This window comes from Deltaproteobacteria bacterium, from assembly GCA_016219225.1.
In the GTDB taxonomy this organism is placed as follows: Bacteria; Desulfobacterota; RBG-13-43-22; order RBG-13-43-22; family RBG-13-43-22; genus RBG-13-43-22.
In genome coordinates, this window is record JACRBX010000014.1 from 1 (window position 1) to 57,671 (window position 57,671).

The 57,671-nt window shown below is 51.9% G+C and carries 50 protein-coding genes (1 of these 50 running past the window's edge); 25 read left to right on the forward strand and 25 right to left on the reverse strand.

Annotated elements, in window-relative coordinates; all coding sequences use genetic code 11:
- The 13 genes from HY879_01010 to HY879_01070 all read left to right on the forward strand — a co-directional run.
- On the forward strand, window positions 1-1,291 hold a 1,291-nt coding region (locus HY879_01010), incomplete at its 5' end, for a propionyl-CoA carboxylase (protein ID MBI5601912.1).
- A 100-nt stretch (window positions 1,292-1,391) separates the two neighbouring features.
- Window positions 1,392-2,261, forward strand: a complete 870-nt coding sequence (locus tag HY879_01015) for a 3-keto-5-aminohexanoate cleavage protein (GenBank protein ID MBI5601913.1) — start codon at window positions 1,392-1,394, stop codon at window positions 2,259-2,261.
- Between the two features lie 193 nt (window positions 2,262-2,454).
- A complete protein-coding gene (locus HY879_01020; GenBank protein ID MBI5601914.1) occupies window positions 2,455-2,718 on the forward strand; it encodes an acetyl-CoA carboxylase biotin carboxyl carrier protein subunit in 264 nt (87 codons plus the stop codon).
- A gap of 14 nt (window positions 2,719-2,732) precedes the next feature.
- Entirely contained in the window at window positions 2,733-4,106 is a 1,374-nt protein-coding gene (accC, locus tag HY879_01025) for an acetyl-CoA carboxylase biotin carboxylase subunit (protein MBI5601915.1), read from the forward strand.
- Between the two features lie 2 nt (window positions 4,107-4,108).
- Entirely contained in the window at window positions 4,109-5,266 is a 1,158-nt protein-coding gene (locus tag HY879_01030) for an acyl-CoA dehydrogenase family protein (protein ID MBI5601916.1), read from the forward strand.
- Between the two features lie 92 nt (window positions 5,267-5,358).
- Entirely contained in the window at window positions 5,359-7,053 is a 1,695-nt protein-coding gene (locus HY879_01035) for a long-chain fatty acid--CoA ligase (GenBank protein MBI5601917.1), read from the forward strand.
- 74 nt (window positions 7,054-7,127) lie between these two features.
- Window positions 7,128-9,002, forward strand: a complete 1,875-nt coding sequence (locus tag HY879_01040) for an aldehyde ferredoxin oxidoreductase family protein (protein ID MBI5601918.1) — start codon at window positions 7,128-7,130, stop codon at window positions 9,000-9,002.
- A gap of 4 nt (window positions 9,003-9,006) precedes the next feature.
- On the forward strand, window positions 9,007-9,429 hold the full coding sequence (locus HY879_01045; protein ID MBI5601919.1) for an SCP2 sterol-binding domain-containing protein: 423 nt from the start codon (window positions 9,007-9,009) through the stop codon (window positions 9,427-9,429).
- A gap of 11 nt (window positions 9,430-9,440) precedes the next feature.
- The gene (locus tag HY879_01050) at window positions 9,441-10,601 is read left to right on the forward strand and encodes an iron-containing alcohol dehydrogenase (GenBank protein ID MBI5601920.1); all 1,161 of its coding nucleotides are present in this window, start codon (window positions 9,441-9,443) and stop codon (window positions 10,599-10,601) included.
- A 442-nt stretch (window positions 10,602-11,043) separates the two neighbouring features.
- Window positions 11,044-11,472 carry a hypothetical protein gene (locus HY879_01055; protein ID MBI5601921.1) on the forward strand — a complete coding sequence of 143 codons (429 nt, stop codon included), beginning with the start codon at window positions 11,044-11,046 and terminating at the stop codon, window positions 11,470-11,472.
- Window positions 11,473-11,625: 153 nt separating this feature from the next.
- Window positions 11,626-13,128 (forward strand): NAD(P)/FAD-dependent oxidoreductase, encoded by a 1,503-nt coding sequence (locus HY879_01060; GenBank protein MBI5601922.1) that lies wholly within the window; start codon window positions 11,626-11,628, stop codon window positions 13,126-13,128.
- A gap of 6 nt (window positions 13,129-13,134) precedes the next feature.
- Window positions 13,135-14,295 (forward strand): 2Fe-2S iron-sulfur cluster binding domain-containing protein, encoded by a 1,161-nt coding sequence (locus HY879_01065; protein MBI5601923.1) that lies wholly within the window; start codon window positions 13,135-13,137, stop codon window positions 14,293-14,295.
- Window positions 14,296-14,563: 268 nt separating this feature from the next.
- Entirely contained in the window at window positions 14,564-15,397 is an 834-nt protein-coding gene (locus HY879_01070; protein ID MBI5601924.1) for an enoyl-CoA hydratase/isomerase family protein, read from the forward strand.
- Between the two features lie 136 nt (window positions 15,398-15,533).
- Here HY879_01070 and HY879_01075 read toward each other — a convergent pair whose 3' ends face one another.
- The 4 genes from HY879_01075 to queC all read right to left on the reverse strand — a co-directional run bounded on the left by HY879_01075 (window position 15,534) and on the right by queC (window position 19,381).
- Window positions 15,534-16,301 (reverse strand): PEP-CTERM sorting domain-containing protein, encoded by a 768-nt coding sequence (locus HY879_01075; GenBank protein MBI5601925.1) that lies wholly within the window; start codon window positions 16,299-16,301, stop codon window positions 15,534-15,536.
- Window positions 16,302-16,902: 601 nt separating this feature from the next.
- Window positions 16,903-17,787, reverse strand: a complete 885-nt coding sequence (locus HY879_01080) for an epoxyqueuosine reductase (protein ID MBI5601926.1) — start codon at window positions 17,785-17,787, stop codon at window positions 16,903-16,905.
- Between the two features lie 218 nt (window positions 17,788-18,005).
- On the reverse strand, window positions 18,006-18,647 hold the full coding sequence (gene queE / locus HY879_01085; protein MBI5601927.1) for a 7-carboxy-7-deazaguanine synthase: 642 nt from the start codon (window positions 18,645-18,647) through the stop codon (window positions 18,006-18,008).
- Between the two features lie 35 nt (window positions 18,648-18,682).
- Window positions 18,683-19,381: a 7-cyano-7-deazaguanine synthase QueC gene (queC, locus tag HY879_01090; GenBank protein ID MBI5601928.1), complete on the reverse strand. Its 699-nt coding sequence runs from the start codon at window positions 19,379-19,381 to the stop codon at window positions 18,683-18,685.
- Between the two features lie 312 nt (window positions 19,382-19,693).
- On the opposite strand from queC, the gene aroA reads away from it, so the two are divergent.
- Entirely contained in the window at window positions 19,694-20,983 is a 1,290-nt protein-coding gene (gene aroA, locus HY879_01095; GenBank protein MBI5601929.1) for a 3-phosphoshikimate 1-carboxyvinyltransferase, read from the forward strand.
- A 194-nt stretch (window positions 20,984-21,177) separates the two neighbouring features.
- Here the strand turns inward: aroA and HY879_01100 are convergent, their stop codons facing one another.
- The 3 genes from HY879_01100 to HY879_01110 all read right to left on the reverse strand — a co-directional run bounded on the left by HY879_01100 (window position 21,178) and on the right by HY879_01110 (window position 23,875).
- The gene (locus HY879_01100; GenBank protein MBI5601930.1) at window positions 21,178-21,744 is read right to left on the reverse strand and encodes a hydrolase; all 567 of its coding nucleotides are present in this window, start codon (window positions 21,742-21,744) and stop codon (window positions 21,178-21,180) included.
- Window positions 21,745-21,772: 28 nt separating this feature from the next.
- Complete coding sequence (locus tag HY879_01105) at window positions 21,773-22,954, reverse strand: CoA transferase (protein MBI5601931.1); 1,182 nt, start codon at window positions 22,952-22,954, stop codon at window positions 21,773-21,775.
- Between the two features lie 96 nt (window positions 22,955-23,050).
- Window positions 23,051-23,875, reverse strand: a complete 825-nt coding sequence (locus HY879_01110) for a nitroreductase family protein (GenBank protein ID MBI5601932.1) — start codon at window positions 23,873-23,875, stop codon at window positions 23,051-23,053.
- 182 nt (window positions 23,876-24,057) lie between these two features.
- On the opposite strand from HY879_01110, the gene HY879_01115 reads away from it, so the two are divergent.
- The 3 genes from HY879_01115 to HY879_01125 all read left to right on the forward strand — a co-directional run bounded on the left by HY879_01115 (window position 24,058) and on the right by HY879_01125 (window position 26,340).
- Window positions 24,058-24,330 carry a UxaA family hydrolase gene (locus tag HY879_01115; GenBank protein ID MBI5601933.1) on the forward strand — a complete coding sequence of 91 codons (273 nt, stop codon included), beginning with the start codon at window positions 24,058-24,060 and terminating at the stop codon, window positions 24,328-24,330.
- Window positions 24,327-25,487: a UxaA family hydrolase gene (locus tag HY879_01120; protein MBI5601934.1), complete on the forward strand. Its 1,161-nt coding sequence runs from the start codon at window positions 24,327-24,329 to the stop codon at window positions 25,485-25,487. Before HY879_01115 ends, HY879_01120 begins: the two co-directional genes overlap by 4 nt.
- A 148-nt stretch (window positions 25,488-25,635) precedes the next feature.
- Complete coding sequence (locus tag HY879_01125; GenBank protein ID MBI5601935.1) at window positions 25,636-26,340, forward strand: FadR family transcriptional regulator; 705 nt, start codon at window positions 25,636-25,638, stop codon at window positions 26,338-26,340.
- 186 nt (window positions 26,341-26,526) lie between these two features.
- Here HY879_01125 and HY879_01130 read toward each other — a convergent pair whose 3' ends face one another.
- From HY879_01130 to HY879_01200, 15 genes are all read right to left on the reverse strand, one after another.
- Window positions 26,527-27,489 (reverse strand): NmrA family NAD(P)-binding protein, encoded by a 963-nt coding sequence (locus HY879_01130; protein ID MBI5601936.1) that lies wholly within the window; start codon window positions 27,487-27,489, stop codon window positions 26,527-26,529.
- A gap of 130 nt (window positions 27,490-27,619) precedes the next feature.
- A complete protein-coding gene (locus HY879_01135; protein ID MBI5601937.1) occupies window positions 27,620-28,381 on the reverse strand; it encodes a glucose 1-dehydrogenase in 762 nt (253 codons plus the stop codon).
- An 8-nt stretch (window positions 28,382-28,389) separates the two neighbouring features.
- The gene (locus tag HY879_01140; GenBank protein MBI5601938.1) at window positions 28,390-29,595 is read right to left on the reverse strand and encodes an ABC transporter substrate-binding protein; all 1,206 of its coding nucleotides are present in this window, start codon (window positions 29,593-29,595) and stop codon (window positions 28,390-28,392) included.
- A gap of 220 nt (window positions 29,596-29,815) precedes the next feature.
- Window positions 29,816-30,625, reverse strand: coding sequence for an ABC transporter ATP-binding protein (locus HY879_01145; GenBank protein MBI5601939.1), 810 nt, complete (start codon window positions 30,623-30,625; stop codon window positions 29,816-29,818).
- Window positions 30,510-31,406 (reverse strand): ABC transporter ATP-binding protein, encoded by an 897-nt coding sequence (locus HY879_01150; GenBank protein ID MBI5601940.1) that lies wholly within the window; start codon window positions 31,404-31,406, stop codon window positions 30,510-30,512. The genes HY879_01145 and HY879_01150 overlap by 116 nt, the downstream gene beginning before the upstream one ends.
- 850 nt (window positions 31,407-32,256) lie before the next feature.
- Window positions 32,257-33,132, reverse strand: a complete 876-nt coding sequence (locus tag HY879_01155; protein MBI5601941.1) for a branched-chain amino acid ABC transporter permease — start codon at window positions 33,130-33,132, stop codon at window positions 32,257-32,259.
- Window positions 33,133-33,174: 42 nt separating this feature from the next.
- Entirely contained in the window at window positions 33,175-34,473 is a 1,299-nt protein-coding gene (locus HY879_01160) for a hypothetical protein (protein MBI5601942.1), read from the reverse strand.
- Between the two features lie 53 nt (window positions 34,474-34,526).
- On the reverse strand, window positions 34,527-35,153 hold the full coding sequence (locus tag HY879_01165) for a cobalamin B12-binding domain-containing protein (protein MBI5601943.1): 627 nt from the start codon (window positions 35,151-35,153) through the stop codon (window positions 34,527-34,529).
- Between the two features lie 101 nt (window positions 35,154-35,254).
- On the reverse strand, window positions 35,255-36,487 hold the full coding sequence (locus HY879_01170; GenBank protein MBI5601944.1) for a DUF1329 domain-containing protein: 1,233 nt from the start codon (window positions 36,485-36,487) through the stop codon (window positions 35,255-35,257).
- Window positions 36,488-36,508: 21 nt separating this feature from the next.
- Window positions 36,509-38,125 (reverse strand): hypothetical protein, encoded by a 1,617-nt coding sequence (locus tag HY879_01175; protein ID MBI5601945.1) that lies wholly within the window; start codon window positions 38,123-38,125, stop codon window positions 36,509-36,511.
- 155 nt (window positions 38,126-38,280) lie between these two features.
- Entirely contained in the window at window positions 38,281-40,743 is a 2,463-nt protein-coding gene (locus HY879_01180) for an MMPL family transporter (GenBank protein MBI5601946.1), read from the reverse strand.
- 3 nt (window positions 40,744-40,746) lie between these two features.
- Window positions 40,747-41,796, reverse strand: coding sequence for a hypothetical protein (locus HY879_01185; protein ID MBI5601947.1), 1,050 nt, complete (start codon window positions 41,794-41,796; stop codon window positions 40,747-40,749).
- Between the two features lie 29 nt (window positions 41,797-41,825).
- The gene (locus HY879_01190) at window positions 41,826-43,832 is read right to left on the reverse strand and encodes an FAD-dependent oxidoreductase (protein ID MBI5601948.1); all 2,007 of its coding nucleotides are present in this window, start codon (window positions 43,830-43,832) and stop codon (window positions 41,826-41,828) included.
- A gap of 202 nt (window positions 43,833-44,034) precedes the next feature.
- Window positions 44,035-44,487 carry an OB-fold domain-containing protein gene (locus HY879_01195; GenBank protein MBI5601949.1) on the reverse strand — a complete coding sequence of 151 codons (453 nt, stop codon included), beginning with the start codon at window positions 44,485-44,487 and terminating at the stop codon, window positions 44,035-44,037.
- A gap of 45 nt (window positions 44,488-44,532) precedes the next feature.
- Entirely contained in the window at window positions 44,533-45,741 is a 1,209-nt protein-coding gene (locus tag HY879_01200) for a thiolase family protein (GenBank protein MBI5601950.1), read from the reverse strand.
- Between the two features lie 423 nt (window positions 45,742-46,164).
- Between HY879_01200 and HY879_01205 the strand changes: the two genes are divergently transcribed.
- From HY879_01205 to HY879_01235, 7 genes are all read left to right on the forward strand, one after another.
- Window positions 46,165-47,100: a TetR/AcrR family transcriptional regulator gene (locus HY879_01205; protein MBI5601951.1), complete on the forward strand. Its 936-nt coding sequence runs from the start codon at window positions 46,165-46,167 to the stop codon at window positions 47,098-47,100.
- Window positions 47,101-47,162: 62 nt separating this feature from the next.
- Window positions 47,163-47,963: an enoyl-CoA hydratase/isomerase family protein gene (locus tag HY879_01210; protein MBI5601952.1), complete on the forward strand. Its 801-nt coding sequence runs from the start codon at window positions 47,163-47,165 to the stop codon at window positions 47,961-47,963.
- 54 nt (window positions 47,964-48,017) lie between these two features.
- Window positions 48,018-49,190, forward strand: a complete 1,173-nt coding sequence (locus HY879_01215) for an acyl-CoA/acyl-ACP dehydrogenase (protein MBI5601953.1) — start codon at window positions 48,018-48,020, stop codon at window positions 49,188-49,190.
- Between the two features lie 39 nt (window positions 49,191-49,229).
- Entirely contained in the window at window positions 49,230-50,618 is a 1,389-nt protein-coding gene (locus tag HY879_01220) for an NADH:flavin oxidoreductase (GenBank protein MBI5601954.1), read from the forward strand.
- 142 nt (window positions 50,619-50,760) lie between these two features.
- Window positions 50,761-51,774 (forward strand): amidohydrolase, encoded by a 1,014-nt coding sequence (locus HY879_01225; GenBank protein MBI5601955.1) that lies wholly within the window; start codon window positions 50,761-50,763, stop codon window positions 51,772-51,774.
- Window positions 51,775-51,887: 113 nt separating this feature from the next.
- Window positions 51,888-53,420: a long-chain-fatty-acid--CoA ligase gene (locus HY879_01230; protein MBI5601956.1), complete on the forward strand. Its 1,533-nt coding sequence runs from the start codon at window positions 51,888-51,890 to the stop codon at window positions 53,418-53,420.
- 70 nt (window positions 53,421-53,490) lie between these two features.
- The gene (locus HY879_01235) at window positions 53,491-54,783 is read left to right on the forward strand and encodes an MFS transporter (GenBank protein MBI5601957.1); all 1,293 of its coding nucleotides are present in this window, start codon (window positions 53,491-53,493) and stop codon (window positions 54,781-54,783) included.
- A 109-nt stretch (window positions 54,784-54,892) separates the two neighbouring features.
- Here HY879_01235 and HY879_01240 read toward each other — a convergent pair whose 3' ends face one another.
- The 3 genes from HY879_01240 to HY879_01250 form a co-directional block, all read right to left on the reverse strand.
- Window positions 54,893-55,108: a hypothetical protein gene (locus tag HY879_01240; protein MBI5601958.1), complete on the reverse strand. Its 216-nt coding sequence runs from the start codon at window positions 55,106-55,108 to the stop codon at window positions 54,893-54,895.
- Between the two features lie 148 nt (window positions 55,109-55,256).
- Window positions 55,257-56,099, reverse strand: coding sequence for a TetR family transcriptional regulator (locus tag HY879_01245; protein ID MBI5601959.1), 843 nt, complete (start codon window positions 56,097-56,099; stop codon window positions 55,257-55,259).
- On the reverse strand, window positions 56,096-56,941 hold the full coding sequence (locus HY879_01250) for a MerR family transcriptional regulator (GenBank protein ID MBI5601960.1): 846 nt from the start codon (window positions 56,939-56,941) through the stop codon (window positions 56,096-56,098). The genes HY879_01245 and HY879_01250 overlap by 4 nt, the downstream gene beginning before the upstream one ends.
- Window positions 56,942-57,353: 412 nt before the next feature.
- Between HY879_01250 and HY879_01255 the strand changes: the two genes are divergently transcribed.
- On the forward strand, window positions 57,354-57,671 hold the 5' portion of the coding sequence (locus tag HY879_01255; protein ID MBI5601961.1) for a hypothetical protein. The gene runs 708 nt beyond the window's last position; only the first 318 of its 1,026 coding nucleotides appear in the window; its start codon is at window positions 57,354-57,356; its stop codon lies off the right edge, out of view.

Genomic DNA, 57,671 nt, shown 5'->3' on the forward strand with positions numbered 1-57,671 from the left:
GATAGCCGTCTATGCCAGCGATTTCACCGTCCTGGGGGGGTCCATCGCCACCCAGCACGGACTGAAGTTCGTTAAATTAATGGAGATGGCCGCCCGCTGGAGGATCCCCATGGTCTGGCTTCTGGATTCCTCGGGGGGCCGGTTGGGCTATCAGGATGTCCCTTCGGCCGGCATCGACTGGTGGTTTGCCCTGGAATCCAGGTTTTCGGGAATGATCCCCCAAATCAACGTCCTCATGGGCCCCTGCATCGCCGGACAGGCCTATTGCCCGACCCTGTGCGATTTTCTCCTCATGAGCCGGGGCACGGCCCATCTCTGGCTCGGTGGTCCGCGGATGACCCAGGCCGCCACCTCTGAAAAGATCGGGGATGATGTCGGAGGGGCTGATTATCACATGATGTACAGCGGCACCTGCGATCTGGTGGGCGATAACGATCGCGCAACCCTCCAAAAGACCAGAGAACTCCTGGGTTTTCTTCCGGCCAACTGCTTTGAAAAACCGCCCCGGCGCGAGACTTCCGATCCACAGGACCGGGAAGTGGGAGAACTGATGGCTGTTGTCCCTGATCAATACGAAGAGACTTATGATATGCATAAGGTCATCAAGATCCTGGTAGATGACGGAGAGTACCTGGAGATCAAAAACGAGTATGCCAAAAATCTGATCACCTGTTTCTGCCGTTTCAACGGCCAGGTGGTCGGCCTGGTGGCCAACAATCCCGGTGAAGCGGGAAGCATCCTGGAGATCAATTCCTGTGATAAATACTACCGTTTTCTCCAGGTCCTGGATGCCTATAATATCCCCCTGATCAATCTGGTCGATACCCCGCCGCTGGTGCCCGGAGAAGACCAGGAGGCCCTGGGGCTCTTGAGACATTTTGGGAAAATACTCGATCTTTATGCAACGGCCACCATTCCCAAGATCAGCATCATACTCAGGGAATCCTATGGGGATGGCGGCGGAATACTCCTGGGGAGTGCCAAAGGTCTGGGAGGCGATCTCTGTTATGCCTGGCCTATTGCCCGATTGGCCGTGGAAGCCTCCACCCTGGATTATCGGCAGGTTTACGGCCGGGGGATCGAGGAAGACGCCTATGAAGGGTATCTGAACCGCTCCAGGGAGCGGATCGATATTTTCGAAGCGGCGCGCAGTTGGACGGCCCAGATGGTCGATGAAGTCATCGAACCCAAGGATACCCGAAAACGGATCATCGAGGCCCTGGATCTGATCAGGGACAAACAGGAAACCCTGCCCTGTCGGGCCAGGGGACAGGGAACAGGACCGACGTAAAAATTAACGACGAATGTCGAATATCGAAAAAGGGAATCATGAATTTCGAAGGAAAATACTAAGACCTTTGATATCGGGAATGACGAAAAAGGAGAAATCTATGGAAACCAAAACCATTATCACCTGCGCCCTGACAGGCGTCCTTACTGATCCGGCGGTGCATCACGTCCCGGTCACTCCGGAAGAGATGGCCGACCACACCCAACAGGCCTATGATGCCGGAGCCTCTATAGTCCATGTCCATTTTCGGAACCAGGGTCAGGGTCTGGGCCATTTGCCCACCTGGGATCTCAAAACCGTCGGCGATATCCTGGCGGCGATAAAGGCCCGGGTCCCGCAAATACTTATCTGCATGAGCACCGGGGTAATGGGACCGGATATCAGCGGTCCGGCCGCCTGTTTAGAAAAATTCAAACCGGAAATGGCCGCTTGTAACGCCGGCTCTTTGAATTATCTGAAACTTAAAAACGATGGCTCCTGGGCCTGGCCGCCATCCCTCTTTGATAACCCGGTGGACAAGGTCCAGCGATTCCTCGATGTCATGAAGGCCAATGGCGTCGTCCCCGAGTTTGAGTGCTTTGACAGCGGTATCGTCCGGAGTGTGGGTCTCTTCCAACGGAACAAAATGTTTGAAGGGCCGGCCCATATATCCCTGGTCATGGGTGTCGCCAGCGGCATGCCGGCCAAACCGCAGTGGCTTCCCCTGCTCAAGGAAGAAATGCCCCCGGGCGCCCATTGGCAGGTCATCGCCGTGGGCCGGAAGGAGGTCTGGGACCTCCACCGAAAATGTGTGGAATTAGGCGGAAATGTGCGCTCCGGTCTGGAAGACACCTTTTACCTCCAAAGCGGGGAAAAGGCCGCCAGCAACGGCGTTCTGGTGGAGGCCCTGGCCAGGATCATTCGGGAAGTGGGCAAAGAAATCGCCAATCCGGCCGAGGCCCGGGAGATATTGGGGCTGAGAAGCCAGTAAAATAGGAGGAAAATAGGGGTCAGGGGTCTGGGATCGGATCTGAGTTTAAGAATAAAGTTGCAAGAACAAAAATCTTGATCCTTGTACCTTGCCTATAGCCCATCGCCTCTTGTAGACGTATTTTCATGTTTGTTAGTGCCCTTGCGGGTCATGAGCTCATTCTATTCAGGTGAAATAAAAACAGGAGATTGATATGACAGAAACAGGAAGTTCCCATTTAATCGAAGTCCGGGCCCCCATGTCCGGGGTTTTTTACCGCCGGTCGGCCCCCGATCAACCCCCCTATATCGAAGAAGGAGCTCTGGTCAAGAAAAAACAGATATTGGGGCTATTGGAGACCATGAAGGTCTTTCAGAAGATTAAATCACCTTCGGACGGAAAGGTGGTCCAGATCATTGCAGCCAATGAAACGGCCTTGAAAGACAATGATTTGATATTGATCATCGAGAAGTCCTGAGCATAAGGAAAATCATGTTCTCCAAAATCCTCATCGCCAACCGTGGAGAGATTGCCCTCCGGATCATTCGGACCTGCAAGGAATTAGGGATAAAGACCGTGGCCGTCTATTCCGAGGCTGACAGCCGATCACTGCACCTCGAGCCGGCCGACGAACGGGTCTGTATCGGCCCCCCTCCGAGCGCCAAAAGTTATCTGGACATAAGGGGCCTCATCAAGGCAGCCAAGGAAACCGGGTCCGAGGCCGTACATCCCGGATACGGCTATTTAGCGGAAAGCGAGGCCTTTGCCGAGGCCTGCCAAAAGGAAGGGCTGATTTTTATCGGCCCCACCCCGCAAAATCTCCGGATGGCCGGGGAGAAAATCGCCTCCAAAAGGATCATGAAAGAGGCCGGCATACCGGTTATTCCCGGCAGCGAAAAAGGGGTGGCCACGCTTCAAGAGGCCATAGGCCTTGGGGAAGAAATCGGTTACCCTATAATGATCAAGGCTTCGGGCGGAGGCGGCGGGCGGGGGATCCGGATCTGTCCGGACCGGCAGACCCTTGAGGAAGATTTTTCCATTGCCCAGGCCGAGGCCCGGATGGCCTTCGGCAATGAAGAACTCTATGTCGAAAAATATTTGAGCCAGCCGAGACACGTTGAATTCCAGATCCTGGCCGACGGCAGGGGAAAGGTCATCCATCTGGGGGAACGGGAGTGCACTATTCAAAGGCGGTACCAGAAACTGATCGAGGAATCCCCCTCCCCGGTCCTCACCCCGGAACTGCGGCAGGCCATGGGCCGGATGGCCGTCCGGGCGGCCGAGGCCGTCCATTATGCTAATGCCGGAACCGTGGAATTTCTCCTCGACGAACAGGGCCAATTTTATTTTATGGAGATCAATGCCCGTATCCAGGTGGAACATCCGGTCACGGAATTGACTACCGGTGTTGATTTAATCCGGGAGCAGATCCAGTTGGCCAGTGGTGCCAAATTGTCCTTAAGCCAGGAGACTATTGAGCCCAGGGGATGGGCCATTGAATGCCGCATCAATGCCGAAGATCCGGAAAGGAATTTCCTGCCCTCTCCGGGCGTCATCGAAGTCTACCGTCCACCAGGTGGATTCGGGGTGAGACTGGACACCCATCTTTACCAGGGCTATGAACTGCCCATTTTTTATGATTCCCTGATCGCCAAGCTTATTGCCTACAATCGCACCAGGGAAGGGGCCATCCGTATCATGAAAAGGGCCCTGGAGGAATTCAGGATCGAACCGGTCAAGACGACTATCCCGCTCCACCTCCGGATCATGGATGATCCTCTTTTCAAAGCAGGCCGATTCAATACCCATTTTATTCAACACTTCCTCCCGCCTGATCCGGAGAAAGATGATGAGGAGGAGGATTAGCCATGGATTTCGAGTTTAGCGAAGAACAGAAGATGGTCAAGGAGCAGGTCGGCCGTTTCGTCGATAACCAGGTGATCCCCCTGGCAGCGGTGATCGATGAGGAAGAACGTTTCCCGGAAGAAAATTTCCGCGCCATGGCTGAAATGGGGCTTTTGGGCATGCCCCTGCCGGAGGAATACGGGGGAAGCGGGGCCGATTTTCTCTCCTGTGTTCTGGTTATGGAAGAATTGATGAGAGGGTGCGTCTCCACGGGCAATACTTATGGAGCCCACACGATCCTGTGCACCGAAAGTATTTACCGAAACGGCAATGAAGACCAGCGCCGGCGTTTTCTCCCTGATCTTGTTGCCGGGAAAAAGATCGGGGCCCTGGCCCTGACCGAACCGGGGGCCGGCTCGGACGCCCTGTCTTTACGTTGCCGGGCCGAAAAAAGGGGCGATCGGTATATTCTTAACGGCTCGAAGACCTTTATTACCAACGGACCGGTGGCCGATGTGGTCATCGTCTATGCCAAGACCAATCCGGAAGCCGCTCAGAACGGGATATCCGCTTTTATTGTCGAGCAAGGGTTCCCTGGGTTTTCCAGGGGAAAACCCATGAAGAAGCTGGGGGCCAGAGGTTCCCCCACCGGGGAGTTGTTCTTTGAGGACTGTGAGGTCCCGGTGGAAAATCTCCTGGGTGAGGAGAACAAAGGGATCAGGGTTTTGATGAGTGGTCTGGACCGGGAGAGGATCTTCTGGTCCATTGCCCCCATCGGCGTGGCCCAGGGGGCCTTTGATCTGGCCTTTCATTATGCCCAGGAAAGAATCCAGTTCGGACAGCCCATCATCCAGTTCCAGATGATGCAGGAGATCCTGGCCGACATCCGGACGGAAATCCAGGCCGGGAGGGTCCTTTCCTACTGGGCGGCCACCCTGGCCGATTCGGGGAAACGGGTCAGGCTGGAGGCCTCTTATGCCAAGCTCTTTTGTGCCGAGGCCGGGATCAGGGCCGTCAGCAAGGCCATGCAGGTATTCGGAGGCTACGGTTTTATAAGGGAATATCCTATCGAACGGATGTACCGGGACGTGAAGGGCATCGAGTTCGGAGCCGGGACGAACCAGATTCAGAGACTCATTATTATCGGCGAACTGATGAGAAAAGGAGGTATCAAGACCTAAACGATAAAACAGGAAATTGGGATGTAATCGTTTAAAAGGGAGGAATTAAGCAGCACCTCGCCTCTAATCCTATAACCAAAGGAGGAAGAGAGATGGAAGAAAGGATCTGGCATAAAGCCTATGACCCCCAGGTGCCACCCGGTATTGCTTATGAAAATTTCACCTTGAGCCAGGCTCTGGAGCGGAGCGCCCGAAATTATCCCGATCAGGTTGCCCTGCTGATGATGGGCAGGAAGATTTCTTACCGTGAATTGAACGCCCTGGTCAACCGCTTTGCCGCCGCCTTGCAGGATCTGGGGGTAAAAAAGGGAGACAAGGTAGCCATTCTGCTTCCCAACATTCCCCAGGGGTTCATCGCCTGCTACGCCGTCTTCCGTCTGGGCGCCGTAGTAGTCATGACCAACCCCCTGTACACCGAGCGGGAGTTGGAACACCAGCTCAACGACTCGGATTCCACTATGGCCATTTCCCTGGACCTGTTGGTCCCCAGGATCCTTAAATTGAAGGATAAGACCGGGATCAAAATGGTGATCGCCTGCCACATCCGGGATTATCTTCCTTTTCCAGCCAAACAACTTTTCCCTCTGATTAAAAAAAGTATGCACCGCAAAACCGGTTCCGGGGAAGGGGTCCATGATTTTCTGGATCTGATCCGGAAATACCCTCCTGGTCCCCGGGCAGGAGATGAAGCCCTCAAGGCCGAGGTTTCCTTTAATGACATAGCCGCCCTGCTCTATACTGGAGGGACAACCGGGGTTTCCAAAGGGGTTATGCTCACCCATGGGAACCTGAGTACTAATGTCCAGCAGCTTCGGGCCTGGACCTTTGATGCCAAAGAGGGCCAGGAAAGCCTTATGGGGATCTTCCCCATCTTTCACAGCGCCGGGTTTACGGCGGTCATGAATCATTGTATCTATCGGGGGATGACCATCATTCTGGTCCCCAAGCCCGAGCCTGACGGGGTCCTCAAAATGACCCGAAAGTATCGACCGGACTATTTCCCCTGCGTTCCCACCCTCTATGTGGGGCTCTTGAATCACCCGGAATTTCCCAAAACCGATTTTTCCTTTATCAAGGGTTGTGTCTCCGGTGCGGCCCCTCTGGCCCTGGACACCCTCAAGCAATGGAAAGAAGCCGTAGGGACCCAGATCATGGAGGTTTACGGACTCACTGAGACCTCTCCCCTGTCCCATGCCAATCCCTGGAGGGGAAAGGCCAAGGCCGGCAGTGTGGGGGTGCCTGTTTCGGATACGGACTGCCGGATCGTCGATGTGGTGGATGGTCTGAAAGAGATGAACACAGGTGAAGTGGGGGAAATCCTCCTGAATGGACCCCAACTCACCCAGGGGTATTACAAGAACCCGGAAGAGACAGCCAAGGCCATCCGGGATGGCTGGTTTTATACCGGTGATATCGGCTACATGGACGATGAAGGCTATCTCTTTATCGTCGACCGCAAAAAAGACATGATCATTGCCAGCGGGTTCAACATTTATCCCAGAGACATCGACGAAGTCCTTTTTGAACACCCTAAAATAAAAGAGGCCTGTGCCGTGGGGGTACCCGACCCTTACCGCGGTGAAACGGTTAAGGCCTTTGTGGTCCCCAAGGAAGGAGAAACCCTTACCCCGGAAGAGGTCATAGCCTTTTGCCGGGAAAAACTGGCCGCCTATAAGGTTCCCAAGATGGTGGAATTTATGGATGAACTCCCGAAAAGCACGGTCGGCAAGGTTCTGCGGAGAAAACTCCGGGAGATGGAGATGGAAAAGAATAAGGGGAAAAACTAAGGGGCTTAATTTGAAAATGCGAATATTTTCATCTTTTGTGATCCCATGGAGTATGAGGGTCTAAGAGGATTATCATGTCCGGAAGTTTTAATAAATACCTTGAAGTGGATTTGACCATCGGTGAGACTGCAATCAAAAGCTTCCCTCCTTCCTGGTTAAGATCCTATGTGGGAGGCGGCACCCTGGGTGCCCGTCTTTTTTTCGAAACCGCCGGGTTTGAGGCCGATCCCCTGTCTCCGGAAAATTCACTCCTCATCATGGCCGGCCCTCTGGTGGGAACGACCTTTCCGGGCAGCTCCCGCTTTGTCTTATGCGCCCGGTCGCCATTGACCGGCCTTTGGGGGGAATCCAGTTCCGGCGGGGCCTTCGGGGCGGATCTTAAAAAGGCCGGTCTGGACGGTATCCTGGTCAAAGGCCGGGCTGAAAAGCCGTCCTATATCTTGATCGAAGACGGCCGGGCGGCAATCCGGGAGGCCGGAGACCTCTGGGGGTTGGACACCTATGCCACGGTGGAGACCTTGCGCCGGCAGCACCCGGGGAAACAACCCATCAGGGTCCTGGCCATCGGACCTGCCGGAGAGCATTTAGTCAGGTATGCCTCGGTCTGTAATGACAAGGCCCATTACCTGGGCCGGACCGGCATGGGGGCGGTTATGGGCAGCAAAAGGATCAAGGCCATAGCCGTCAGGGGTACGGGAAAGGTTCCCATAGCCCGGCCAGAGGCTTATCAGGAATCCCGAAAGGCGGCCCTTCAAGCCATCAAAGATTCCATGATGGCCGATTCTTTTCACCAATTGGGCACGGCAGCAGCCATGGATCTGGGAATGATGACAGGAGATGTCCCTATAAAAAACTGGTCTGTCGGAGTCGACTATGAAATGGCCGATGCCCTTGGGGGGCCTGCCTTGGTGGAGAAGCTAATCAAAGGCCGGAAGGCCTGTTATGCCTGCCCCATCGGCTGCAAACCCGTGGTCGAGTTCCTGGATCCTCCCTATCCGGTATCTAAAGGCCCTGGGCCGGAATATGAGACCCTGGCCGCCTTCGGCACCCTGATCATGAACAACAACCTCTTGGCCGTAGTCCGGGCCAATGAATTGTGCAACCGTTTGGGGATCGATACCATCAGTTGCGGAGCTACCATGGCTTTTATCATGGAGGCCTTTGAAAGAGGCCTGCTGGCTGGGACCGATCTGGACGGGTTGGAGATTGCTTGGGGCAATATGGATGCGGTTCTGGATCTGATAGAAAAAATCGCCTTCAGAAAAGGTTTTGGAGACCGGGCCGCTGAGGGGAGCCGGGCCCTGGCCCGTGATTTAGGGCCGGAGACCGAGGATTTTGAGGTGACCATCAAGGGGCTGGAACTCCCCATGCACGACCCCCGGGGGTTTCATGGAATGGCCCTGGCTTATATGACATCTAACAGGGGGGCCTGCCACCTGCAACACTCGGTTCAGGCCGTTGAACAGGGGGTGGTCTCCTGGCCGGAAGCGGGGCTTAAAGAGGACTATACGGCCCAGGAAAGCCAGGGGAAGGCCGAGATGGTTTATTTATCCGAAAACCTGGGACAGATGGCCAACACGGTTTGTGTCTGCCACTTTGTCCACTGGACCATGGGCCTGACCAATCTTTTGAAGGGTTTTAATGCCGTGACCGGTTATGAATTCGATCTGAAGGAATTCATGGAAGTGGGCCAAAGGTCCTGGATTCTGAAACGGGCCTTGAATAACATCATGGGTCTGACCGGCAGGGAAGATCGATTACCTAAAAGGATCTTAAGGCCGTTATCAGAGGGTGGTGCTGAAGGAAGTATTCCCGATGAAAACTTAATGAAAATGGAATATTACCGGATCCGGGGGCTGGATGAGCAAGGATTCCCCCTCCCCCAAACCTTATCCGTCCTCGGGCTTTCCTTTGTAAACAACAACCTTTTTCGAAAAGGAGGGAAATAAGATCATGGCCAAACTGGATGTTTTCACCCAAGACTGGTGCCGGGCCTGGGAAGAGAAGGTCAGGGCCAGCCAGGATTTTGCCGTATTTAACAAGGGTTGGGAAGGGGATATCGGCTGTTTTATCATAAAAGACCCGGCAGCCGGTCTCCCGGAAGATCAATACCTCTACCTTGATTTCGAAGATGGGAAGGTCAACGCAATCTGTATGGTGGACAGGGAAAAGGCCGAGAAGGCTAAATTTATTATCTCCGGTGATTATATCCGCTGGAAGCAGGTGGCCCTGAAGGAGCTGGATGCAGTCAAGGCCATGATGCAGGGGAAGCTCAAATTGAAAGGTAACCTGCCCTATGTGGTCAAGTATGTGAAGGGGGTGCAGGAGTCCATCCGCTGTCTGACCGAACTGGAGTCCCGATTTCCGGATGATTAAAAGGTGAAAACATGACCTACGATGCCGATTTGAATTTTAATTATTTTGCTCCCACCAAGGTCCTTTTCGGAAAAGGGTCCCTATCCGACCTGCCTTATGAAGTGAAAAGATTAGGCCATAAAGCGGTCCTGGTGACTGATCCTGGAGTCGTTGCCACCGGAATGGTCGACCAGGTCAAAGACATTATGGGGTCTACTCTGTCCGGTATCTACGAGGATATTCCCCAGGACAGCGGCATGGAGGTGGTCGACCGGGGGGCCTCCCTGGCCTTGTCTTCCGGGGCTGATGTCATGGTCAGCCTGGGGGGAGGAAGCGTCATCGATACGGCTAAAGGGATGTGCATCATTATGACCGAAGGGGGAAGCCTCAGAGATTTTCAAGGCATGCAGATACTCACCCGACCCCAGACGCCCCATATCGTTATCCCCACCACGGCCGGCACAGGATCGGAAGTGACCTGTGCGGCGGTCGTCATGGACCGGCAGCAGGGACAAAAAATCCTTATCTATGAATATTTTAATACTCCTCGCGTGGCCATCCTGGACCCGAAAATGACTGAGGGACTGCCGCCGAATCTGACGGCTTCCACCGGGATGGATGCCATGACCCATGCCGTGGAAAGCTATTGCTCCCAACAACGAAACCCCATCTCCGATGGGGCTGCCCTTCACGCCATTCGGCTCATCACCCGCTATCTGCCCCTGGCGGTCAGTAATGGTTCTGATTTGATGGCCCGCGGCCAGATGCAGCTTGCCGCCTTGATGGCCGGCTGGGCCTTTTCCAATGCCCTGCTCGGACTGACCCACGCCATGGCCCATTCCCTGGGGGCGGTTTGCGGTTTACCCCATGGATTGGCCAACGGCATCCTCCTGCCTCATGTGATGCGGTTCAATCTGGAAGAGACCCCCGAACTTCTGGCGGATATTGCCGAGGCCATGGGCGTGGTCACTCAGGGAATGACGAAGCAGGAAGGCGGAGAAGCGGCCGTTTTTGAAATGGAGCATTTCTTGAAAAGGCTCGGGTTGCCTTTGAGCCTGAAAGATGTGGGCATCGAGGAAGGGGCTTTAAGGCCCTGTGCGGAGTTAGCCATGAGCGATGGTTCCATCATCTACAATCCGAAAATGATCCCGGACCCTGAGGAGGTGCTTCAGGTGTATTTGAAGGCTTTTTAGCGCGAAAAAAAGTTCGGAGTTCGGAGTTTGGATCTCAGAGTTCAGAGAAAACCATTTTCATAATTCATCGGCGCCCCCCTTAGGCATGAGGGTTTATTGCGAAAATCGAAGGTTGAATATAGAACATCGAATCTCGAATCATGACTGGATTTTTTCCTTTCCTTCGATATTCAGCATTCGTTATTACTACAGCGTATTTTTTTGCTAATGCGCCCCTTAACCGTCATTCCGGCATGCTTTAAGCTTGTCCCCGACGTTCTTAATCGGGGAGCGGAATTCAGGGACTTTGGTTTTCTCATTTTCTGGAAAAACCTGGATTCCCGATAAAGACATTCGGGAATGACGGTAAAAGTGGAATTGTGTAGGGGCGGGTTTAATACCCGCCCTTACGACGGCGGTATTTTCATAATTCCTGTCGCCTCATGGGGCCTGAGGATTTAACATGACAGATTCTTTTGAAATCCGTTTCGCCCCTGGGGCGGAAGAAATCGGGTTGGCGGTCATGCTCAAAGACCTGTTGACCCAGAATTTTGAACAGCACCCTCACAAGGTGCGGGACTTCCGTAAGCTTCGTCTGAGGATCGGGCTTGACGTTACCGATGCCGAAGTGGCTTTGACCCTGGATTTCCAGGGAGGAATTTTGACCATACACCCCGGGATTCAGTCCCGGCCCCAACTCCTTATCAAGTCCGAGGCCGATATGGTTATGGCCTTATCCAATGTGCGGATACGATGGGGACTGCCTTATTATTTTGACGGCCCTGGAAAGGAAGTCCTGGAGGCCATACGATCCAGGAGGATCAGGATCAAAGGGATGATCAGGCATTTCCCGGGACTGGTGTGTTTGTCGAGGATTATGTCGGTGCATTAAAGCCTTGCGGGTTACGAGTTACGGGTTGCGGGTTGCGGGTTGAGAATATAAATGTGTTCCTCTTGCTGCACCCACCCGGCAGGAATTTCGCCGTATGATTGATAAAACTTTGTCGATTTTGATTTACTAAGCGACTAGCAGAGGAGAACAACCATGGAAGAATTTGATGTGGTCGTTGTCGGTGCCGGAAACGGGGGATTGACTGCCTCGACCGCCCTGGCCCAAAAAGGCCTGAAGGTCCTTTTATTGGAGCGGCATAATATCCCGGGGGGATGTGCCACCAGCTTTTGCCGGGGACGCTTTGAGTTCGAAGTGGCCCTGCATCAGCTCAGCGGAGTGGGGACTCCGGAAAATCCCGGCCCTTTGAGGATGTTGCTCTCCCAGTTGGGGGTCCTGGAGGAGCTGGAATTGGTGGAAATCAAGGACCTCTATAATGTGATCGGTCCGGGGGATTTCAGGCTGGAACTTAAGCCCGACAGGCAACAGGTCATCGCCGCCTTGCAGGAAAAATTTCCCAGGGAAAAGGAGGGGATTGAAAAATTTTTTGACCTGTCCTATCAGTATGCCTTTCAGATGCTCGCGGCCTTTTATTTCAAGGACCCGGAGCCTTCCCGGGAAAAATTCCCGGTCCTTTACCAATACGCTTTTAAACCGGCCATAGAGGTTCTGGATGATCTTTTTACCGATCCCTTGTTGAAATGCGCCATTTCCCTGTACTGGGGTTTCTTGGGCCTGCCCCCGACCCGTTTGTCTTTTGCCTATCTGTCCATGCTTTTTTTCACCTATATCGAGCTCAAGCCTTTTCATATCAAAGGAGGCTCCCAGGCCCTCTCCAATGCCCTGGCCAACCGGTTCTTGTCCCAGGGCGGAACGATCCGCTTTAATTGCGGTGTCCAAAAGATCCTGGTTGAAAAGGGCCGGATCGAGGGAGTGGTTACCGAACACGGGGACCGGATCAATACCCGTCATGTGATTTCCAATTGCTCTCCGGTGACCACCTATACCCGGCTTATCGGCCCGGGAAATGTCCCGGAGCCGGTGTTTCAGGAGATGCGCGGCCGGACTCTCAGCCCTTCGGGTTTTGTCCTTTATATCGGATTCGACCGGGAACCGCAAGAACTGGGATTCACCGGGTCCATGACCTTCTTCCCGGGCCATACGGATATTACGGATAAAAATCTTATGGAGATGCAGGGATTGGATATGGAAAATCAATTTATGGCCATGAGCTGTTATGATGTATCCGACCCCGGATTTTCGCCGCCGGGAACCTGTCAGGCCAGTGTGGTGACCCTGAAATACGGCGAGCCCTGGCTCCGGATCCCTCCGACGCAATACCACCGGATGAAATTCCGTTGTGCCGAATCCATGCTGCGTCGGGTAGAAGCGGCCTTTCCGGGTGTGCGGGGCCATATCGAGGAAATCGAGGTGGCTTCCCCTTTGACCCACATGCGCTACCTGGGACATCCCAACGGGGCCATATACGGCTTTGAACAATACACCAAGGATTCCATGTTTTTTCAACCCGGACGGACTTCCCCCATTCAGGGCCTTTCCTTTGCCAGCGGATGGATCGGGGACTGCGGATTTCAACCCACCCTTCAGGCCGGGGCAACGGCCGCCAAGGCGATTATCCGGGAACTCGATGGGAAATAGGAGGGGATGATGCAAAAAGAATTGTTCAGGGAATTTGACGGTTATGACCGGATCGTGGAAGAAAGGGATTTCAGCCGGAAGTACGGTCTGGATTATTCGGCCCAGAAGGATCTGGCCGACCCCTATATCCAACGGCTCCATCCAAAACAGTTAGCGTTACGTGTTTCCGATATCATTTTCGAAACACCCTCGGTAAGGACTTTGAGATTCGTTTCCCCGGAAGGCTATCTTCCGCCTTTTCTGGCGGGGCAATATATCGCCCTGTTTCTGGAAATTGGCGGGGTTCGGACCAGCCGGCCCTACAGTATCTCTTCTGCGCCCAACCAGACCGGGTATTACGATCTGACCATCAGGCGCCTGGAAGGGGGCCTGGTTTCCAATTTTCTTTTAGACAGTGTCGGAAAGGAAGATATTCTTCAGAGTTCCGGTCCGGAGGGCCATTTTTACTACAATCCTTTATTCCACGACAAAACCATGGTCTGTCTGGCCGGGGGCAGCGGGATAACCCCTTTTATGAGCATGATTCGGGAGGCAGCGGAATGCGGCCTGGACCGGGAAATCTTTCTTTTCTACGGTAATAAAAATATTCGGGAGGCCATCTTTCACCATTCTCTTCTGGAAATCTCAGACCACTTCGATCATTTTCACTATCTTCCGGTTATTGAAGATCCCCCGGCAGGATACATCGGCGCCTCAGGTTTCATCACCGGCGAATTAATCCGGAAAATCATCCCGGATTTGGGGGATAAGACCTTCTATCTGTGCGGTCCCCAGGCCATGTATGACTTCTGCCTCCCTGAACTGGAAAGATTGGGGATTCCCGGAAGGAAGATACGCAAGGAAGTTTACGGCCCGCCGGTTGACATCACCCGGGCGCCGAACTGGCCCGGGCAGGTAAAGGCCGATAATCCGGTTCGTATTAAATTGGCGGCCGGCCGAACCGTGGAGGCCCGCTCCGGTGAGTCTCTGGCCGCTGCCCTGGAAAGGCAGGGGGTCCTTATTCCCACCCTTTGCCGCTCCGGGGAATGTAGCCAGTGCCGGGTGAAGGTCTTGTCGGGCAAGGTTTTTCAACCGGCGGGAGCTTCAGTGCGGAGGTCAGACAAGAGATTCGGCCATGTCCACGCCTGCGTCTCTTATCCGCTGGAGGATTTGGAGATTGTCATTTAGTTTGAAAATAAAGTTTCAAGATGCAAGAGGCAAGTTTCAAGTGTGAAATATCTCGTAATGGCTATGGGCAATAGGCTATGGGCTATGGGCGAAGAAAAACTATAAAATTGTTGGGTTACCTATTGCCTCTGGCCCATCGCATAGAGTCTCTCTTTATTGAATTTTTATAATCCGTGGTGCCCCCATGGAGCATAAGGGTTTAAAACGAAAATAGATTTTCACGTTGCAATTTTCTGCTTTGATCTTTATGGAAAGGAAAGAGTCTGAGATGAGCCAAGAGAAAACAAGCGAAGACGGTTTGGTCGCCTACCACCAGGAAGGTTACCTGGGAACCATTACCTTGAACAGGCCGGAAAAAAGAAATGCCATGAGCTGGGCTTTGTGGCTGGCCCTGGAAAAAGCCATTATGGAAGCCGAAGAAGACCTGGAGGCCCGGGTGATTATCCTCCGGGGCGAGGGCAAGTCCTTTTGCTCGGGGCTGGACCTGGGGCCGGAGAATGAACTCCTTCAGGCCATCGGGGCAACCCCCGGTGCCCGACAGAAGATGGATTTTTATCGGCTGGTCAGGAGGGGGCAGGATATCTTCACCCGCCTCGAGCATCTGACTAAACCCACCATCGCCATGATCCATGGTCATTGTCTGGGGGCAGGGCTGGAAATGGTCCTTTGTTGTGATATGCGGTTTTGTTCGGCAGAGACCCTATTCGGCCTTCCTGAGCCCAGACTGGCCATCATCACCGATGCCGGCGGCTTGCAGAGGCTCCCTCAGGTGGTGGGGCGGGGCCATGCCCGGGAGATCGCCTTCCGGGGCCACCGCTTTGATGCCGGCCGGGCCAGGGCCATCAACCTGGTTAATGAGGTCTTCCCGGATACAGAGACCCTCGATACCAGGGTCAAAGAGATGGCCGGAGAAATTGCCTCCAATCCGCCCCTGGCGGTGCAGGGGATCAAAGAAGTCCTGGTGTTTAATGAGGGTTCTGACGTAAAACACTCCCTGCATTTCACCGCTGCCAGGTCCAGTATGATTTTACCCTCAGAAGACCTTCAGGAAGCCATCGCCTCTTATTTAGAGAAAAGGAAGGGAGAATTTAAGGGGGCTTGATTCGATTTTGTGCCTTTCTTCCGGAAAGGTACAAAAATTAAGGCAATCCTGTAAATCCTGTCCAAGAAAATTTTTGAATCTCAAAATGGAGGAGCACCGGCAGGGCCTTTTCAGGCTCTGCCGGTGGTATGGAGGGTTAAGCAGGGAGTTGTTTCCGAAATTTTTTCCGACCATATCCGGCCATGCCGATTAAACCGCTGCCCAGAAGGAGCAAAGTGGTCGGTTCAGGGACTGGATTCGATGGAAGGTTTGGCTCACTCAGACCCGTGCCGTACTGAAAGGACACATTCGAAATCTGGTTCAGGGAGGTTCCCTGCAGGTTGCTTAATAAGAAGACCACGGAATTTTTGATCAGGGCATTGCTCCCGGTGACGGCGGCATTCCCGGTTGACGGGTTGTCCGCCCCTGAGGTAATGCCATATTGAACCCCGTCTACAGCCGATGGATCTTGAAGATTCGACCCAGGAAAATTCGCCCCGCCGAAGATCCCCAAGCCGGAACTGGAGATGCCTTGGGTTGCTCCATTGGGGGCACCGGAAGCGATATTAGTATAAGCCCACTCGCCGCCGACCACTCCCCCTGGGTCGGACCCGCCGAACAATACCGAACTTCCCGAGGCCAGGGTCGCCGAACCCGGTGTCAATGAGGGATTCCCCGTAATATTGAAAAACAAGGCGGTTAATACGTCGGAAGGGGCCATTACGTCGGCTCCGGTATTGGTCAGGGTCACCTGGAGAAAGGTGCCAACGATATCGAAGGTCGCACTGGCGCTGATAGCCTGACCCGTAATAGGGTTTGTCCCTGAACCGCTAAAGGTTATCGGGGTGGCTCCTACCTGGGCTGTCATGGTGAATAGTGCTATGACAGCGACTATTCCCATAATAGTAAAGATTTTTTTTCTCATGGTCGTCCCTCCTTGGGTGAATATCCTGTTGTGAATCATTTTTATGGATTTAATATTTGAAAGAAAAATCCGGTTAATTCTCTGTTAAGCAATTGATATGCCAAACCGATATATATTTATAACTTATTGATATCTATATTATTATTAATTGGAGGCCCGGGACGGGAACTAAGAATAAATTTTTTTTAGGACCTTTAGGGACAATTCCTGAACCGAAAGGGAAAAGAACAAAATGGGGGGAATCAAGAGAGATGAAGATAGGCGCTTAGTCAATCAATATCGACAAGGTTTTGTCGATCATGTGGCAAAATTCCTGTAGGGTGGGTGCAGCGAAGCGTAACCCACCAATAGTCAATAAAAGTAGACCTAAAGACCATATTAGTCGGTGGGTTCCGTTATCACTCCACCCACCCTACATTTTGCTTTTTGAAAAAACGGCGATAACCTCTCCGTCATTCCGGTGAAAACCGGAATCCAGGTATTATGCTGGGACGAAAAGAACCTGGATTCCGGTTTTCACCGGAATGACGTGTGTGCAAATCAGGATTTTCAATCAAAAGTTTCAAGTTTTTCAAGGGCTAAATTGTTACGAGGAATGAGGTTATCTTTCTGATTCTAAATCCTTTTTTGCCGGAATCCTGGATTCGCAAGGGACCCCGGTTTGGCACAAACCGCAGCCATAGCCGTCAAAGGCGTAATGGGTTTTGACATAATCGGCGGTATAGTTCCTTAGATGGTCAAGGCACTTGAGTTTGTCATGCCCGGTTTCGCTCAAGGCCCCTACCGGACATCGGGGAATGCACTTTCCGCAAATCCCCTGGGAGAAAAAAAGGCAATAAGCCCGGTGATCGGTATATGAACGGGGGGTCGGAGGGATTTGGACAGCGGCCACCACCGAGCCGGTGCGCATGGCTTTGCCCCGGGGGGTAATCAGTCCGTCACAAAGGCCGAAGGTCCCCAGACCGGCGGCATAGGCGGCGTGCCGTTCCGACCAGTTGGAGGCAAAGGTATATTTCTCCGACTGTTTGAATTCCCAAAGGGGGGACAATAAAGGGGCCATGGCCTGTATCCCTTTTTCCTGCAAAGCGTTTACTACGCTCTGACGCAATTTTTTATTGACTTCTTCGCCGTAAATGCGGGCCCTGGCCCAGCGCTCGGATGGATAGGTCTTCTCTTTTCGATTATCGGCCTTGGTCGCTTTGGTCTGGGGCAGGATCCAACTGATGACCGTCAGGTCCTGGGGCTTGGTTGGCGAATCGGGGAAGGTTAAGGCAAATATTTCCAGAGGGGTCCAGTGATAAGGGCCGACCAGTTCCTTATAACTTTCGTAGAGGGGATCATCACCCCTGGAAAAGCCAACCAAAGGATTTTCAAAGGCCTTTTCTTGCGCGGCATTTTGAAGGGTGTTTTCCGGGGATCGTTCGATAAAATCTTCGATGAGGGAGACTATCCAGGGGGCCAGGTCATCTGATTTTTTTTCGGACATGGTAATCCTTTCCATCTTTGACAGACATGTAAAAAGGCATTTATGATGCTCTCGTAAAAACTCGTCATTCCCGCGCAGGCGGGAATCCAGGCCACACATAACCAGTTAAAAACACTGGATTCCCGTTTTCACGGGAATGACGAAAATGGACGTTCGGCGACTTTTTACGAATCCATCATTTATACCTTCTTCTTTTAAATAAGAAGAAGATTCCCTCCTCAGCGAATTCCAAGCAACTTATGTATCTGCAAACCGAGACGCCATTGAGGGTGTTCGAGACAATACCGCACGGCCAGCCGGGTATTTTGTTTAATAGCCGGACCGTCTTTGGGCTGTAAAAAAAAAACCTTAAAATTCAAAGATTCAAAATCCTCCGGATCGATTCCTTCTTGTGGAAAAACCAGTTTCAGCTCATCCCCGGATCTAAGTTTGCATTCCGCCCCGGCTTTGGGACTGACGCAGATCCAGTCTATACCAGCCGGCGGCAGGAGGGTGCCATTGGTCTCAATGGCCACCTCGAAGCCGAGGGTGTGAAAAGCGGAGACCAGGGCCTCGTCCATTTGAAGCAAAGGTTCCCCTCCGGTGCAGACTACCAGGGGGCTTATCCGCTTTGAAGCCATGGCGGGGAACTTATCTCTTACGGCTTGAGCCAAATCCATGGGATTTTGAAATATTCCGCCCCCAGGTCCATTAGTTCCTATAAAATCCGTATCGCAAAATTGACAGATCGCCTTATCCCGATCTTCTTCCCTGCCGGACCAAAGGTTGCAGCCGGTAAAACGGCAAAACACCGCTGCCCGGCCGGTTTGGGCTCCTTCGCCCTGGAGAGAGTAAAAAATTTCTTTTATGGTATAAGGCATAAAATTTTTGTCTAAAAGAAATGGATTATTCCCATTTATGTCCGCTGATATTTGCCCGGATCCTCAATTCCCGCTTCGGCAAACCCTTTAAGTCTCAGCAGGCAGGCATCACATTTACCGCAGGCCATTCCTTCCGGGGAAGGATCATAACAAGTGCTGGTTAAACTGAAATCCACACCCAATTCCAGCCCTTTTTTAATGATCTGGGCCTTATTTAACTTAATAAGAGGAGTATGGATTTTAAATCCCCGGCCTTCGACTCCGGCTTTGGTACCCAGATTGGCCATTTGCTCAAAGGCCTCGATAAACTCCGGCCGGCAATCGGGATAGCCGCTGTAATCCAGGGCATTGACACCGATAAAAATATCACGGGCCCCCAGAACTTCGGCCCAGGCCAGGGCCAGGGCCAGAAAGATGGTATTGCGGGCCGGGACATAGGTAATCGGGATATCGGTTGAGATCTCTTCCAGACCGCGATCTTTGGGTATTTCAATCTCAGCCGTTAAGGCAGAACCGCCAAATTGATCCAGGCCCACATCAAAGATTTTATGTTCGACAACATTCAGGTGATTGGCGATCCGCCTGGCGGCTTCGATTTCTGTCTGATGACGCTGGCCGTATCGAAAGGTCAACGCATAAAGGGCATAGTTCTGACTCTTGGCCACGGCCAGGGTGGTGGAGGAATCCAGCCCCCCGCTAAGCAGAATGACCGCCTTAGATTTCTGATGGTCCATAATTGATGGTCTCGTAATAACTCGTCATTCCCGCGCAGGCGGGAATCCAGGCTATATGTAACTAATTTAAAACACGGGATTCCCGTTTTCACGGGAATGACGTAATCGGCGCTTTTAGACTTTTTGCGAACGCAACAAAATTAAATTTTAAAAATTTCCTGATTCGTAGTTTACTGATTTCGGCCTAAAAATGCAAGGCCGCTTTGCCTGAGAATTTGAAATATCTTTTTTGTTTCTTCCTTTTCTCCTTGACCCCTTTTAGGGCTTATTTTATATTCTTTGCATCCAAATAGAATCCTAATGGAGGGGATTTTGAAATATATCGTGAAAAGATCCGATCTTAAGGGAACCACCCGGATTCCCGGCAACAAGTCGGCAACCGCCCGGGCCATCGTAATCGGTGGTCTGGCCGAAGGGGAATCAAGGGTGCGCAATCCCTTGCCCGGAATCGACAGCTTTTCCATAGTGCATATGATGCAGGCCCTGGGCGCCAAAATTGACACCAGCCGACGAGAGGAATGGGTCTTCGAAGGCGTGGCCAATCGGCCCCAGGTGCCCGGTTGCGTCCTTGATGCCGGAAATTCGGGCACCGGATATTACATGATCACCGCCGTCAGCGCTCTGATTGACGGGTACTCCGTTGTCTCCGGAGACCACCAGATCTGCTATCGGCCGGCTCAGCCTCTTATCGACGCCCTCAACGACCTGGGCGCCAAGGTTTTTTCCACGCGCAATTCCGGCACCGCGCCCCTGGTCGTCCGGGGACCCCTCCAGGGCGGCCGGACGAGCCTTCCGGGGATCAATTCTCAATGGCTGACCCCGCTTCTGATCGCCGGCCCCCTTACCCCCAAGGGGATCACGGTCTTAGAAAAGGACCTGGTAGAGCGTCCTTATGTGAATATGACCATGGCCTGGATGAAAAAGGCCGGTGTAACCGTCACCCATAAGGACTACGAGGAGTTCGTGATCCCGGGCGATCAGCGGTATAGAAGCTTTCTCGCCGACATTCCTGCGGACTGGGGCAGTTCCGGGTACCCTATGATTGCCGCTGCAATAACTGACTCCAAAGTAGTTTTCGAGGGCCTGGACCCTGATGATTTTGCGGGTGAAAAGGCCTTTCCTCATATCCTGAAGGACATGGGTGCCAAGGTAACCTTCAGCGACAATGGCAGCACGGTTTCCGTAGAAGGCGGCAGCGAGTTGCACGGCATAGAGATCGATTGCTCGGGCACCCCGGACGCGGTGCCCATTCTGGCTGTGTTGGGCTGCAGGGCAAAGGGACAAACGGTCCTCAAGAACATCGGAGCAAGCCGCTTCAAGGAAACCGACCGTACCCGGTCCATCAAAGAAGAGCTTACTAAAATGGGGGGTTGCTTCGAAGAGACGACCGACAGCCTGACCATTTACCATTCAGAACTGAGAGGGGCTGCCATTGACGGCCGTCACGATCATCGGATCGTCATGGCCTCGGCCATTGCCGGAATGATCGCCGATGGCCGGACCATCATCGAGGGCGCTGAATGGGTAGGGGTTTCCTTCCCCAACTTCTATGAGATCTGTACTTCTCTTGGGGCTGATATGGAGAAAGTGGAGGGCATTTAATATACAGCGACAGTTTTCCCGTCATTCCCGAATGTCTTTATCGGGAATCCAGTTTTTTAAGAAAATGAGAAAACCGAAGTCCCTGGATTCCGCTCCCCGATTAAGAACGTCGGGGACAAGCTTAAAGCCTGCCGGAATGACGGTTAAGAGGACGCATTAGAAAAAAATCGCTGTAGTATTAAGGCTCAGCTTTTTCATAAGCCGATCTGATCGGCTACTTCCCGCAGGCCCATAATCACGTCATGGATGAGTTCGTCCAAATCCTTCCCAAGCATCTGGGCCCCTTTTTCAATGACCTCCCGATTAACTCCGGCGGCAAAATTTTTCTGTTTCCATTTTTTTTTGACCGACTTCACCTCGATATCCAGGACACTTTTCGAAGGCCGAACCAGGGTGGCGGCCGCCACCAGACCGGTTAATTCATCGATGGTATAAAGAAATTTTTCCAAATCCGTTTTGGGTTCCACCTCATTACATAAGCCCCAGCCATGAGAAATGGCCGCCCGGATAGTTTCTTCCGGCCAGCCCTGTTCTTCCAGGATGGATTTGGTTCGGTGGCAATGGGCCTCAGGAAATTTTTCATAATCCAGGTCATGGATCAGGCCGATAATCCCCCATTGCCCTTCATCACCACCGTGTTTACGGGCCAGGTAGCGCATGACCGCCTCGACGGCCAGGGCGTGGTGGATCAAAGCTTCGTTTTGGTTGTATTGCCGGAGGAGGGTTAATGCCTCTTCACGACTCGGTGGGAGACTGGTCATCCTCTTCATCCTTTTGAACTTCCGGGGCTTAATTAAAAAGCCCGCTGCCCTCGAATTCTTTGATTTCCTGATCGTCGTAACCCAGTTCCTGTAAAACCTCCCGGGTATGGGTTCCGACCGGCAAGCCCACCTGATCGTATCGGGGCGGTGATTCGGAAAATTTGATCGGGTTGGCCAATTGTCTTACCTTTCCGCCTCCCGGCAAAGCCACCTCAACGACCATACCCCTCTCCTGGGCCAGGGGATCGTTCAAGGCTTCGGAAAGGGTTAAAACCGGCTCGACACAGGCATCCCAGTTCTGAAACCATCCGGTCCACTCATCCCGTGTTTTGGTTTTGATGATCTCCCGGACCTCTTTCTTAACCTGTTCGACATTGGGCGGCATGACACTACCCGGGATCAGATCCGGACGGCCGATCCCCTGGCAAAAGGCGGCGAAGAATTGGGGCTCCAGACCGCCGAAGCTGAGGTATCGGCCGTCTTTGGTTTCATAAAAATCATACAGGGAGCCGCCGTTTAAATAATGCCCTTCCCGTCCCGGCTCCTGACCGGTTACCAGAAAAGAGGCCCCCACCATAGCCGTAAAAGCCATTACGCCGTCGGTCATGGAGATATCCACATATTGGCCAATACCTGTGGCTTGCCGGTAGATAATGGCGGACAGGAGACCGATGATGGAATTGTACGATCCGGAGGCGATGTCGGCGATTTGCATACCCGTCAGGACCGGGCCGGTTTCGGTGCGGCCGGAATAGGACATAAGACCGGATCGGGAAAGATAATTGATGTCATGCCCGGCCCGGCCTGTCAGGGGGCCGGTTTGTCCGTAACCGGTCAGGGAACAATAGATGAGCGCCGGATTCAGTTCTTTTAATGTTGGATAATCCAAACCGAACCTGGCCATGACGCCGGGACGAAATTGCTCGATCAAAATATCATATCGGTTGATCAACTGACAGACGATACGGATGCCCCTTGGATCTTTTAAATTCAAGGTCATGGAACGTTTCCCGCGCCCTAAATAGGCCGAACTGGTAGAGAGGCCGGTGTCTCCGATAAATGGTGGGGCCAGGGTGGTCAGGTCCGGTCGGGAGCCGGAAACAATTCGCAGCACATCGGCCCCAAGGTCCGACAACATCATGGTGGCATAAGGGCCTGGCAATAAGGTGGTGAAGTCCAATATCTTTAAACCTTGCAGGGGGCCGGTCATTATCATGCTCCTTTAATACGAAAATAGGGTTTATTTCTGAATTATTGCTCAATTTTAAGAGACTTGGTTTCTGCAAAACGATCATCTTTCTTTTCATCATCGCCAGGTTATTGGGGGCCGGTTTCGTATTGGCATCCGTTGATAGGCATATTTGGGATACCCGATCATCACCGCCCCGAAGGGCAGGTGATCCGGGGGCAGGGCCAGAACTTCCTGTAGCGGCGGATAGCTATTAGCCGCGGCCATAAAATAGCCGGCCCAGCAAGTGCCCAGGCCGAAGGAGGGCGCCGCCAACTCCAGGTAAGCCAGGGCCAGGATACAGGACGACTGAGACGCAGCCAGGGTGGATGATCCGTGAGCCACGACCAGATGGGGTGCGCTGCGCAGGATTCGATCAATGCCCTGGTCCCAGGCGTTTACGATCCGGTCCAGTCTTTTGGTCAGGGCATATTCGGAACCCTCTTCCAGCAAGACGCGCATCCAGTCGACTACCAGTCCGGCCAGACGCTTAACTTTGATCGGGTCTTCAAAAACCAGCCAGTGCACGGGTTGGCTGTTGCTGGCCGTGGGAGCGTAACGGGCGACTTCGATCAATCTGGTCAGGATATCACGAGGCACCGTTTTTTCTTTATACTTGCGCCTGGAGCGCCGGGAGCGCAAGAAATGCTCGCAATGTTCCTGCGCCAGGGAAAGTTCTTTTCGCACGGGAAGACAGTCCCCCGGGGTCATGGTTTTTAGGGATAAAGCCCCCTGGGGGCAAATAGACACACAATGGCCGCAGTTGATGCAACGTTCTTCCGCATCGGCAACAGGTGTTGGAAAACCTTCTGGGCCGATGAGTTCAATCAGCATTCCCGGGCATTCCGCCGCGCAAATCCCGTCGCGTCGGCATTTTTCCTGATCAATAGTGAAAAGAGCCATGGAACATCCTTTCCGATCTGTTCTATTTCGCCAATCCTTCTCTGTTTAGTTAGCAAAAAGGGATGGAGAAGTCAAGGGGTCAAGGGGGAATTTAAAATTTGGTATCTTTAATAAGGATATGATAATATCCCCTTCTTGTTTGAATTGTTACTTGATTGTCAATCGGTGCCAGAGGAGAGATCATGAAAGACAACATCCTTATTATTCATCCCCGGGACAACGTGGCCGTTGCCTTGAAAACCATGGGGATCGGAGACCTGGCGATCGCCAAGGGAATAGAAGGATTCCCGGTCGTGGAAGAAATTCCCGCCAGCCACAAGATTGCTCTGCGGAATATTTCTCAAGGGGAGGAAATCATAAAATATGGAGAAACCGTGGCGGTCGGCCTCCGGGACATTAAAAAAGGGGAATGGGTCCATACCCACAACTTGGAAACAAAAAGGTGGAAGAAATGATGGAAATCACCGGATACCGGAGAAAAAACGGGCGATTCGGCATCCGCAATCATGTGCTGGTCCTGCCCACGGTTTCCTGTGTCAATGGGGTGATCCATCGCATTGCCCGGGATGTGCCGGCAGCGGTTTGCGCACCTCATGCCCATGGGTGCGGCCGGGGAGGACCAAGGGACCTGGAAATATTGTTTCGGATACTCACCGGGTTGGTGCATCATCCCAATGTGGGTGGAGTGGTTCTGGTCGGATTGGGTTGTGAGGTTTCCAATATTAGAAATTTGCTTCCTCTGATAGCCGATGCCGGAAAACCGATTGAGTTTTTTAATGTCCAGGAAGATGGCGGTTCCCAGGAGACCGCCCAAAAAGGGGCTGCCGCCGCCCGCCGGATCCTGTCGGAAATCAGCAGTCAACCGAGGGTCGCTTTGCCCTGGAATGAACTATTGATCGCTATGGAATGCGGCGGTTCGGACGCCATGTCCGGTGTGACGGCCAATGTGGCCATGGGGGCGGTCTCGGATTGGCTGGTGGAAAGGGGGGCTTCTATAATCTTTGGGGAAAATACCGAGATGATCGGTACCGCCCATGTATTGACCGGACGGGCTAAGGATGAACAAGTGGCCCATCGGATTGAACAAATGATCGACGGGGCTGAAAAATTAACCCGTGAAGTGATGGGAGAGCTGGCCGGGCTGGTGATCTCCCCCGGCAATATGGATGGCGGCATGAGCACCATTGCCGAAAAATCCATGGGCTGCATCTTTAAGGGCGGGACCACCACCATCAACCAGGTCGTTGATTACGGTCAGGCCCCATCCGAACGGGGGCTTATCCTGCAGGATGGACCCGGCTACGATGGAGACTCCATGGCCGGACTGGCGGCCAGCGGTTCCCAGCTTATGTTTTTTTCCACCGGACGGGGAAACCCGGTCGGATTTCCGGCCCTTCCGGTGATCAAGGTAGCCAGTAACTCCAGGATTTTTGAGGCCATGAAAGGGGATATGGATGTCAATGCCGGGAGCCTGGTGGAAGGCCGGGTTTTGGATCAATTGCGGGCCGAGATGATTGATTTAATGATCCGGGTAATTAACGGAGAAAAGACCAAGGCGGAGATAAACGGCATGGAGGTCCTTACCTTTATGACCGTGCACCCGCCATTTTAAAGGCGGATAGGAATTTCCCTTTAAAAGTTAGAGATAAATTCGCAGATGTGCTTTGTCAGAACAAATTTTGCTGTGCAGTGATCTTGCAGTATGATATCAGTAAAGAATAGTATATCATAATACATAACTCTACGAGGCTGAATACCCTATGGAAACGATCAAAAAAACAAACCTGTCCGAGGCCGTTGCCCAGCGACTCCTGTCCTTGATTTCGGAAGGGCAGGTTGAGCCGGGGGGCAAGCTTCCATCGGAACTTGAGTTATGCGGGATGCTGGGGGTGAGCCGGACCGCCGTCCGTGAAGGAATCAAGGCCCTGGCCGGAATAAATGTGTTGACCGTCCTTCCAGGGCGGGGGACTTTTGTGAATCAAACACAGGATGTCATGGTGGATGACCGGGCCTTGCAAATTGCCCTTGAGCGGGAGACGGTTAAAGATCTTTATGAAGTCCGGAGCGTCCTGGACACCGGCATTGCCAGATTTGCCGCCTTGAAGGCCGATGAAAAAGATATTGAGGCCTGTCGTCAGGCTTTGCATAAGATGGAAAAATCGCTTGAATTGGATCCGGTTGACTTTGATCTGGCGGCTGAGGGCGACGAGGAGTTCCATATAGCCTTATGCCGGGCAACCCATAACAGACTTTTGGAAAATATCTCCCGGCCTATCATCAATCATGCTGTGCTCCGGTACTGGAAAAAAGTGCGCGCCTCTGCAGAAAACGTCCGGTCCGGCCTCAAAGCCCACCGGCTGATCCTCCAGGGGATTGAGCACAAAGACGTCCAGGCGGCTATCGACGCCGTGGATAAACACCTGAAAACGGCCTTCAAGAACCTGTACGGCGATAAAAATAAATAATTTTGCAGTAAACAGGCTTTAGCAAAGTCGCCACCGAGCCCAGGGGCAAGTCCTCCGGACACCCTGGAAGGCCTTTTCCAGGGTATGGTAAGGGATCAGGTAAAGGATCGGGGCAAAGGTCTCCTCCCGGACAATGGGCAGATCGGCCCGGGCCGCACAAAGGCAGGGAACATACTAAAGAGGCTTTTAAGGTTTAATACCCCAATAAGTAGATACCCTGTTTCTCCAGACATAAGCATATTTTTCCAGAAGATCTGCGCAACAAAGTGGTTTTCTGCCAGTTAGTTTTTCTACGTTATCGTTTTGAATGGCCATTAAACCATCTCTGATACTGGACTCATTGGTTACCATATCGTTACCGCACCAGGGTACCGGGGATACGGAATAGTCACCGTAGGAATCTCGTGGTATTTTGATGGAATCTAAATATTCATAAAATGCATCTTCTTTTAAAGTTACATATTCATAGTTTATACCCGAGAATTTGGATACCATTTTACAGATTTCACGCTGACTGATCAATTCTCCGCCTACTATATCATAGTCCATATTGTGTTCACCTTTACCCAGCAAAAGTGCAGTAGCCACACGGCCGCTATCATCCTTGGGAATAAAGGTGGCTTTCCCGTCTCCAGCGGTAGTTACCCATTTATCACCGCTTATGTTGGCTAACATAACCGAATTCGTTAAGTAGTTTTCTAAATAAAGATTGTTTCTCATAATATTGAAGTTTACTCCGGACGAACGTAAATACTCTTCGGTTGCAGTATGGTCAGGCAATACAAATTGGGTGTATTCCGGTCTATCAGCGCCCAGGAATGAGGTATAGGTGATGTGTTCTACACCGGCGGCCATAGCGGCATCAATGACATTCTTATGCTGTTGAACACGTTCTGGGCCGATTATTACGCCGGATACCACGTATAAACGATCGCCATCTTGAAAAGCTTGAATCATTTGTTCCTTGTTGTTATAGTCAGCTTCTCTTAATGAAACGCCCAGGAATTCCCAATAATCTTTTCTCGGTTTGGGGACACGATTAAAATCCGGACAGGTGAAGGTTAACTGTTCTCCGGCTACCTCCGTAAGCATATCCGCTGCCACTCTGCCACCTAACTGCCCATCACAACCTGTAACAATATAACGCATGCTTTGACCTCCTATCATAAAGTTAAGTTTTTATGGCATACAAAACAGAGCCCCTCTGACTATCAGATTCCATTATCTACAATCCTTGACGGCAACCCCATCGTTTCTTAATGGAGACCTTCAAAGCGGGTCACTGCAGGACCAGACCGCCATCCACGGCCAGAGCGGCACCGATCACGTAGGAAGCGGCATCCGATAACAGCCAGAGGGCCGCTTCGGCTTGTTCCTCGGGGGTGCCCATTCGTCCCGCCGGGACAACGAGTTTAAGGTACTCCAGACTTTTTTGCCGGTCACTTTCGTTGCTTTTGATAAGAGGCGTGTCTGTTACTCCCGGACATAAGGCATTGATGCGGATCCTGGTCGTTTTGGCATAGGCGGCGGCCGTGGCTTTCGTCAGGCCGATCACGCCGTGTTTGGCGGCACAATAAGCGGCGCTCCTCATGGAAGCCACCAACCCCGCGGTGGAGGCCACGTTAACAATGGCCCCCTTTCCCCGTCCGGCCATATGGGCGAGTTCATACTTCATGCACAACCAGACACTCTTGAGATTGACGTTTATAACGCTGTCCCAGTCCTCTTCGTCCCACTCCATGATATTGAAAGATTTCCCCAGGATTCCGGCGTTATTCAGGGCGCAGTCTATGTGCCCGTAGGTTCGGATCGTCTGGTCTATCAGGCCTTCGACTTCGTTTTTCTGTGTCACGTCGGCTTTGATGAAAAGGACCTCACCACTGTTTGCCTCGATAAGACTTGCCGTCTCCATACCGCCCTCAACATCCACATCGGAAAGGACGACCTTGGCCCCTTCCCTGGCAAAGACCAGGCCGGAAGCCCGGCCTATGCCCGAGCTTCCCCCGGTAACCAGAACCACCTTGTCCTTTAACTGCCCCATAAAGTCTTTTATTTCTTCTTGCACCGGGGGTTGTCAATGTCCTGTTCATCGATCATGGTTACGGAAACCGGCATGGTGACCGGGACACCGAAAAAGGGCGGGGCCTTTTTGTCGATCGAAACGCACTGGATGGGCATAATCATCTGGTGGTCACAGCCCCGCATATACACCTCCCCGGTGATCGATTTCATGTGAAGGCCTTCGAGCGCCGGGATGAGCTTTTGGGCTTCGACAGAACCGGCCTTCCTGATACCCTCGAGAAGAAATTTCATGCCTATATAATCTCGGGCACTGAGATTGGTTGGGATGGGATATTCGTTACTTTTGATAAATTTTTTCCAGTTGTTTATAAAATCGACACTTTCTTTCGTGGGATTCGTATTAAACCAGGTGTCGCAGGCATGGGCGCCAAAGGCAGCCTCCGGATTTTCCCGGGCGACTGATACATCTGCCAGGCCAGGACCCAAGACCGTCGCTTTTATCCCCAGATCACGGCGCTGCTTCATCAGAACACTGATGTCGAGACCATAATCGGCAGTAAGAAGGACTTCGGCCCCGGACATCTTGACCTTGGTCAGAAAAGGGGAAAGGTCTTTTGACATGAGGGGATGATAGTCTTCGCCGACGATCTGGGCCCCGGGGATCTGCCGGGCCAGTTCTTTTTTTATGTTTGCCCCATTATCCCGCCCATAGGAGTAATCCTGGTTGAGAATATAATATTTTTTGGCCTTAAGGGTTTTCGCCGCATAGGCCACGGTTGCCCGGGCCGACATGGCCGTATTCCAGGTGGGTCTGATGGAATTATAGCTGAAGTTCTTTCCCGTTTCCTCGTCCGCATGGGCAAACATAACCAGAGGAATATTGTACTGTTTGGCCAGGTCCTGAAGGGGCTTGACTACATTGGATCCGGCACCTATAAGGATATCCACCTTCCCGTCCAGGAGATATTTCTGGGCCTTTGAGGTGGCCACATCGGGTTTGAGGAGGGTGTCTTCAAAGATAAGCTCAATCTTGCGCCCTAACAGCCCCCCCTGGGCATTTACCTCTTCTACAGCCAGTTTCTCGCCAAGAGTCCATTGTTCCGAATTGGCCTTAATCGGCCCGGAAAGGGGATAGAGACTAAGGATTCGGATGGGCTTTTCTGCCCATGCAGAGGATAAAATCAGAACGACCATACAGACTGCCAATAAAACCTTTGCCATAAAACGTTTCATAACGACCTCCTTGATAATTTTTTTTACTAATGAGTCCCCTTAACCGTCATTCCGGCAGGCTTTAAGCCGGAATCCAGGGACTTTGGTTTTCTCTCATTCTCTTAAAAAACCTGGATTCCCGATAAAGACATTCGGGAATGACGGGGAAAATGTCGCTGTAGTAATAGGTTACTAAATTCTAAGAGAAGGCTATAGCCTTGTGTCTATAGCCATTTTTTATTTAAACCGCCAGATATCTGTGCTGGATCTCCTCATTTTCCAGCACCTCCTGGCCGGTCCCCGTATGGGCGATCATGCCCTTGACCATGATGTAAACCCGGTCGGCCATCCCGCAGGTTTCGGTCAGGTTCCGGTCAATGAGGATCACCGATATCCCCTGGGCTCGGATCTCTCTGATGATATCGAAAATCAACTCGGCGACGATCGGACTCAGTCCTTCTGTGGGCTCATCGATCAGCACCAGATTCGGTTCCCCTATCAGGGTTCTGGCCAGGGTCAGGATCTGTTGTTCCCCCCCGGAAAGGTTTCCCCCCAGGGTGGCGTCTCGCGCCGCCAGTTGGGGCAATCGGCTGTAGATCTTCTCTATGGAGGCCTTGCTCCGGACATCTTTCCCGATCCCCTTTTTAAGACCCATGATCAGATTCTCCCGGACGGTCAGGCCGGGAAATATCCTTCTCTCCTCAGGGACGTAGCCAATCCCCTTCCGGGCGATTCGAAAAGGCTCCATTCCCACCAACTCTTCATTCTTAAAAAGGACCGTTCCCCTTTGGGGCGGAACCAGGCCCATAATGCTTTTCAAGGTAGTAGATTTGCCGACGCCATTTCTGCCCAGAATGGCTACCGTCTGTCCCTCGGCGATCTCCAGGCTGACCCCGTCAAGGACATGACTGTCTTCATAATAGGTGTGGATTCGGTCAATCTGTAACAGCATGGGAATTTTTCCTGTCCAGCACACCGCCGAGATAGACCTCCTTGACGGTCTGGTTATTTCTGATTTCTTCGGGTGTACCGGTGGCCACAATGGTGCCATGGTTGAGAACACTGATTCGGTCCGCCAGGTCGAAGACGACGTCCATATCATGTTCCACGATGAGGAGGGTCTTCCCTGCCGTGACCTCTTTGACTAATTTTACAATCTCCCTGGTCTCTTCCGGCGAAAGTCCTGCCCCGGGTTCATCCAGAAGAAGAAGGTCCGGATCAAGGGCCACAGCCAGACCGACTTCCAAAGCCCTTTGCTGGCTGTAGCCGAGCGTACCGGCCGGCTCATTTCGGAATGGCGAGAGATTGACCCGGCCCAAAAGAGATTCGGTCTCTTCCCCGATGCCTTTCAGGCTTAAGAGCCGGCCGGTGAAGTTGAGGCTTAACCGGTGTTTGGCGGTTACGGCGATCCTCATGTTTTCATAAACCGTCATGTCCCTGAAGATGTTGATGATCTGAAAAGACCGGGCAATGCCCATCTGGATAATGGCATAGGGTGCCAGCCGGTCTATCCGCCTGTTTTTGAATAGTATGGAGCCCCCGGTGGGCTTGTAATGTCCGGTGATGAGATTGAAGAGAGTGCTTTTCCCGGCGCCATTGGGTCCGATAAGGGCATGTTTCTCCCCCTGGCGGACCTCCAGATCGACATCGACAATAATCGCCAGGGGGCCGAAGTATTTTGAGATGTTTTTGAGAGTCAACACGGCCCTTCGGCTCCTCCTTTTGGTTTCAGAAAAGGCACCCGGTTTACGATCTGCCGCACCATTCCCACGATTCCTTTGGGGTAGTAGAGAATGAGCAGTACAAAGAAAGCCCCCAGGATCAACTGCCATCGCTCCGTAAAAGAGCTGAGATACTCGACCAGATATACGTAGATAAAAGACCCGACGATAGGTCCGGCAAAGCTGGCATATCCCCCGATCACGGATATGATCAGGATGTCGAACGAGGTAGTCAGGTCGAGATAGTGAGGGGAGGCGGTTTTTTTGAAGAGGATGAACAAAGCCCCGGACAGGCCGGCGATGAGTCCGGAAAAACCGAAGGCGAAAAGTTTGGCCTGATTGACGTTGATTCCGAGGAAGTCCGCCCTGTCCCGGTTTGACCGGATACTGGAGAGCGTCTCTCCGAGGGGCGTCCGGGTAAGAAACCAGCAAAGCCCAATGGAAGCCACGGCAAAAAGGAGGACGAAATAATACAGGAAGGGGATGCTGGTCAGACTGAACGGTGCCAGTCCCGGAACCGTCACCTGCCTCATCGACCAGCCGGTCAGACCGTCATCTCCGCCGGTCAAACCCCGCCATTTCCAGGCCACGGCCCAAATCATCTGGCTCAGGGCCAGGGTGCCGAAGGCCAGGTAGATTTTGGTGAGCCGAAGAACCAGCGACCCGATCAGGAAACCACAGAGCAGTCCGGAGAGTCCTCCGATAAGAACCGCCAGAATTACCGGAAGACCGGAGAAATTACAGAGGGCGATGGCTGCGGCATAGGCCCCGACCCCGAATAAGGCCGCATGGCCGAAGGACATCAATCCCGTATGGCCGAGCAGGAGGTAATAGCTCACGGCCACCATGGAATAGATGAAGCATTCGGTCAGCAGATAGGTGTGGAACCTGATCCCTGCCAGGGGAAAAACAGCCACCACCGCGAAAAAAATCAGAAGGCCGATGGAGTTGACAGATAGTTTCATTCTTTCTTCCCGAAAAGCCCGCTGGGCTTAAGCGTAAAAACCGCGGCCATGAGCAGATAAATGAGTACGATCGATACCCTGGGGATAAATATGACCCCCAAGGATTGAATCTGCCCGACGAGGAGAGAAGCGACAAAGGCACCTCCGAGGCTGCCCAGCCCCCCGACCGCAATAACCGCAAAGCAGTCAGTAATCATATCGGCATACATGCCCGGGTAGACGCTCAGATAAGGGGCGATAATGACCCCGGCGATGCCGGCCAGCCAGGCACCGATACCCATGACCACCATGGAAACGGTGGCTACGTCGGTCCCCAGGGCGTTGGCCATGTCTCCATCTTCCACGGAGGCCCTGATCGAAATTCCCAGGCGGGTCTTTTTGAGGATATAGAACATGAAGGCCAGCACCAATCCGGCCAGGGCCAGGATGAACAACCGGTACAAGGGGTAGCGGACGTCGGCCCACAACCTCAGTGCCCCGGATAACTCGCCGGGGGTAGGTACCGGTAGAGGGGTTGATCCATAGATCCAGTTAATGACTTCGGTGATGACCATAGCCAGCCCGAAGGTGGCCAGCAGCTCATTGAGGTGCCCAGACCCGTGTATTTTGCTTATGAGGAAACGGTCTATCAGTATCCCCAGGAAGGCACAGACGACCGGCGCGACGACCAGGGCCAGCCAGAAATTGCCGGTCCATTGGATGATTTGAAAGCAGAGGAAGGCGCCGATCATGTAGACGGACACATGGGCAAAGTTGAGGATGTCCATCAGGCCCAAGACCAGGGTCAGGCCGGAGGCGACCAGGAATATGAGCATCCCGTAGACGAGCCCGTGAAGCAAAAGGACAGGGAGCATAACTAATGGACTATCCATGTTTTACCTTAAAATCTTTTTTGGGTGTCGAGAGATTTACTTCTAATAAACCCCGTATTCATAAACGGCCTCGGTCAAAGCCTGTACGTTTTCCGGTTTGGCTTCATCAGGTATGCCCATGGAGCAGTCGATGATCAGACCGCCGTTGTCTCCGAAAATATCGATCAGTTCCTTGACATCCTCTTTGATCTGCCGGGGTGTTCCCGTACACATAAGGGAAGCCGGCACATTTCCCCAGAAACACATAATGTCTCCCAGTAAATTTTTGGCTTTCTTCCTGTCTACCTGGTCGAAATGGCCGATGATCTTTTTCGGAGGCAACTCCTTAAGATACTCCAGCCTCGGGGTATAATTGCCTTCGAACAAAGGAATAGGGGTTAATCCGGCATCAATCAAGCCCAGTAAAAGGGCCTTAAAACAGGGCCAGTAAAATTTGGCAAACTGCTTATCGGACATGAATCCGGCAGCCCCCCGATGCATGGGGATGAAGACCCCCCTGTTTTGGGTCTGCTCCGCCGCCATAATGCATCCTCCGATGGTCAGGGGGGTAAAAAGTTCAATGGCGGCCAGGAGCTTTTCCGGGACACGGTACATGTCGAGCATGGAGCCGCGCATCCCCCGAAAGGCATCCGATATCCAGTCAAAGGCCGGAAAGGTGATGGCCGCAAAGGATACAGGAAATCCCAGATTCATCATTTCTTGCGTATACCGGATCCTCAGTGCTTTCTCTCTTAAATGGGCTTCAGCCAAAGCCAACATCTTTTTAAGCAGCTCCATCAAAGATGGTTGGGAGAGGACATCACCCAAGAATTCGGGCAGGGAGTAGGCATTTGAAAGAAAAAGCAAAGGCGGAGACGGCATTTCGGACATGGCACTTAATGGGCCAAGGGTATCAGAGATGCGCGGCCAGAGCTTTTTTACCGCAAATCCGTTTGGATCGGCTAACATTTCATCGTATTCCTCCGCCACCATATATTCTCCCTCAACCCATTGAAAGGGTTGGTCGTCAGGAAGGCCGCCTCCGGGCCATTTGATTTGCTTCATGCCCAAGATCTCCAGAGGGCGGGCCGGGCGAAGGGGGCCGAAGGGAGCGGCGCAATCCCAGTTGTGTTGGATTGCGGCCTCTTTCCAGGCCTGGACGGTGCTCTCTGTGTTATACATAGCCTCTTTGTTGGAGATCCCTCTGATTCTGGTGGGGTAATAGTGAACCACCAAAGGGGCTACGGGCACACGATCTGGTTTGCGGAGATTGAAGGCATCATCGAGCCGCTTTTTACGGGCCAGGAATTCCGGCAAGGGGTTAAAGTCTAAAACTTCATTTTGGGAATTTGCCCCAGACATTTTTTTCCTTTCTGTATTTTTTTATTCTGCAATCCGCAATCTGCAATCCGAAATCAAGAGATCCACTCTTTACAGAGGTTGACGGCGGCAGCGGCATCTTTGCCATAGGCATCGGCCCGGGCGAACTTGCGGACCTCATCGTCCATCTGGCCGCCGCCGATCATGATTTTCATCTTATCCCGCAAACCGGCTTCTTCTATCGCCCGGACGGTCTTTTCCATGGAGTCAAAGGCCAGAGTCAAAAAACCGCTCAGGCCCACCACCTGTGGCTGGAATTCCTTGATCTTGTCTAAAAAGGTTTGAACCGGCACGTTGATGCCGAGATCCAGGACATCAAAGCCATTCACGTCCAGCATAAAGGTCACGATGTCCTTCCCGATGTCGTGGATATCCCCGGCCACGGTGCCGATCAATACTTTGCCTTTTTTCTGAGCGGCCTCTCCCTTTTTCAAAAGGGGCTTGACCTTGTCCGAGATGTTATTGAGGATCTCGCCGGCCAGGACCAGGTCAGGGATAAAATATTCTTCCGTTTCAAAACGTTTGCCCACAGTCTCCATGGCCGAGCGAGCATCGTCCAGGATGGCCATAGGATCGCCTCCCTGGCCGATTAATTCACCGACCAGGGCATATACTTCTTCTTCCTTCAGGTCGGCCATAAGATCGATCAAATTAGTGTTCATAAAAACTCCTCATTTCCTAAAAAAGATGCGCAGTCCAAGGTTCAAGGCATAAGGTATAGGTTTTTTTACACCTTACACCTTACACCTTAAACCTATTTCGATTATCTGCCCCTTTTTAAAAGGCTGGCCGACGTAAAATCGCTGTAAGTATATTTTTGGTCATTTACCGTCACATCAGCCCCATAATAGGATGCCATGCCAAACTGTGTATCGACGCCAAAGGCACCATCCAGAACCGGATAATTATCCCCCAACATGGCATGCCGCTTGAATGGCTGCATCCAGACCTTCCATATCTTCCCGGCCCGGTCCCAGGCAACAATATAGTAAATATTGCCGCCATTCTCCTTTTCAAGCCAAATGCGTTTTTTACTCTGAGGGTATTTGGGGTCTTTGGGTTTGATGTCAATGACATAGGTGTCCCGCACTTCATAACGGTCATAGGGGAATGGCAGCTCCTTTTTTTTCCAGGTTGCCGGTTTGGGTATAAATGCATTTTCCGTGATGGCCAGTATTTTCTGCTCCCTCACGACGGTGTAAGTAAATTCCGGGATCCTCCCATCAAACCCGAACAAATCGTCCAAAGCTGCTATGTTACCCAATAGCGGTGTGGATCGCTGCCCGGCTTCCGCCCTTAGAACACGCCGCATGCTGGGTAGATAGAGGTAGGTATCATCGGATTTATTCGGGTCCACATACCGGTAGGTGAGGTTGATGGTGTTTTTAACACTACCAGGATTTAAAAAATGGACCATCGAAGCCTTATAAAGACCCAGTGGATTGGGCAGGTCGGGTTTAGGAGAGACACCCAGGCGGCTCTTAAAATATAGAAAGATCAGATGGGCATTATTCCACCGGAGATCTTCTCCTTTCCTTTTTTCAAAAGATGCTCCCCTGGCGTGATCGAGATTTTCATCGAACTGGTATCGGCAATCGAAGTTCCACATGAGTTTGGTGGCAAAATCCTTGTCGCTTCTCTGAAGGTCCGGGAAGGGTAGGCCTTCCCGGTTATATCCCCCGGTGAGGCTCCCCTGAGCATCGAGGCCGTATTTATTTTTATTCTTTGCCGATAAGGCAAGCCATTCCTTGGGAATGGGGATGGGTTTGGACTCAATCACTTTGACATGAATGGGAGTCATAAGTCCCCAACCGTCCTCAAAAGCTGGCAGAAACTCTTGGGGAAAGAGATGGGCATATTTTTTGTAGTTGCTTTTATCGATAGTCGTCCCTGATGCCGGCATCTCCTGACCGAAGGACAACGAGGCCTCGAGGAAACCCGATATTATCAGTGCTGCAACTAACAGCGTCCAAAATCTCAAAGTTTTTTTGTGCATCGCTTTATACCTCCTTAAAACCTAAAAATTAAACTGGGTGGTGAGGACGATCATATCCTTGGTCCGCAGGATGCCCAGTCCTTCATAGTTGTTTTCACCATAGACGTTGATGTACTTCAATTCCGCAGAGAACTTCTGATTCCACCAGCCGGGGGTCCATTTGACGGCCGGCATGATCAGGCCGCTGTTGGCCCAGGGCCAATAGCTGACTACGATCTCCGTCGCAATCCGGTTGTAGAGCCAGTTGGTCGACAGGCGGCCGTTGAAACGGGGCACAAAGGACGGCTGTTTGGTGGCGTAGATAATGTACTGGAGATTATCGGCATTGGGGATATATTCGCCCACATGCTCGATGGTAACGTCGAAGGGGGCGGTCTTGTGCCAATCGAAATACAGAAAGCTGTTGAGGTCGTAGGCCACCATATATTTGAAATAATCCCTCCGGACAAGGGCATCGAAAACCGTTGGATCAAAGGTGTTGAAAGGCTTGTTCGGAGAATAGATGGCCTCGGCCCGGACCACACCCGGCCAGGGAAGCTGCTTGTTCATATAGGCCCCGATGATGTCCATAGAGGGATGGACCAGGGTATATTGCCGCTCCGGCAGAAAGCTGGCTGGTCCGGTGGGGATCAGCCTTCCGGTCAGGTTGCCTCTTTTGATCAGGGGATCATAGTTGTGGGTATGCCAGTAGAGGAGTCCGAACAGATAACCGCCGGCATTGGTGCTGGTCCGGAATCCGAAGCGGGTGTCGCCAATGGTATTATCCGGAAATTCTTCCCGTACCGTAGGGACTTCCGTGGGGACCCATGTCCCGGCCATGGGACCGGGAATAAAGGGGGGCAGTTGGGTCCAGCCCCTGGAAAAAGGAGGAGAGGCCACTCCCGCTGCCTGGGGGAAAATGAGGGTGTTGCCCACCGAATTCGGGGAAAGGAACCGGTCTTCGGGATTGATGGCGAACCGCTGTCCTGATTGATTGATGATCGGACTGGCAAACTGGGCCAACCGGTTGACCCGGTATTTATCATCCACCAGAAGGGGATTGACGATCCATTCAAAACTGGAGCTTAAGGGATCGATATCATGGATACTCCTGATCATCCACTGGGGGATCCGGGTGTCCTCCAGGTTGGAGAAGGCCAGGGCAAAACGTTGATCCTCGGGGTGGATCACATCCCCAACCCGGTCGGTCAGGGATTCCCCCCAGATGGCGATCTGCCGGCCGACTTTAATGTCGTTCATTTTATTGGGGGTGAACTGAACATAGCCTTCCCGGATGACATCATTGAGATTTCTGTATTCACTGTATTCTTCCCCTCCTTTCTGGCTCACCGACCCGTCCTCGGCCTTATACCAGGGCTCATAGGCAAACTGGATAGCCGTATAGACCTTAAACTGGTCGGATGCTTTCCAATCCGCATAGGTCCGCAGCCAGGTCCGCTCTGTGGCCAGACGGTCATCATTCTGTTGATAGGGCTGTTTGTCAAAAAAAACACCGGTGTTATTCCGGAGCCAGCCCCAGACCGTCAGTTCCTGGTTGTCCCCGAAGGTGATCTTGTCAAAGGCCAGCCCCTGGTGGGGAATCAAAAGGGCCAGACAAACCAGGCTTAACCAGATTCCTTTTACACTTTTTGTTAACATCTTTTTCCTCCTCTCAAAGTTTTAAAAACGGTATAAGGTCCAAGGTGTAAGATATACGGTATATGGCATAAGATCTTTCCTTGAACCCTGCATTTTGGCTCTTAGGCCTTATCTTTCTGTTTTTAACCTTGTACCTTTTGCCTTATACTTTGAACCTATCTTTTCGGTAGCGTTCCGGGAGGAATGTGAAATCCTCCGTTGTTATCACCTCCCCTGGTTATGAATTTGGGCTTGATGATGTTGATGACCGCCGGCAGTACCAGGACGCCGACCACCATATTGACCATCATCAATATCCCAAGCAAGATACCCATCTCCGCCTGAAAGCGGAGCGGAGAAAAATACCAGAAGATGACCCCGGCGGTCATCATGGTGGCGGTGAAAAAGACCGCCCGGCCCGAGGTAATGATGCCGCCGCGGACCGCTCTGGCCAGGTCTTTCTCTTCCTGATAGACTTCGATAATACGGCTGACGATGTAGAGTCCATAGTCAACGCCGAGACCGATGCCGAGAGAGACTACGGGAAAGGTATTGATATTCAACCCGATCCCCTGAAAGACCATAAAGGTGAAGGCTAGGAAATTGGCCAGGATGAGGGACATGGTGAAGATGATCCCGGCCAATAAAGAGCGATAGGTGACGACACAAAGGACGAAGATGATGCCCAGAACGATGAAGAGGATCTGATCGTTCTTGACTTCGATCACCTGGTTGGCGGCAGCCAGGATACCGCCCAGCCCGCCGGCCGGTTTCGGGACGGCGTTTTCCATGAGCTTGGGATTGTCCTGGATAAAGCGGTTTACCCGGTTGATGACCTCTTCAAGCACCGGGCCTTCATGATTTTTGAGAAAGAGTTTTACGTTGGTGCTGGTGTTGCCATAGTCTATCCAGGTATCCATCTCACCGGGAGCGGCTCCCGTCTGGATCAGAGTGATCATGTTCTGTATGGCCTGTTGAGAATTGGGGATCGACTCCATCTTGGGATCATTACCGTAGGCCAGCATATTGCTGCCCTTGATCAGGTCGGCCACTGAGATAGCAAAGCCCACATTGGGGTCGGCCATCATATATTGTTTGAGTCCCTCCATGCCGTTGATGACATCAGGATAAGTCACGGCCTGGGGGGCCTTCCCCTGGATGGCCACCCACATCTGGTCCACACCGGGAAACCTCTTATTGATCTGAACAATGTCTGAGTTGTAGTCGGAATAAGGCCAGAGGATGGGACTGCCGGGGTTGGCATCGCCGAACTTGAGATGAGTCGAGGAAATGATGGATAGACCCAGAATAAGGACACTTAAGCCCACGGTGGTGTACCGGCCGGCCCCGAAGGTCCAGTTGGACATCTTGATGAGTATCCGCCTGAGCAGATGTTCCGTAAAATATTCGATCCGGTAGGTAAAGGTCCTGTCAATGATGGCAGATTGGGTGGTCACCCGTTTGGCAAAATCCGGCGACTTTTCGGCCAGGACAACGGGCACAGCGGATTTCTGTGGTATCCGGATACGTCTGAACAGGGCAAAGAGCGGGGGGTAAAAGAAGAAGATAGTGAAGATCATGGCCCCGGACCAGAAGAAGCCCAGATAGGCCAGGTTTCGGAGTGTCGGGATGGGGGTCAGGCAGATGACCAGCAAGGCGAGCGTATCTGCCAGGATGCCGATCAGACCCGGAGGGAAGAGGCCGGTCCCGGTGATCAGGGCCGCCTCTTCGGTATCGGCTGATTTTTGATACTCCTCGGTGAACCTTTCCACCCATTGGACTCCGTGGCTCATGGCCCGGGCCGAGAGGAGAAAGGGGATGACGATGATCAGGGGGTCGAAGTGAAAGCCCAGAATGGCCGAGAAGCCCAAGCCCCAGATGGAGGTCATCAGGGCGCTCACGAAGGGCCAGAACCATAAGCCTCCCCGGCTCATATAGGCAAAAAGCATCAGAAGGATCACCACCGAGGTGATGACCAGGATGAGGGCCATATTGGGCAAATAGTGGTAGATCCAGCCGTAGAGAAGGGGCGTGCCGGTGAGGTAGATCCGATGGTTGGCATCCGCTTCCTTTTTCTTGATCTCCATGAATTTATCGAAAAGGACCCTGAAGTCGATCTTTCCTTCCAGGAAGTTGGCATCAAGACGTAGGGCCTTCTGATCCCGGGAGACCCAGATGCCGTTTACGTTGCCCGAGGTAAAGACCTTTTTCTTCAGCTCCTCCATCTCTCCGCTATTCTTTGGCACTTCTTTCATTACCGGGCTCGACGAGAAGCCGCCGGCGGTCTCTTTCAGGACCGAAACTTTCTGGGATGCGATGGAGAAGATACCGAAATGATCGACGCCGGGGATGAGATCGACGGCGTCGGTAATACGGGACATCTTCGAGAGGGTCTCCGTATTGAAGATATCGCCTTTCTTGACCTCTAAAACCAGGGTAGCCTGGTAGGCCCCGCCGAAGTACCTGGCGTATTGCTGATGGACCTGCACATAAGGGTGGTTCTTGGGAAAGAGGTCCAGAAACTGTGTAAACATCTGGATACGGAATATTTGGCTCAAAAAGAAGAGGGTGATGACCGCCATAGCGACCACCACCTTCTTCTTGTGGTTGATGAGAAAGCCGACCAGTACCTTATACATGCCTTACTCCTTCCCCTCGCCGCCCATAAAAGGAGGGAGGCCGAGACGGGTCCAGGATTTACCGGCATCATTGCTGGCCAGGATCTTGCCTTCATTCCCCGCCAAAAACCCTGTGCCGTTGGTAAATGTGATGCCTGAAAGCCAGGAGTAGTGGCGGGGGATGCTCAGAAGGGACCAGGTCTGTCCGTTATCAGAAGAGTGAACTGCGATTCCGCGCAAACCTACGGCTAAGAGCCTGGAATCAAAGAAGCGGATTTTGAGCAGGGTGTCTTCCGTGTTGCTCCTGATCTCTTTCCAGGTTCTGCCGCCGTCGGAAGTGACCAGAATCTTCCCGGCGGTGCCGACCGCCGCGCCTCTCTGGGAATCTTTAAAGGCAATGCCGAAAAGTTTGCCTAATTGATCGCCCCGTTGTTTTTGAAAGGTCTTTCCACCGTCGATAGTATGAAGGATGGTCTCAAATTCACCGCTGATCCATCCTTCCCGTGGATTTAAGAAAACGAGGTCGTTTAAGATCACGTCGTCTTTGAAGGGCAACCTCTCCCAGATTTTCCCGCCATCGTTCGTATGAAGAATGGTGCCGAAGGTACCCACGCAAAACCCTTCCCGGTTATTGAGGAATTGAATCTTAAGGAGTTTTTGATCGGCCACAGGGCTCTTTTGTCTCTCCCAATGGGCGCCTCCATCTTTCGTATGAAGGATGGTTCCCTGATCCCCGACCACCCAGCCTTCCTTATTATTCACGAAAGATACTCCTGTTAAAGCCTGAACCGTACCGGCCTGTTGGCGGGACCAGGTTTTACCACTGTCCGGGGAATGGGCGATAGCTCCGAAATATCCTACTACCCAGACATGATCCTTGTCAGGCGCCGCCACGTCGTAGAACTTGTCTCCGAAGGTGATGGGTGGAACAAGTCCCTTCAAGGGAATCGCCCCGCTGCCGGTCTTAGGTGGATTACCGCAGCCGGCACTCAATAAAATCAAACCCAGAAGCGCAACAATGGTTGAACGTCTTGTCTGGATGCGCCCAGTTTCTGCCCATTTCTTCCTGAACATTCTCCATTCTCCTTATCCGGTGGTTTACCTTAAACATTTAAAGCCGCATCGAATCCTTCCCTGACGGCATCGGAGATTTTTCGCGGTTCTTTGGCATCACCGATGGTAACCACTTCTATTTTTAGGTTCCTTGCTTCCAGGGCAAGATCATTAACGGACCTGGACCCCGTGGCCATGATAACCGTGTCTGCCCGGATGGATTCGGTGCCAGCTTCCGTCTCTATAACCACTCCGTCTTCTTCGATGCCGACCACCTTAACTTGAGAACGGAGATGCACGCCCAAAAGCCCGAGATTTTTGAGCAGACCCCACCTGGTGCTGGGGCCCACATTCCCGGCCATTTTCGCCATCATCTCCAGGACAGTGATCGTACGACCGCTGCGCCAAAGCAATTCTCGAAGCCGGTCCAAATCTTCGGCCTCATGATAAGCCAAAAAGGTAAAGGCCTGACTATCCAGAACGTCCAACCGGGCCACATAAAGAGCCGTTTCGCATCCGATGGCCCCACCACCGATAATGACCACCTGCCGGCCGATTTCAGGTACAGAGCCCTTGAGGATTTCCCAGGCATTAAAGACTATCCGGTTATCTATCACCGGGACATTAATCCCCAGCGGTCTGGCCCCGGTAGCCACGACTAATAAATCCGGCTTTTCTTTTTCCACGACTTCCCGGCTCAAGGTCATCCCGAGGTTTATTTTTACCCCGGCCTTTTTTACACGGTGCCCCAGGCTTTTCACGGCCTGGGGAAACTCTTCCTTCCCCGGAACGCGGCCGATGAGATTCACCTGGCCTCCTGGTTTCTCCTCTTTTTCATACAGGGTGACGTCGTGGCCTCTTTGGCGGGCGGTGAGGGCAAATTGCAATCCTGCCGGCCCTCCGCCGGCCACCAGAATCCGCTTTTTCACCGTGGCTTCTTTGATTTCGGTTTCCCCTTCCCGGCCCACCCTGGGGTTGAGGGTGCAGCAAACGGACCGCCCGGAGAATATTGAGTCGAGACACCCCTGGTTGCAACCTATGCAAGGCATAATCTCGTCAAGCCGGCCGGTCTTCACTTTATTCGGCAGGTCAGGATCGGCGATGAGAGGTCTTCCCCAGCAGATCATATCCGCTGCCCCGGAACGCAGGACCTTCTCAGCCTGCCGTGGGTCTCCTAACCGGTTGGAGGCGAAAACCGGGATCTTTACTTTTTCCTTGATACCCCGGGCCAGATAGACATAGGCACCGGGAGGGACGTCGCTGGTGATCTGAGGGACCGTGGTCTCGTGCCATCCGCCGGTGACATTGATGGCGTCCGCCCCGGCCTTTTCCGCCTGGGCACAGAAGAGGGCCGATTCCAGGTTGGTATGGCCCCCTTTGACAAAATCATGTCCCGAGACCCGGATGCCCATGGCCGAATCCTGGCCGATTGCCTGCCGGACCCTTTGAATCACTTCCAGACCGAAACGCATTCGGTTTTCCAGGGAACCGCCGTATTTATCGGCTCGTTGGTTGGTGACCGGCGACAGGAATTCCCCGATCAGGTAGCTGCCGCCGGCGATGATTTCGATGTAATCGAATCCAGCCCAGATGGCCCGCAGTGCGGCTTTGGCAAAGGCCCCCTGAACTTCCTCGATGTCTTCCCCGGTCATCTCCCTGGGGATTTCACCGGTCAGGGGACTGGCCAGGGCTGAAGGGGCTATTGGGATTATTCCCGTGTATTTGGAAGAGGCGTTCCGGCCCTGGTGTATCAGTTGTATCCCGATCCTGGCCCCGGTATTTTGATGAAGCTCACCGACAAAATCCCGGATCGGATCGATGTAATTATCGTCGAAGAGGGCCGGCATAAAAGGATTGCTCCCGACCCTATCGATGGCCAGGGGGCCCATAATCATGAGGCCTACACCGCCGTTGGCCCTCTCCCGGTAAAAGGCCTTGTAGCGGCTGGTGAAGGTATAATCGTTGGTATAAAACAAGGCCATGGCCGGCATGACAATCCTGTTCGAGATGGTCATGCCATTGATTGTTATCGGTTCAAAAAGCCTTATGAATTGCATAGGTCCTTTTCTTCATCAAAAACTCAAACCGCTAAGGGAGCAACGAATCATGATAATGGGTTCAAGAAAAAAGCTCAAAGCTCAAAGCTCAAAGTGAAAACTCAGACGATGGGCAAGGTACAGAGTTCAAGGTTTTTTTACTGGCAACCTGCATCTTGCAACTTGAAACTTTAAGCTTCTTTGCTAAGCAATGTTCAACCAGCTACTTTTTGACCGGTCTCCATTTCGGAAGGCTGTATTCCGGTGAACCATCATCGAAAACGACCTCCAGTTCCATACCGTTCTTTATATCTTTTAAATCACATTCAACGATGGTGGAGACCATCCGAGGACCTTCCTTGAGATCTATTAAGGCCGTTACATACGGCAGGTCAGGCATAAATGGAAAAGGAACCCCGACCTCATTGACGGCAAAGGCGTAGAGCGTTGCCCGGCCTGATGCCTGCACCCATTCACTGTTGTCACTCTGACATTCCGTACAGTAAAGATAGGGTGGGTGATCGATATGACCACAATCCTGGCATGTCTTGAGCAGGAGCTTGTGCTCCTTTGCACCTTCCCAGAACGGTTTGGACCATTTTGTGGCGACCGGCAACGGTTTCCTTAGATCCTCATCGGTAACCTTAAATTTTTCTTTCAGTGTCTTGGCATCCATCTGTTGGCTCCTTCATTTATATTCATGGTCATCACGATGTTATAATTAAGGGACTTCATTTCCGAGGACTGTAAAATGGACATCGGAATAGGCCCCGCCGCCACAATTAAATATAAGGAACTTTGCATCCGGAACCTGGGCTTTTCCGGCCTTCCCCTGCAACTGGCGCACAGACTCGGCGAACAAAGCAAAACCAACCCCGGTCCCTGTATGGCCAAAGCTCAGGGCCTCCCCATTAGTTATGGCAGGGTATTTACCGCCAGGGCTTGTCTCCCCGGCCGCGACGAGCGCTCCAGCCTTGCCCTGTTCGGCGATACCCATAGCCTCCAGGCAGATGAGGTCCAAATGGGGATAGGCCCCGTAGGCTTCGAAAATATCCATGTCTTTCGGCCCCAGTCCGGCCTGTTCATAGGCCTCGTTGGCAGGATGCCTATAAAACTTGATCATTTTCCCCATATCCGCAAAATCCGGGACGGCACTGGTGATAAACCTATGGGAATAACGCGATCCTGTGCCAAGGATATAGACCGGTTTGACGCCGGTCTTCCTGGCCACCTGCCGAGCCTTCTCTGCGGTGGTCATGACGAAGGCGCTTCCCCCGTCACAGAGCACGTTGCACATAAAAGCGGTGAGGGGGGCGGCAACCATTTTGCTCTTCAGTACGTCTTCAGTGGTTAATTCCTTCTTATTGAACATCGCATTCGGTTGAAGACAGGCCCATTTGCGGCAGGCTACGGAAACGGCGGCAATCTGTTCGATAGTAGTGCCGGAGTGCTCCATATAGGCATTGGCCATCATGGCAGCCAGACCGTTATAGGTCATACCGTAGGGAACTTCCCATTCCAGGCTCGAGCCGGCCTGGGCAAAATACTTAATTTGCTCATTGGAGCTGAACTGGGAAAAGCGCTGTGCGTGCACTACAAGCACCATATCCGTGTGACCCGACTCGAGCACGCCCATGGCCGTCTTCAGGATGGAACTGGTTGAGCCTCCTCCGGAGATTGTAGTCGCATATATCTTGTTGTTCTTTGCGCCTATTGCTTCCGGCAGATGGCCGAAGAACATTTCCGTATTGTACTCGGTGCCCATGATGTGCGCGGCAGTCAAGACCGAACCGACGTCTTTCATGTTGATTCCCGCATCTTTTACCGCAGCTCTGGCTACCGTATAAGCAATCTCGAATTCGCTCCGCTCCGGAAACAGGCCGTGGGGCACCTCACCGGTACCTATAATTGCAAAGTCGCCTTTATTCATAATTAGGCCTCCTCTGTTCTTTCCTGACTCGAGTCGCCTTTTAAAGCGCATTTTTCGTAAAATGACTGACCGGTCAGGTTTGAAGCCAGACTATACGAAAATTTGGAGGCCTGTCAAGAACTTTTTTATAATATTTAACTTTACGCATTATATCAATATATTACCGTGAAAATATATAATTCTGAGACCGATTGAGGGATTTTATTTTTTTTCTTGACATCGTTAAACAAGTAAATTATATATTGAACCATGACCAGTCAGTCAGTTTTTCAAAAAAGGTTTCGAGCGATTCTGCCGGTTGACGATTCGAATCAATCAACAGGGCTTTCCCATCACAATCGTTCGGCATTCATTGAAAACCTCTCAGAATTATGCAATCATAAAAAGAATAGATCTAAATCACCAGAGGGGGAGGTTACTGATATGAATGACCGGTCATTAAGCAAAAAACAAGAGATCATTGATAAAGCCATAGAATATTTTTCCAAGAACGGCATTGCCGAGACCAAGATAGAGGAAATTACCAATGCCCTCGGCATAGGGAAAGGGACCCTCTATCTTTATTTTAAGGGTAAGAAAGAGTTGCTGCTCAATTGCATCGACCGGTTGACCACCGTTGTCATACCCAAAGAGGTCTGGCTCGATATCCGGGAAGAAACCAACTACAAACTCAGATTTCAGAAAAGGCTCGTTGCCTTTCTCAAGGCCTACCCGACCTTCTGCGGCATCCTGAACCTCGTTAACCAGAGCCTGGAAGGCAAAGATCCTGAGTTGGCTAAAAAGGCCGGTGATGCCTATCGGTTGCTCGCGGGTCCTTTGACAAAGGATTTCCGCTGGGCGATCAAGCATGGCTGGGTGAAGGAAATCGATGCAGAGGTCTTGGCCTTCATTATGCTGGGACTGGGTGAAGGCCTGGGCAATATGCTCAAGATCGATCCACGTTACTCACCCGAAAAACTGGCAGAGATTACCTGGGACATGACCATCAATGGTATCGGCTCCTCTGAAACGGTGAAACCGGAAGAAGCGGGTTCTCTCTATTGGGATTTACGCGATTCCGGTAATAAAAATCTGCGTATCTACAACCTCAGCTTTAATGGGAAAAGCTATCTTACCGGTGATTTTGGGAAAGGGGAACTCCAGGTTTCCTTAAGGAATATTGCCTCTATGTCCATAAAGACTGCCGGTGATGCTTCATCAGTCATAGTGAAGACGAAGAATGATAAGTCCATCATCTTGATGGTTGACGGCAATACCCGCCTGTCCGCAGAAACGGAGTTCGGTCGTTATGAAATTTTTTTGCGACAGGTTACCCATATATCGGCCATATTAGAAGAAAGCCGATCAAGAAAGGATTGACGATTGTCGATTGAAAGATATTTTGAATCAAAAATCATCAACCATAAATGGAAAGAGAGAAGATGGGAAAAAAGGTCTATGAGACCATCCTCTATGAAACGAAAGATCGGGTGGCTACCATAACCCTTAATCGACCGGAGGTCCGGAACGCCATCAATCAGGAGATGGCCGCAGAATTGCTTGATGCCCTCCGTGACTTTAAAGAGGATAAAGAGACCAAGGTGGGGATATTAACCGGGGCGGGAGAAAAAATATTCTGCGCCGGCGGGGATATTGCCATGTTTTTTGAAAAACTGGCCAAAGATTCCATGGCCCGGTACGACTGGCTCATTACCGGTGATGAGATCACCCGGCTGATGATGGAGCGGATAGAAAAACCGATCATCGCCGCGGTGAACGGTCATTGCCTGGCTGGCGGCCTGGAACTGGCGATGGCTTGTGATTTCATCATTGCCTCGGAGAATGCCACCTTCGGGTTGGCTGAAATCGACATCGGCCTGATTCCCGGATGGGGCGGGACGACCCGTCTGTTACGGGCCATCCCGGCCAGAAAGGCCAAAGAGATGATTTATACCGGGACCCGCATCGAGGCCCTGGAAGCGGAAAAGCTGGGCCTGGTCAATAAGGTTGCACCCCGAGGCCAGGCTTATGAAACGGCCCTTGAAATAGCGAAGAAGATTGCCGGTAAGTCTTCCTATACCTTAAGACTGGCCAAAAAGGCCTTGACCTACGGATTGGAGGTATCGGGCATGGATGCTGCCCTATTCATTGAGCGGGGGGCGGCCAGCTTAGCTTCGGAAGGAGAAGGTTTTCAGGAGGGGGTAAGGGCATTTTTAGAGAAGAGGCCGCCGAAGTTTAAATAGGTCTTATTGGACCTATAGGGCATATTTTTTTGACAGAGGAACGGAGAAAAGACCATGGATTTCGGATTCACGGAAGAGCAGAAGATGCTCAGGGACAATATAAGGAAATTTGTCAATAAGGAAATCAAAGGACCCTATGCCCGGGACCTGGATGAAGACCCGGAGAAGATGTTTATCGATGAGGCCATGTGGAAGAAAATTAAAGACCTCGGGGTTTTTGAAATGGCCGTGCCGGAGGAATACGGCGGTGTGGGTGGAACCTTCATGGATGACGTGATCATCAATGAGGAATTTGCCCGGGGCTCGGCGGCTGTGGCCATGTCCTTCGGAGCCACCACCGGTTTCGGGGCCAGGGCCATCCTTTTCAGCGGCTCGGAGGAGCAGAAACGATTCTTCCTTCCCAAGATCGCCGAGGCCGAGATCCGGTTCGCCATGGCGGTGACTGAACCGGGAGGGGGTACGGATATCCTCGGGGCCTTGAGGACCTTTGCCCGGCAGGAGGGGGACTCTTTCGTCGTTAGCGGCCAGAAGGTATTCATCACTAATGCTCACAAGGCTGATTACCTATTAACTCTCGTAAAAACGGACAGGGAAACGACTAAAAAAACAAACGCCCTTTCCCTCTTCCTGATTCCGGTACGTGATAATCCGGGAATAAAGATCGTCCCCCTTAAAAAATTCACCATTAAAGGGGCCTCGGCCTGCGAAATTTTTTTCGACGAGGCGAGGGTCCCCGCTGCCTTCATGCTGGGCAAACTAAATAACGGCTGGTATGAGCTTTTAAAGACGCTTAACCACGAAAGAATCATGGTGGCGGCCCTGACCAATGGCATCGGCCAGGCGGCCCTGGAAGATATGGTCGAATATGCCAGGACCCGGGAAGCCTTCAGCCGGCCGATCGGACAATATCAGGCTATTCAGCATAAAATAGCCGATACGGTTATGGATCTGGAATTCGCTAAACTGATTACCTACAAGGCCACCTGGCTGCTTGAGGCCGGACACCCCTGTCACCTGGAAGCCGCCATGGCTAAGCTGGTCAGCTCCGAAATGGCCTTTAAGGCGGCCACCCGGGGCCTGGATATCCTGGCCGGATACGGGGTCACCATCGAATATGATATGCAGCGCTATTTCAGGGATTCCCGTCAATGCACCTTTTCGCCCATCTCCAATGAAATGGTGCGCAATTTTATTGCCGAGAACTATGGCCTTCCAAGGTCTTATTGATCGTGGAAAGCAAAAAATAAAAGTCAGGAGGAGTGTCCAATGGAAGAAAAAGAGAGCAAGAAAGAGGTCTTAAAAAACTTAACAGCGCCGCTCAAAATAGGTCCCTTCGAATTGAGGAATCGGATTGCCCTGGCCCCTATGAACGAGACTATGGCCGGCGCCAATGGTGAGTGCACCTATCAGGAAGTATGTTATTACGGCACACGGGCCAAAGGTGGAACCGCTCTGGTTACGACCGGTGCGATCATGGGTACCAGGCTGGGTTCGAGGTTTGTCTGGGGCCGTAACATGTACTGTTTCAACGCCGGTCATCTTCAGGGCCTTGGGATGCTGACCACACATATCCACTATTTTGGTGGTTTGGCCAGTGCCCAGATGAGCATGGGCTTCGGCCGTCAGGGACACTCTTATGACGAACATGAACTCGCCCCCGCTCCCACTGCCGGTCTTCCCTATGAGGCTGCGGTCGAGAGCTTTACCTCCGGAATCGGCCCTATTTTCCGGAAAAGCGAGAAGGCCCGTCAATTCCTTATCGGACAGCAGACCAGAGAAATGAGCATTTCCGAGATTCAATCCGAACAGAAGGAATATGCGGCCAGTTGCCAGCTTGCCGTGACGGCCGGTTTCGATATGATCGAAATTCATGGTCCCCATGGCTATCTCGAGCATGAATTCCTCTCACCGCTCTCGAACAAACGGACCGATATGTACGGCGGGGAATGGAGAAACCGTAAACGCCTCATCAACGATACCATGGACCAAGTTCGTTACGCCTGTCCGGGAGTTGCCGTGGGTGTCCGAATCAGCGCCGAGGAACATCAGGAGGGGGGATTGACCCGTGAGGAAATGATCGATCTGGCCAGGGACCTGGAGGCCAGGGGGGCTGACTTCATCAGCCTATCCGATGGAGGAGGTTACGAAGAGACAAGCCACCTTGTAGGGACAAAAGAGGTGGCCGAACACATCCCAGACGCCGGGGCGGATTTTAAAAAGGCCTTAAAAATCCCCGTTATCGTGGCTTCACAGCATGATCCTATAAAGGCCGACGCGGATATCGGCGCCGGTAAATTTGATGTCTCTGCATTGGCACGGCAGCTATTTGTCGACCCCGAATATGCCAACAAGGTCATGGAGGGTCGACAGGATGAGATCATCCGCTGTAAAAGGTGTAACATCTGCCTCATGCGTTGTCTTTCCGGGATCACCCCGGAATGTCCGCAAAATCCCTGGCTTGGAAGGGAATATGCCAATCCCGACTATGGCTTCGGAGCACGGCAGAAACATGAATCGATCCTTATGAAGGGCATGCAGAATGCGCCTATGCCGGCACTGGATAAACCCTGGTGGAAGAAAGAGTTCCCTTTGATGGAAAAAAACTGGAGGGGGTTCCGTGGTCCCGGCGCGCGGTGGTCGAAGGAAGAGGAATAGCAGTGATGAGGCAGACCAATGGGACTGTTCCCCCTTAATCCGGGAGGTGCGGAGAACATAAACGCCTCTCTTAACATACGGGACAGTTCCGGCCTATGGCCTCGGGCTGTCCCGGCCAACACACAACATAAAGGAGCGTCGAATGCCAATAGACATCAAGAAAGATGATTACTTTAAGATCGATCCTGAAGCCCATCTGGTCGGCGAAAGTGCGCCTTTTGAATACTTCCCGGGTGTCCATTTGTGGTGGAATTCAATTGCGGCTATCAAACGGCCCATGATGCTCGGACTACCGAAGTCATTCCTGGAGAGCGTTGAAACGCAGGAACTGCAAAAAGATGCCGATCCGGCCTCGCTTCTTAAAGCGATGGATAAGTATGGTGTCGATATCGCCTGTCTGCTGCCCGAGTCAATGATGGACACAACCGGATATACCGGAAGGTTCTGCAGTAACGGAGAAATGGCGAAAGTGGTCGAGGCCAACCCGGACCGTTTCATGTACCAGCCGAACCTCTCCCCGATCAAATTCAAAGGCGTCAAGAACACCATCTGGGAGCTCGAATACTGGGTCAAGGAGAAAGGGGCCAAGATTTTCAAATTCTACCCTCCTGAAGACACCTGCATAAACGATCCCGATCTCTGGCCCTTCTACCGTAAGGCAGAGGAGTTGGACATTGTGCTCGATATCCATACGGGATTCGGCTGGTGCGCGCCTGGGAAATTCAGTAATGGTCTCCCTATGTATCTGGACGATGTCGCTCGCGACTTTCCGCGGCTGAAAATAGTGGCCTTCCACATGGGGTATCCTCAGTGTGATGATCTCAATATGGTAGCCATGGCCCACAAGAATGTTTATGTCTGCATCAGCCTTGTGGTCACCTGGGCCTTATCCTCCCCGCGCAAGTTTGCCAAGATGCTCGGTGAAGCCCTGCGCTGGGTCGGTCCCGATAAAATCATTTGGGGCAGTGATGATCCGGCCCTGCATATACAAATGGCCTGTTCGGTTCGGGGGTTCCGGGACTTTCAGATGCCCCAGGACCTTCAAGAGCAGTACGGATATCCTGAGGTAACCGATGAAGACAAAAGGAAGATCTTCGGGGAAAACCTGGCCGGTCTTTTGGGCATCGATATCAGCCGAAGAAGGGTGGCCTTGTGATCAGGTTTAGTTCGAAAATAGCATTCAGGGGTCAGGGGCCGGGGGCCGGGGATCGGCGAAAGACATTTTCATGCTTCGTTATTGTCCGCATTAAGCGGGTATAAGGATTTGATATGTACACTTTGGGAGATATACCACGGAAAGGAAGTGCCCTGTATCGGGATAAGGTGGCCCTGGTATTTGAAGGCATCAATCTTACCTTTAAGGAATTGGACGACCGGGTCAACCGTCTGGCCAATGCCCTGATGGACCTTGGACTTAAAAAAGGCGGCCGCGTTACCGTATTGGCCGAGAATACCCATAAATATATGGAGATTTACTTTGCCGCGGCCAAGCTTGGGGCGAGCGTTACGCCTCTCAATTTCAGGCTGTCTGACAAAGAGATTGATTATATCGGCAATAATTGTGAGGCCACCATCTATTTTGCCGGGGACGGATATGAAGAACGGTCCCTCGGGTTTAAGCAGAACCTGAAAAATATCAGGCAGTGGATATCCCTAGATAAAATAAATAATGGATTCATGTATTATGAGGACCTTCTCCGGAATGCCTCGGAAGAAGAGCCGATGGTGGAGGTGGATGAAAATGATCTGGCCATCCTCATGTACACCGGAGGAACTACAGGCCTTCCCAAGGGGGTCATGCTTTCGCACCGGAACATCATGACGTCCATGTACGGGATGATCATCGGTTTTTCCTTCACGAGGAACGATTCCACCTGTTTTATGCTTCCCTTGTTCCATATTGCCTTGTGGCCTGTCCTCAGTTTGCTCATGGTTGGCGGGAAGTCGGTCATCCTCCGTCGACCGGACATCGGGGAGATCCTGAGGTCGATTCACCAGGAGAGATGCACCCATATTAATATGGTGCCCACGCTTTTGAACTGGCTCATTGATGATCCCCGGATCGATGAATTCGACCTGTCCAGTCTGCGTCTCATAGGCTATGCGGGGAGCCCGATAGCCATAGAAGTATTGAAAAAAGGGATCGCCAGGTTTGGCAGCATTTTTACCCAGGGATATGGATTGACGGAAGCCGCTCCCATTGTTTCCGTCCTGTTCAAGGAAGATCATTGGGTCGATGGTCCGGGGGTGAAGCTCCTTTCCAGTGTGGGCAAAGTCGGTCTCCCGGTGGAAGCCCGGATTGTGGATGAGGAGGATCGGCCGTTACAACCCGGCGAACCGGGAGAGGTGGTCGTACGGGGTAAAAATGTGATGATGGGTTACTGGAAAAACCCCGAGATGACTGATTCAGCCCTACGCGGCGGCTGGCTCCATACGGGGGACGTGGGAACCATCGATGGGGACGGTTACATCTATTTGTTGGACCGGAAAGCCGACATGATTATCACCGGAGGGGAAAACGTCTACCCCAAGGAGACCGAAGACGCCCTTTACGAGCATCCGGCCGTCAGGGAATGCGCCGTGGTCGCCGCCCCCGATGAGCGCTGGGGAGAGAAGGTACAGGCGGTGGTTGTTTTGAAGACCGGCCTGACGGCTACCGAAGCAGAATTGATCCATCATTGCAAGACCAGGCTGGCAGGATACAAATGCCCGAAAAATATCGTCTTCTGGGATGAATTGCCTAAAACTCCCGTGGGGAAGATATTGAGGCGGGAAGTGAGGAAGCACTTCGCAGACCTATAGGGTCGTCAGCCATCGGCTTGACCCATTGGCAAAATCCTTTACCGGAGAACTGTAAAAAGGGAGTCAGAGAATGAACAGCACTATTCAGTATCCAAGATTTCGTTGGTTTGCCCTGATCACCATGGTAGTAGGAGTTGTTGCACAATCGATAATCATGATTGCACCTGCGCCACTAATCGGCGAGGTAGCGAAATATCTTGGCCGTGAGTTGGGAATGGTAACATTTACGGTAATGGGTTTATGGACCGTGACGGTCTGCCTGGGAGGCATAGCCGGCGGAGCCATTGTTGACAAAGTAGGTGTGGCAAAAGTCTATTTTGTTTGTTCCATCTTTTTGATCGTGTCAGCGGTTTTTATTCCATTTGCCGGCAAGAATCTGGGTGCAATAATTCTGCTCAGGCTGATCGGAGGGGCCGCTACCGGACCGATTCTCACGACTATATCCCGCCTGACAGCGGAATGGTTCCCATCCGAGCAGCGCCCGATTATCACCGGTTTTCAGGGAATGGCTTTTGCGTTGGGAGTATTAATAGGCTTCGGCTTGGCCCCCGCAGTTTATACCTCAACTGAAAGCTGGCCCATGACGATGGTTTATATGGCCGTTCCGGCCGGTATCTTTTTGATTTTATCATTAGTGATGGTCTTTGGACCTAAGGCCCCGGAGGTGATATTGGAAGAGCATGAGGATCGACAGGCGGGCGACCGGGATTTCAAACTGGCGCTAAAGGATCCCGTCATATACCTCATGGTGGCCTATGTTTTTTTGTTTAACTGGTTGACCCAGGCAGTCAATGACCTGACTCCGGGCTATTTTGCGCTAGCGGCCCCGGTAGGTGTGGGTTTTGGAATCACGGTTGCCGGCCAATTGATGATGATGTTTCTGGCCATGTATATGATTGGTTCACTCGTCAGCGGTTGGTTGAATCGCTATGTATACCGCCGAAGCACCAGGCTGCAGGTTATGTTTGCCTTTATTCTCAGTGGAATCTACTTCTTCGTCAAGTTCTCGGGCGTGACCGGGTCAGGGCCTAATCCGTTGCTGCTGGTTATTATGGCTATAACGGCCTTCTTCATGGGCCAGGGTATTCCCACGATAATGGGATTTATTGCCAAAAATTATCCGGAGCATATTACCGGTAGAGTGGGCGGCATGTCGATGGGCCTCGGTCTGATCGGTGGTGTCGTGGGCATAGGATTCGGTTCATCCGCCCTTACCAAAACCGGAACCTACCACGCCTCGATCCTGATCGTCACGATCGTCGCGGTCATAGGGTTCGTTGTGGCCTGGTGGTTAAGAAAGCCCGGGATTTTTGAGCAAAGTATGTCTGATGAACAGGCGGGGGAGGGCCCAGGCTCTGCATGAGCTGCAGCCGAAGTTGACCAAACCCCGGCCTCCTTCAGTCCGAGTCTATGGAGGATGATCTCTTCCGGGGACACAAACAAAAATTGCCCGCTCATTTATTGGCTTATTTTCAAAGGTCGTTGGTTAATAACCAGAAAGAAATGGGGATGGCGGTTATGACAGTGAACAGAAAGGAGGTTTTACCGCTTCGTCTCACCCCGATCAAGGCAATGATTTTTCTAAAAGACAAGGGCGCTTCGATATCCCGGTCAAAAAATTCCGGGAGAGGCAAAGGAGGATGATTATTGCAAGAGACCGTTTTCAATGATGCTGAGAATGGTTTCATTGACCTCCTCTGTAGAGTAGGCCCCTTGGGTGATCAATGAGGCATTGTACTGCCCCATACCCATGAGAAAATATCCGGCCCCCGAACTGTCGATTTCCTTCCGAACGCGGCCCTCTTTTTTAAGATATTCAAGTCCCCGGATTAAGGGTTATTTCAGAAGACCGTATAAAATGAAATCATTCGCCATTTCTCGGATTTTATCAGGTTCAGCGGGGGCGGTTCCCTGGTTGGCTAAATAAGCCCCATATTCTCCGATCCCCATCAGATAATATCCGGCCAGTTGGGGATCGATGTCACGGCGAAAACGACCTTGTTTCTGCAGATACTCGATTTCCCGGACCATTGGGTGGATCATCTGCCGGAGGAGGGCTTTAAATTTGTCTTTGAAGGCCTGGTTTTCGCCGACGGCAAGTCCTCTGACCAAATTCATCATTTCAATCCATTTCGGATAAGAGGTATAGAAACCCTTTCCCAGTTTTTCAATCCGTCGGAGTCTGTCTTCCTCATCCTTAATTTCTTGCCAGACGTTATTGTACATATCATGAAAGATGCGGTCCGCACACTCCATGAACAGTTCTTCTTTGTTCTTAAAATGGAGATAAAAGGTCTCTTTGCTCATGCGGGCCTGGTGGGCGATATCGGCTATGCTTGTATTCGCATAGCCTTTTTGGAGAAAAAGTTCGATGGCAGACGAAATGATTTCCTGATGCCTGTCGTAGGTGCTGATATCTTCCCTGGGATCTTCAGAGAAATACATTTTCCTCTTGATCTCCTCTTTGATCACCTTCAGAGATTTGTGCTCCTTAAATTGTTTTTTTTTGATCAGCAGTATGGCCTTAAGGTGCGCCTTCGAATAGTAAGCCCTGGTCTTTCCCGTTTTTATCGGTGCCGGCAACAGGCCCTCGACGATATAGTACATTATGGTGGAGGCGGGCAGGTCGGCGGCCGCAGAAAGTTCGGATATTTTCATCAGATTTTTATGTTCCTTCATTTCCTCGTCCTATCCTTTAAAAAACCGTTTAAATTCATGTCCCAGGCTTTACGCATGATTTCGCCAACTTCCGCTTTATTCTCTTCAGAGTAGTATAAAAAATATTCCGCTGAACCCATTATCATATAGGCCAAAAAACGACTGTCCATTGTTCGAATCTGCCCTTGTTGCATAGCTTTTTCCAGGTCTTCCCGAAGGGGCTCAGTAAGGTTCCTTATGACCTCATCCAGTTTTTCTTTTACATGTTTGTCTCCCCGGACGGCAGCACCGCGGATGAGATTGAGCATCTCCAACACATGCTGTTGGTGTTGCCCAAAGAATTTACCGCGCATCTGGAGTTTTTTGATGGGGTCGGTTTCCTCTTGGATTTCGGGTATATTTTCGCCGATCTCTCGAAATATACTGTCGGCGCATTCAATGAAGAGGTCCTCCTTATTTCGAAAATATTGATAAAAGGTCCCCTTACTGATACCGGCCCGGGCCGGTATATCAGAAATTTTTGTCCCCCCATAGCCTTTTTCCCGGAAGAGCTTAACCGAAGTCTTTATGATTTGTTCCTTTTTGGCGGTATTGATGGTGATATTTTCCTCTACCGGTTGTATATTAGTCCCCTTTTCCCTGACAATCTCCTTTATGGCTTCGAGGGGTAGCCCCTCTTCTTTCAATTTCTGGACCTCCAGGAGGGCATTGAGGTGGTCTTCTGTATAATAGGCCATGGTCTTGCTCGTTTTCAGCGGCTTGGGCAGTAATCCTTCCCGTAAATAAAATCGGATGGCGGTAATTGATGTCCCGGCATAGGCGCTGAGCTCTGATATTTTCATATGTTTCGGGAGTTTGTTCATAGGTTCTAATCCTTTCTTTCCTTACAATCCTTTATAAGGCCGAAGGGGTGTTTAATCAAGGTAAATCGTATTTTAACCATTCCGGTTTACAGCCTTCAAATTCTCCTGGTTTTTTAATTTTATCTGTCATTTCATGGCTTAATCTAACTTTACCTTTTTTATATTACTGGAAAAATTTTTCTTGACAAGTTAAAAAAATAGAAATATAAACTAAAGAACAGAACGGTACTGTATTATAAAAAATTTTAATACCTCAGCCCGAACAGATAAGGAAGAAAATACATACGCAAAGGGAAAATCGCCATTATCGGTATAGAAAAACGGGCGTCCTTTGTAAGGGCGAACCACTCGATAAATGATTTTCTCCTCTTCAAAATTCGCCTGGAACTTAGGCAAGAAAGGCCTGGTCGTGATGATGTATAGCCTAAAACGGTTACTGGCACCGATTGCTTTATTAGTCTGTTTTTCCTGGACAGCCGGATGCAACCAGAACCAGAAGCTTAATGCCGTACCGGCGCGGGTTATGGGCAGTGTCCCACCCATCACCTTCGGCGACAAATTCTATGACGTAGCCGTGCCCGATAAGGAGCATATCTGGTCTGTGGGCTACTTTGGGACCGTTACCCATTCATCGGACGGGGGCAAGATGTGGTCCCGACAACAGGCCGGTACGACCCAGTCTTTAACGAGTGTATCTTTTGTAAACGATAAAGAAGGCTGGATCGTGGGC

What these genes read in the sequence shown, in the direction of transcription:
- HY879_01165 (MBI5601943.1), bottom strand. Translation starts at nt 35,153, where the DNA reads ATGAACACTAATTTGATCGATCTTATGGCCGACCTGAAGGAAGAAGAA.
- HY879_01235 (MBI5601957.1), top strand. Translation starts at nt 53,491, where the DNA reads ATGAACAGCACTATTCAGTATCCAAGATTTCGTTGGTTTGCCCTGATC.
- HY879_01060 (MBI5601922.1), top strand. Translation starts at nt 11,626, where the DNA reads ATGGAAGAATTTGATGTGGTCGTTGTCGGTGCCGGAAACGGGGGATTG.
- accC (MBI5601915.1), top strand. Translation starts at nt 2,733, where the DNA reads ATGTTCTCCAAAATCCTCATCGCCAACCGTGGAGAGATTGCCCTCCGG.
- HY879_01210 (MBI5601952.1), top strand. Translation starts at nt 47,163, where the DNA reads ATGGGAAAAAAGGTCTATGAGACCATCCTCTATGAAACGAAAGATCGG.
- HY879_01160 (MBI5601942.1), bottom strand. Translation starts at nt 34,473, where the DNA reads ATGTCTGGGGCAAATTCCCAAAATGAAGTTTTAGACTTTAACCCCTTG.
- HY879_01080 (MBI5601926.1), bottom strand. Translation starts at nt 17,787, where the DNA reads ATGTCCGAAAAAAAATCAGATGACCTGGCCCCCTGGATAGTCTCCCTC.
- HY879_01175 (MBI5601945.1), bottom strand. Translation starts at nt 38,125, where the DNA reads ATGTTAACAAAAAGTGTAAAAGGAATCTGGTTAAGCCTGGTTTGTCTG.
- HY879_01180 (MBI5601946.1), bottom strand. Translation starts at nt 40,743, where the DNA reads ATGTATAAGGTACTGGTCGGCTTTCTCATCAACCACAAGAAGAAGGTG.
- HY879_01225 (MBI5601955.1), top strand. Translation starts at nt 50,761, where the DNA reads ATGCCAATAGACATCAAGAAAGATGATTACTTTAAGATCGATCCTGAA.
- queC (MBI5601928.1), bottom strand. Translation starts at nt 19,381, where the DNA reads ATGGACCATCAGAAATCTAAGGCGGTCATTCTGCTTAGCGGGGGGCTG.
- HY879_01195 (MBI5601949.1), bottom strand. Translation starts at nt 44,487, where the DNA reads ATGGATGCCAAGACACTGAAAGAAAAATTTAAGGTTACCGATGAGGAT.
- HY879_01030 (MBI5601916.1), top strand. Translation starts at nt 4,109, where the DNA reads ATGGATTTCGAGTTTAGCGAAGAACAGAAGATGGTCAAGGAGCAGGTC.
- HY879_01075 (MBI5601925.1), bottom strand. Translation starts at nt 16,301, where the DNA reads ATGAGAAAAAAAATCTTTACTATTATGGGAATAGTCGCTGTCATAGCA.
- HY879_01155 (MBI5601941.1), bottom strand. Translation starts at nt 33,132, where the DNA reads ATGGATAGTCCATTAGTTATGCTCCCTGTCCTTTTGCTTCACGGGCTC.
- HY879_01230 (MBI5601956.1), top strand. Translation starts at nt 51,888, where the DNA reads ATGTACACTTTGGGAGATATACCACGGAAAGGAAGTGCCCTGTATCGG.
- HY879_01065 (MBI5601923.1), top strand. Translation starts at nt 13,135, where the DNA reads ATGATGCAAAAAGAATTGTTCAGGGAATTTGACGGTTATGACCGGATC.
- HY879_01240 (MBI5601958.1), bottom strand. Translation starts at nt 55,108, where the DNA reads ATGAAACCATTCTCAGCATCATTGAAAACGGTCTCTTGCAATAATCAT.
- HY879_01245 (MBI5601959.1), bottom strand. Translation starts at nt 56,099, where the DNA reads ATGAAGGAACATAAAAATCTGATGAAAATATCCGAACTTTCTGCGGCC.
- HY879_01070 (MBI5601924.1), top strand. Translation starts at nt 14,564, where the DNA reads ATGAGCCAAGAGAAAACAAGCGAAGACGGTTTGGTCGCCTACCACCAG.
- HY879_01130 (MBI5601936.1), bottom strand. Translation starts at nt 27,489, where the DNA reads ATGCGTTATATTGTTACAGGTTGTGATGGGCAGTTAGGTGGCAGAGTG.
- HY879_01150 (MBI5601940.1), bottom strand. Translation starts at nt 31,406, where the DNA reads ATGGCAGTTGATCCTGGGGGCTTTCTTTGTACTGCTCATTCTCTACTA.
- HY879_01055 (MBI5601921.1), top strand. Translation starts at nt 11,044, where the DNA reads ATGACAGATTCTTTTGAAATCCGTTTCGCCCCTGGGGCGGAAGAAATC.
- HY879_01215 (MBI5601953.1), top strand. Translation starts at nt 48,018, where the DNA reads ATGGATTTCGGATTCACGGAAGAGCAGAAGATGCTCAGGGACAATATA.
- HY879_01040 (MBI5601918.1), top strand. Translation starts at nt 7,128, where the DNA reads ATGTCCGGAAGTTTTAATAAATACCTTGAAGTGGATTTGACCATCGGT.
- HY879_01170 (MBI5601944.1), bottom strand. Translation starts at nt 36,487, where the DNA reads ATGCACAAAAAAACTTTGAGATTTTGGACGCTGTTAGTTGCAGCACTG.
- HY879_01110 (MBI5601932.1), bottom strand. Translation starts at nt 23,875, where the DNA reads ATGGCTCTTTTCACTATTGATCAGGAAAAATGCCGACGCGACGGGATT.
- HY879_01220 (MBI5601954.1), top strand. Translation starts at nt 49,230, where the DNA reads ATGGAAGAAAAAGAGAGCAAGAAAGAGGTCTTAAAAAACTTAACAGCG.
- HY879_01185 (MBI5601947.1), bottom strand. Translation starts at nt 41,796, where the DNA reads ATGTTCAGGAAGAAATGGGCAGAAACTGGGCGCATCCAGACAAGACGT.
- HY879_01035 (MBI5601917.1), top strand. Translation starts at nt 5,359, where the DNA reads ATGGAAGAAAGGATCTGGCATAAAGCCTATGACCCCCAGGTGCCACCC.
- HY879_01190 (MBI5601948.1), bottom strand. Translation starts at nt 43,832, where the DNA reads ATGCAATTCATAAGGCTTTTTGAACCGATAACAATCAATGGCATGACC.
- HY879_01145 (MBI5601939.1), bottom strand. Translation starts at nt 30,625, where the DNA reads ATGGCACCATTGTGGCCACCGGTACACCCGAAGAAATCAGAAATAACC.
- HY879_01015 (MBI5601913.1), top strand. Translation starts at nt 1,392, where the DNA reads ATGGAAACCAAAACCATTATCACCTGCGCCCTGACAGGCGTCCTTACT.
- HY879_01135 (MBI5601937.1), bottom strand. Translation starts at nt 28,381, where the DNA reads ATGGGGCAGTTAAAGGACAAGGTGGTTCTGGTTACCGGGGGAAGCTCG.
- HY879_01050 (MBI5601920.1), top strand. Translation starts at nt 9,441, where the DNA reads ATGACCTACGATGCCGATTTGAATTTTAATTATTTTGCTCCCACCAAG.
- HY879_01125 (MBI5601935.1), top strand. Translation starts at nt 25,636, where the DNA reads ATGGAAACGATCAAAAAAACAAACCTGTCCGAGGCCGTTGCCCAGCGA.
- HY879_01140 (MBI5601938.1), bottom strand. Translation starts at nt 29,595, where the DNA reads ATGAAACGTTTTATGGCAAAGGTTTTATTGGCAGTCTGTATGGTCGTT.
- queE (MBI5601927.1), bottom strand. Translation starts at nt 18,647, where the DNA reads ATGCCTTATACCATAAAAGAAATTTTTTACTCTCTCCAGGGCGAAGGA.
- HY879_01100 (MBI5601930.1), bottom strand. Translation starts at nt 21,744, where the DNA reads ATGACCAGTCTCCCACCGAGTCGTGAAGAGGCATTAACCCTCCTCCGG.
- HY879_01200 (MBI5601950.1), bottom strand. Translation starts at nt 45,741, where the DNA reads ATGAATAAAGGCGACTTTGCAATTATAGGTACCGGTGAGGTGCCCCAC.
- HY879_01105 (MBI5601931.1), bottom strand. Translation starts at nt 22,954, where the DNA reads ATGACCGGCCCCCTGCAAGGTTTAAAGATATTGGACTTCACCACCTTA.
- HY879_01205 (MBI5601951.1), top strand. Translation starts at nt 46,165, where the DNA reads ATGAATGACCGGTCATTAAGCAAAAAACAAGAGATCATTGATAAAGCC.
- HY879_01045 (MBI5601919.1), top strand. Translation starts at nt 9,007, where the DNA reads ATGGCCAAACTGGATGTTTTCACCCAAGACTGGTGCCGGGCCTGGGAA.
- HY879_01250 (MBI5601960.1), bottom strand. Translation starts at nt 56,941, where the DNA reads ATGAACAAACTCCCGAAACATATGAAAATATCAGAGCTCAGCGCCTAT.
- HY879_01120 (MBI5601934.1), top strand. Translation starts at nt 24,327, where the DNA reads ATGATGGAAATCACCGGATACCGGAGAAAAAACGGGCGATTCGGCATC.
- HY879_01020 (MBI5601914.1), top strand. Translation starts at nt 2,455, where the DNA reads ATGACAGAAACAGGAAGTTCCCATTTAATCGAAGTCCGGGCCCCCATG.
- HY879_01115 (MBI5601933.1), top strand. Translation starts at nt 24,058, where the DNA reads ATGAAAGACAACATCCTTATTATTCATCCCCGGGACAACGTGGCCGTT.